Raw genomic sequence first — 48,536 nt, forward strand, 5'->3', positions numbered from 1 at the left:
GGTTTCTGCCCTCGACTGCTGACTCGGGCGTACAAAACGACTCGTTTGTCCTTCTTGGGCGCTCTGTTCGCGTCAGCGGGCCGGAGGCCAATGTAGCTGTCGAGGTCATACCTTCTCGCCCTACCGGATGGTGTACGTACTGCATGGATCCAGCCCTTCTGTTCCCATCGCCTCAAAGTGTGGAGACACACCCCAAAATAATCCGCCGCTTCTCTCGGTTTTACATATCTAGCCATACCAAGCAGCCATACTGAACATATTGTACATTATTTTCAGTATAGTCCAGCGTATCATTGACTAGAGTCATGCTCTCCCAGGGGGAGAGGGGCTGGGGGTGAGAGCTAAGCGGCGCTCTCCAGGCTCACCTGAAACACCTCGCTAAAGGCCTTCTCGACCTTGTAGCCGGAGTCGATGGTTTCCAGCGGATCCTTGCGCAGGCGGTGGCGCAAACACAAGCTGATGACCCGGCGAATATCGGCAACGGTGACCTCGCTGCGCCCCTCCAGAGCTGCCAACGCCTTGGCTGCCCGGTTGGTGACGATATCGCCCCGCAGCCCATCCACCTCCAGCGCCGCACACACGCCGGAGATCTTCAGGCGCAACTCAGGATCCACCATCACAGTCGGCAAGAGGTGCTGGGCCTTTTCAATGCGCTCCCGCAGGCGCTGCTGGGCCTCGGCGTATTTGGCCAGAAAAGCCTGGGGGTCGGCGTCGAACTGGCTGCGCTCCTCCACGATCTGCACTCGCAGGGCCGGATCCCGCACCGTCTCGATGCGGACAAACATGCCGAAGCGATCCAAGAGTTGGGGCCGCAATTCTCCCTCTTCAGGGTTGCCGGATCCCACCAGGACAAAGCGGGCCGGGTGGCGAATGGAAATCCCTTCCCGCTCCACCGTGTTCCAGCCAGAGGCCGCCGCATCCAGCAAGACATCCACCAGGTGGTCGTCCAGGAGGTTGACCTCGTCCACGTAGAGGATGCCGCGGTTGGCCTTGGCCAAGAGCCCCGGCTCAAAAGCCTTCACCCCCTGAGACAAGGCGCGCTCGATGTCGAGAGTGCCGCAGACCCGGTCTTCCGTGGCTCCCAGGGGCAGATCCACCATCGGCACCTGGATCCAGGTGGTTTCCAGGGTTTCCCCCGCCTGCAGGCGCTCCCACACCTGGTCGCTCATCAGATCCCGCTGCCGCGGGTGGCTGTTGAACGGATCCCCCTTGACAACCTCGATCTGGGGCAGCAGATCGGCCAAGGCGCGGATGGTGGTGGACTTGCCCGTGCCGCGATCCCCCATGATCAGCACCCCGCCGATGCGGGGATCGATGACGTTGAGGAGCAGGGCCAACTTCATCTCCTCCTGGCCGACAATGGCGGTAAACGGGAAAACCGGGCGACGTTCCAAGTTCATAGAGGCAACAACGAGCATCTACCCCCATTATCCCAGAGGCCACTCCCCCTGGGCCGTCGAGATGGGCAGGAAAGAGATGGAAAGGCCGCACCAGGAACCTCAAGGCCGCTTTTCGGTCAAATAAAAAGCAGGCTCTGGGATCCCTGGCCTTTTGCCGGGAAAAACAGATAGCATCAGAGCCTATACCCGGAGTGGGTTGAAGCTGGGTAAAGGCGAGAGCTACACCAAAGTAGGGAGGATCCCAAAAGCGCCAGCAACCCTGTTGAAGACCAGTTATCGGGTGGGGAGATAGCAGCGGTGTCAGGTCAAGCAAGTCGGAGACGGTGGACAGCATTCTCCATGCCCAACTTGGCCCAAAAAGGGCTGGTGGGCCTGATCTGGGCCTGTACTTGGATCCCTGTCTTGGGCATTTCCCTTGCCGTAGCCCAAACCCCGGCCACCTCTCTGGTTTTGACCGATGAACAGGTCGCCAAGTACGCCCGCATCGTCCTGGAGATGGAGCCCCACCGACAACAGGCCCAGCAGCGCTCCCAGGCCACCGCGGATCCGGCCAGCAAAGATCAAATCCGGCGGGAGTTCATTCGCACCGCCACCGAGATCATCACCCGCCACGGCATGACCGTGCCCGAATACAACCGCATTACCTTGTGGATTCGCTCCGAAGAAGGCAAAACCCTCCGACATCGCATCGAAGCCGAAATCCTGCGCCTGCAAAGCGGGGATCCCAGCGTGAGCCCTAGCCCCAAACCCTAACCCCCCTTGGATCCCCTGCAGCGCTTTGGCCTGGATGTGACGGAGGACGGAAGATAGCGGTAGGCTGGAAGCGGAGGTCAGTGCTCGTCCGTAGAGAGCGGGGGGAGAGCGATGAACGAGCCTATGTCGCCGTCAGTACGGGTGGCTGTCGAGCGCATGAAGTCTCGCTTGCGCCTGACGCGCCGCTTCGGGTTCTGGTTTCAGGCGGTTCTGGGGGCAACAGCTCTGCTGCTCTGGCTGGGATTTTTGGTTGGCCAGAATACCCTCTATCGCGACGACTCGACGGGGGCCTTTATCGCCTTCTGGTTTACCCTGTTTACCCTTCTAACCCTGGCAGCCGGTCTCTTCTTTAACTGGCGCTACCTGCTCCAGGCGGAGCGCCGCTCAGTATCCGCCGCTACCCCAAGCCAGTTGGATCTGCCCAAGCAGTTGCAATGGGTTACCTATGTCAGCCTGACCGGCGCTTTCTTGGCCCTCATCGCTATGGAGGCGCAGGTGGGAGAGCTGCTGGTGCGGCTGTTTACCCGCACGCTGAGCACCCAGACGGCAGGAGTGCTGCTGCTGGCTGCCAATATCAACGTTACCTTTGCCCACTTCGTCTGCTTGGCAGGGGTGCTCTGGATTACCGGCGCCCTCGACCGCGAGCCCTGAACCCCAGCCAGCCAGTCTCAGCTTTGCAAGGCAGAGAATCAGGCCTGCGGCGCAGCGGCCTGCCCCAAACCTGCCCCAACTAAAACTACCCCCCCGCCAGAACAAGAGGGGTAAGCAAAAGCAGTCCCAAAGTCCGTAGTTGCCAATCGCAGATTCCGAGGGCTTCACTTAAAGCCCACCGCCGCCTGCCAAACAAAAGCCAGCAGGAAAAACAAAACGGGGATAATCGGCAAAATGTCGATCAGGGGATCGAACAACTCATAGCCTTCTGGCAAAGCCGCCAGGAGCATCATCGCAGGCATGACAACAAACCTCGACAAGAAGGAAGTGGAGCTGGAGAAACTGCTCTTTTTCAGGATTGATAGAGAGTTTAACATTGCCGGGCGGAGATTCCCGCTAAGGTCAAGAAATGTAAACGGAAAATGCCTCAGAGAACCCCCATATTGGAGAGGCCCAAGATCACCCCCACGCCCAGCAGATGGCCGAAGCTGGCGACCCCCAGCACTTCCGGCCAGGTCATCCCCAACACAGGCCCGGTTTCTGAAGCCACACCCGAAGAGGACTTGAAGCTTAGGTAGGCCAGCCCTGTGCAGAGCAGGATAATCACCGCGCTCAGGGGAGACCAAGGGCTGGTTTGGGCAGTCATAGCCAACGGCGCAACAATGGGCAGCATGGTTTTCCTCCTCAGCTCAGGTTAACCGCCCCCTAGATTACCCCCATTCCGCAACTCCCAAAGGGATCCCCACATGAATTGCAACAGAGGCCGCAACAAAACCTCACACTGTGGCTTCTTCTGGCCTCATGGCCGATCTACCCCTCGCCGGGAACGGTCGAGACGGGCTGGAGTTGGCAAGAAAAATCCGGCCTGGGCCAACGAGGGGAGCAGCTCTCTGCCGTATACTAACGAAAGTTAACAAATTGTTCTCTTCCCCCGCTTTTGAGGTGATGACCTGGCTTTGTTGCCTTAATCCATCCTCACCGTCTGCGCTGTGCACACCCAAGGATGGCTGCCGATGACTGCTGCTGCGACTCCGCAACCGGATCCCAAGCCTTTTGCGTTACCCCGTGAGCTGTTGGGGCCGCCGCCAGAATTTTGGAATCCCACCCTGCTGATGTTTTTGGCGGCGGTGGCGCTTTCGGCCTCTTGCTTTGGCGGGTACGCCTTTTGGCATTGGCCCCGCTGGCTGGTGTTTTGGCTGAATTTTGTCGCCCTGTATGTTCTGGGCACAGTGATCCACGATGCCTCGCACGGCTCGGCCCACCGCAACCGCTTTTTAAACGAGGCGCTGGGCCATGGCTCTGCCCTGTTACAGGGCTTTGTCTATCCGGTCTTTAAGCGGGTGCACATGCAACACCATGCCCACGTCAACCATCCCGAAGACGATCCCGATCACTATGTGTCTACGGGCGGGCCGCTGTGGCTAATTGCGCCGCGCTTTTTCTACCATGAGGTGTTTTTCTTCAAGCGGCAGCTCTGGCGCAAAGGTCGCTGGGATCTGCTGCAATGGGGGCTGAGTCGGCTGGTGGTGATCCTAACGTTTGCGCTGGCCATTCACTTTGGCTACACCGACTACATCATGAACTATTGGCTGCCCCCCGCCTTTATTATGGGCTTCTTGTTGGGCCTGTTTTTCGACTATCTGCCCCATCGCCCTTTTCAATCCCAAGAGCGGTGGTACAACGCCAGGGTTTACCCTGGCTGGCTGACCAATATTCTGCTGCTGGGGCAAAACTATCACTTGATCCACCATCTCTGGCCCTCGGTTCCCTGGTACAAGTATCAGGCGGCCTACTGGGCGGCCAAACCTGAGCTGGACGCGCGTAACTGCCAGCAAACGCTGGGGATCTGGGAGAGAGGGGAGTTTTGGAGCTTTTTGTACGACGCGCTGATTGGCCTGCACTGGCACAAGCCCAACGGGCCAACCCGTTCCGCTGCGCCAGCCGATCCAGAATCTGCGGGATCCGCTGCGGATCTGAGGCTTAGTTAACATGGTCTTGCCGACGCTGCGGATCCCTCAGTTGCTGCTGTTTGTGGAGGCGGCCAGCTTGCTGCAGGACACCAGCCAGGTTCTCTTACAGGCCGGTCAGGCGACGGCGGATTTGCCAGAGGTGATTGCGGAAGCGCAAGCGCGGGCGGAAGCCCAATTGCAAACCCTTGGGATCCCGGCAGAGTTGCGGGCGCACGCCCGAGGGATCCTGAGGCTGACTTCGCCGCCGCAGGTGCTGGCCTACCTGCAGGATTTGTTGGACAGGGGATCCGGCCCCGATTTGGAAGCCTTTTTGGAGCAGGCGGGATCCGGCTCTACCCTGTTGCGCTTTCCGCCCCTGTTGGTGGGGGCTGTGGCTTTGCAGGTGTTGCTGGAGCGGCTGGATTTTTCTCCGCAAGAGAAAGCTGTGTTGCAAGCCCAACGGGATCAATGGGAACAGGCCCTGGCAGAATTGGCCGCTCGCCACAAGGTTTCCCCAGAGCCGCTGCGGGCTGCTGCGGAGACAGCGCTGCGGGCTGCCTCAGCAGAAGAGCTGCTGCAACTGGGGCAGGATCTCTTTCAAGATCTCCAGGATCTCGCCGGGGCCGATTCTGAGCCGGAAGCCGAGTCTCAGGTGGAGCTGGCGGGGCCTCTGGTGTTCCTGATGGTGGCCGATCACCTGTTGGCCCAGACAGAGCATCCCCTCACCCCGGAGCAGCGGCTGGACTTACAAATCAACCGCGCCGAGGCAGAAAGCCGCCTTTTGGCCATGCAAAAGCTGGGCCGTCTTGAAAACTTGGCGGAGCAGCGGGCTTACATTCGCTCCTGGATTAACCAAACTTCTGTACCGGATTTGCTGCGGGCCTTGGATCGCTTTTTTGCGGCGTCTGAACCCAACGCGTGAGGCCTGCAGATCACCAGAGGTTCCGTATCCTCTATGCTGGAGGCAAAGGGATCCCGCTTGAGGCGCGAAAGTGGACTGGGGCAGCCTATTTTGGATTTTTTTGATCTTCAGCTCGTTGCAACCCCTGTTGAACCGTCGCGCCCAGGAGTTTCGCCGTTTGTTGGCGATCCGGGAGTTGGAGCAGAAGCGGGGCAGCCGGGTGATTTTGCTCATCCACCGCCAGGAGTCGATTAGTTTTTTGGGGATCCCGGTTTCCCGCTACATCAGCATCGAGGACTCGGAGCAGGTTTTGCGGGCGATCCGCCTCACCCCGCCCAACACCCCCATTGATTTGATTCTGCACACCTCTGGCGGCCTGGTGCTGGCCACCGAGCAAATTGCCCGCGCCCTGATCCGCCATCCGGCCAAAGTGACAGTGTTTGTGCCCCACTACGCCATGTCGGGGGGGACGATGCTGGCCTTGGCCGCCGATGAAATTGTCATGGATGCCAATGCGGTGCTGGGGCCGGTGGATCCCCAGTTGGGCGGCTATGCTGCGGCCAGTATTCTGCAGGTGGTGGCGGAAAAGCCCATTGCCGAGATCGACGACCAGACTCTGATCCTGGCAGATCTGGCCCGCAAGGCGATGCACCAGGTGCAGAACTTTGTGCGGGAGCTGCTCAAGGACGATGTGCCCAAGCGCAAAATTGCCCCCGAACGCATCGAGCCCCTCATCCAGGCCCTGACCAGCGGGCGGGTGACCCACGACTACCCGATTACGGCTGAAGAAGCGCGGGAGCTGGGCCTGCCCATCTCCACCGAGTTGCCGCCCCAGATCTACGCCCTGATGGACTTGTACCCCCAGGCCAGCATGGGCCGTCCTTCCGTGCAGTACATTCCCACCCCCTACGATTCCCGCCCCTCTCCACCCGGCGGCGGGTCTCGCTAGGGCGAACTCTGGGCGTAGGTGTCTATGGCTTCTCGACGCAACCCTTCCGCCCGCCGAAACAGCTCTTGCCCAGTGTGCAGGTGGCGATCGTCAAAGTTCAGCGGGAAATAGCTCAGCTCCTCCAGGGCATCTTCCAAGTGGTTGAGGGCATAGTAGAGGCGAGAAGCCACCCCCCCTAGGCTGCTGGGATTGGGAAGGCGGCGAAAGATCTGCTGAGCTTGGGCCAGTTTCTGCGTACACTCCTCCAGATACAGGCCAAAGGCCTCCAGCAAATCGGGATCAAAAGGATCTGCCGCTAAGGCATTTAACTGCGGCTTGAGAGAAGACAGTAAAGGCCCCAAAACTCGGTTCAGAGGAGTGTAGACCTGCCGAATCCAGGCTTCGCGGGCAATAGCCTCCTGGCTGACCGTCTCCGAGGGGGAGCCCGTCGGCTGAGGGTGGCGCGAGGCCCAGCTAGCGCGCAGTTGTCGGTCGTACTCGCGGCGGGCTTGCGGATCCTTGAGCACCGCGTAGGCGGCGTTGATCTGGCGAATGCGTTCAGCAGCAGCCCCGTCTTTTTTGGCCAGCAGGCTGTCGGGATGGTGGTACTTGACCAAACGGCGATAGGCAGACTTGATCTCCGCTGCCGTCGCCAGCACCGAAACCCCCAACACTTCGTAGTGGGAAACTGCTTCAGACCCGCTCCCCATCATTTCGTTCTCAGGACAAACGCTCATATTGTACCTGGAGCCTACAATAAGGGTGAGTTTTCCGGTGCTGCCCCATGCCGTCCTCCCCCCATCCCCTCAGCGCCCTCTTGGGGGCTGCCTTTGCTGCCAGTTTGGGCTATGGGTTCCTACAATTGCTGCTCTCGATGCTGGCCAAGTTGCCGCCCATCGACCTGGAAAGCGGATCCCTGGCGCGGGGGATCAGCATTCTGGTGCGCTACCTGCTGGTGGGATCCGTTTCCCTGATCGCCTTCATGTTTTTCATGGTGGGCTTGGGGCTGGCGGCCTACTCGGTGCAGTTGCTGGGGGAAAGGCTGACCTCCTCCCGACGCTAGCTCTAGAAGAGCTGTGAGCCTGCTGGCCAACAGATCGCGCCGGAGGCTACCCTCCAGCCTCTCGCTCAGGTTGGACACTAGTTTGACCAAAACCTTGGCGGCGCAGGCCCCGCGCCCTCTTTCATCCCTCCGTATACGGGGGGGAAAGAAGGAGGCGTGCGGTGGCAATCTCACCGGTACGTCTGCGTAGCTCGCGATGAGCAAGAAAGAATTCCCGCCCCTTGGGGCTGGGGAGAACGTCAATCATTTGACAGGTGCGGTTGCAGGCGCTGGCTGACCAAGGTGCGCCCCTCTTGGGTGTAGAGCTGCCAGTAGTTCCAGTAGTTGCCAAAGACAGACTTGACATAGCCACGGGTTTCGGCGAAGGGGATCTGCTCCACAAATTCATCGGGATCCTCAAAGCCGAAGCGGCTCAGCCACCTGGCCACGTTGCCGGGGCCGCCGTTGTAGCTGGCCAGGGCCAGGAGGGTGTTGTCTTGGTAGGTGCGGTGGGTGTAGTCGAAGTACCAGGATCCCAGGTGAAGATTGTCGGCGGGGTTGGTGAGGCTGTACTGGGCTAGGCCGATTTTTTGGGCAATCCAGCGGCCGGTGGCAGGCATCACCTGCATCAGGCCCAGCGCTCCCGAGGCCGAGACGATCTCTGGCTCAAAGCGGGATTCCTGGCGGATCAGGGCCGCCACCATCAAGGGATTGAGGTTAAATTGCCGCGACCAGCGGGCCAGGCCGGGCTGGGCGTAGGGATCCCTTTCCCAGGTGTTTTCTGGGCTGGCGTAGTAGTGCAGCGGGTAGATGGCCTGCCAGAAATCCTGGCGCTGTCTCAGGGTCGGCAGCAGCGGGTCGGGCTCGGCGCTAAAGCGCAGGGCAGCCACCTGGTTGATGCCCCGCAGGTGCTCGCCGGCGTTGTTGCGCAAAATGCCGCTGGCAAAGCGCTCGGCCACGCTCATCTGGCCGGGATCCCGTTGCAGCAGAGCCATTTCCCCCTGCCAGCGCTCCCAGGCCAGTTGGCCAGCGCCAATGAGATGCAGGGTCTGGGTAGCCTCGGAAACGGCGGGCAAAGGTTGGCGAACGGGCTGAAAATCCACCTCAACCCTTTGGCGGCCGCTGGAGAAATCTCCTACTGGCCAGCCCAGTTGCGCCGCCGCCCGCCAGGCGTAGTAGGTGTGGGGAAACTGCCGCAGCACCTGCTGATAGGTTTGCCGCGCCGCAGCCACCTCCCCCAGCCGTTCCCGCCATTTGCCGGCCCAGTAGAGCAGTTGCGCCCCCATTTCCGTATCCCGCTGGGCCAAGCCAATCTGCTGGGCTAGAGCAATGGCTTGGCTGAGATTGCCCGTTTGCGCCTGGCGCCAAGCCACCGTCCAGGCGGCGGTGGCCGCGGCTTCGCTGACTGGGAAGCGCTCCCAAAGGGTCTGCCGCACCGCCTGGGCCGATTGCGGGCTGCCGTTGCGGTCATACAGTTGGCTGAGGCTGAGCAACGCTTCTGGAGCTTCTCTATCCGAGCCGGATCCCACCTGGCGAAGCAAGTCGATCGCCGTCGGCAGGTCGCTCAGTTCCGCCAAACGGCGGCGGGTGAGAGAAGCCTCTGGCCCATCGGGAAACTGTGCCAGCAGCGCTTGGTAAGCCGCTTTGGCCTGGGGAAACTCCCGCGAGATCTGGTGGCTGCGCCCCTGGCGGTAGAGATTGCGAGAGGTGGTGGGGGCACGCCCGTAGGCGCGGGCGGCTTTGCCGTACTCCCGCTGCTCCCAATAGGCATCGGCCAGGATCTGCCAATCGGAGGCCGTGAGGGATCCCTCTTGGGCTTGCCGCCAGCGATCCAGCAGCGGCGTTAACCCAGGGGTTTGCGGGTGGTGCAAGGCCAGATCCCGCAGCAGGTCATACCGGTCAGGATCCAGCTCCAGCAGGTGCTTGAGGGCGCGGGCCGTCAGGGGGTGGGTGGGAAATTGCCGCCGCAACTGATCCACCTGGCCCATTCCCCAGAGGGCGTAGGCGGCCACCGGGCTGTGGGGATACTCGTGCAAGATCTTGGGCCACCAGATCTGGCGGGCTGTTTCTCGATCCCCCAGCTTTTCATAAGCCTGAGCCCTGAGCTTCCAGATCTCGTCGGTGAGAACTGGCAGCTTTTCTTCCAAGCCCTGCAGGTGCTCCAGGGCCGCTTGCGCTTGGCCGGCCTGCAGGGCTTTGTAGGCGCGCAAAAAGGCGGCGCCAGAAGTCGAGCTCAGGGGTGCTGGAGGCGCCGCCGCCATCTCGACAGGTTCTGCCCAGGAGGAGGCGTAAAAGCCCCACAGGACGCCGCCCAGTACTCCGCCTGCTGCTAAGGTCGCGGCAAGCCATCGCCTCCAGAGTTGCCGGTGGCTTGTTCTGCTCTGCATGCCTCCCTTCCCCAGCGTCCTTGACTAGGATACCCAATGGGGAGGCGCTGAGCCAGGACAAGTAACCTCAACGAGGAGGAGGCCAGTTGGCAATGGGAACCGGCTCGATAAGCTCCGCCAAGGGAAACCCTAGGATCTGGGCGTAGAAATAAAGCTCTGCCTCCAGGGCCCGTTTGAGGTTGGCTGCCTGGCGAAAGCCGTGCTGCTCACCGGCAAAAGGGACATAGGCCACCGGGATCCCCTTGGCCTGCAGGGCAGCCACCATCCTCTCTGCTTGGTTGGGAGGGACGATGGCGTCCTCCAGGCCTTGAAAGAAGATAACGGGGCAGTTGAGACCCTCCAGGTGGTGGATGGGAGAGCGCTCCCGGTAGAGATCCCGCCGCTCCGGGTAGGGGCCAATTAAGCTGTCCAAGTAGTGGGACTCAAACTTGTGGGTCTCCTGGGCTAGGGCCTCTAGATCGCTCACCCCGTAGTAGCTGGCGCCGGCCTTGAAGACGGTGTGAAACGTCAGGGCCGCCAGGGTGGTGTAGCCGCCGGCGCTGCCGCCGCGAATGAGCAGCCGCTCCCCGTCCACCTTGCCCTGGGCTGCCAAGAATTGGGCCCCAGCGATGCAATCTTCCACGTCCACAAGGCCCCAGCGGCCCTTGAGGGCCTCCCGGTAGGCCCGCCCATAGCCGCTGCTGCCGCGGTAGTTGACATCCAAAACGGCAATCCCGCGGCTGGTCCAGTATTGGATCCCCAGGTCGAGCACGGCTGCCGTCGCCCCTGTGGGCCCACCGTGGCTTTTCACGAGCAGGGGCGGTTTTTCGCCGGCAGGGGCCACGAAGTCGCGGTTTTTGGGGGGATAGAAGAAACCGTAGGCCACTGCCCCGCCTGAGGTGGGAAAGGCGATGGGTTCGGGGATCGACAAGTACTCCGGCTCTACCGCCACGCTGCTAGAACGGGCCACCACCTCCACTTGGCTGGAGGGTAAGTCTAGGCAGACCAAGGCAGTGGCTTCCGTCGGGGATCCGGCCAGGAAAGCGGCTTTTTCCCCACTTACCTGCAGATTGTGGATCTCGGTGTAGGGCAAAGGGATCTCTTCCTGTTGCCCCGACTGGGGATCCAGGTAGGCCAAATGGCACAGACCCCCCTGTTGGTAGCAGGCCAGAATGCGCCCATCCCCAGCAAAGCCGTAGGTGCTCAGGCCAAACACCCACTGCGGCTCTCCAAACTCCGCTTCCATAGGGCAGAGGGGAATGGGGCCCTGGGGATCCCAGCGATAGAGGTTCCACCAGCCGCTGCAATCGGAAACAAAGTAGAGATCCCCTTGCGGTGACCACTGGGGCTGGAAGATCGACTCGGCAGGGCCACCGGCCAGCTTTTGAGGTTCTCCCAAGCTGCCGTCAGGGTTCACCTCAGACCGCCACAGCTCTGTGCCGTCCCAGGGCATTTGGGGGTGATCCCAGGTCAGCCATACCAAGGTCTGGCCATCGGGGCTGAGGCGAGGGTTGGCATAGAAATTGTGCCCAGAGGCCAAAACGCGCTGGGATCCGCTTTCCAAGTCAATCGAGACAAGGCTGTTTTCCGGCTCTCCCTGGCGGCTGTGATCTTCCCGCACACAGAGGATGCGTCCACGCGCCCGATCCACCACCCCATCTGCATAGCGATAGGGGCCTGCTTCCGTCAGGGGCTGGGGATCTGAACCCGGCAGCAGGCGGTAGAGCCGTTGGTCAGCGAAGTTGCAAAAATACACTACCCCTGCCGACACCCAATAAGCTCCACCCCCATACTCATGCACTCGTGTCCGCACATTGAAAGGTGCCGGTGTCAGCTCCACCAGGATCCCGTCGGCAGAGCGCCGCATCAACACATTGCGCCCTTTTTCTTGCGGGCGACCCTCCGTCCAGTAGAGATCCCCCTGATCCCAAACCATCTGTCCCAAGCGCAGGGATCCCGTCACCACCAGGTCAGCGGTAATCGGGGATCGCCAAGATCCATAGCCGGCCTGCTGCACCATAAGCTGTTAACTCTCAACTAATTCTCGACCCCAGAACCCCTATTATGCCGGCAGCAAGGGATCCCTGCCTTTGCCTACAGCCTGTGGGGAAAGGGCTCGGATTCTGGGAAAAGGTATCCCGCGATACAATTCTCTCCGGGCTGAATGGGTTTGATGGAACACGTTAAGGCAACAGGGATGCACAACGCTTTCTCGACTGCAGGATTAGCCTTTTCCTCTGTTGATGTTGGGAAGGCATTCGGTGAAAGCCTCAGCCGACTGCAGTTGGGCAAATTTAACACATGGGCGAGGTGATGAGCTAAGTGCTTCCCTCTGTTGGCCGGGCTGCTGCAACAACTGGACTTCTTAATACCCTTTGCACTCACTTCGTTTCGGAGATCACCGATGGCTCTATCATTTAATCGTCGTCAAGTGCTGAAAATGGGCGCTCTGGCCGGAGCCGGGGCTGCCCTAGGGCCGCAGATCTGGGTGAAGCGATCCGTGCCCGCCTACGCCCAGGGAGAGACCATCCGCGTTGGCATTTTGCACTCCCTTAGCGGCACCATGGCCATTTCGGAAACCAGCGTGGTGGATGCGGAAAAGCTGGCCATCAAAGAGATCAATGCCGCCGGTGGGGTTTTGGGCAAGCAGATCGAGCCGATTATCGAGGATGGGGCTTCCGATTGGCCAACCTTTGCGGAGAAAGCCACCAAACTGATCGATGTGGACAAGGTGGCAACGGTGTTTGGATGCTGGACTTCGGCCAGTCGCAAAGCCGTGTTGCCGGTGTTTGAATCCAAGCAGCACCTGCTCTGGTATCCCGTGCAGTACGAAGGACAAGAGTGCTCCAAAAACATCTTCTACACCGGCGCTGCCCCCAACCAGCAGATCGAGCCTTCGGTGGAATGGCTGCTCAAGAACAAGGGCAAAGAGTTCTTCCTGGTGGGATCCGACTACGTGTTCCCCCGCACGGCCAACACCATCATCAAGGCCCAGTTGGAAGCCCTGGGGGGCAAGGTGGTGGGTGAAGACTATCTGCCTTTGGGCAACACAGAAGTTACTCCCATCATCAGCAAGATCCGGGCCGCTCTTCCCAATGGCGGTGTGATCTACAACAGCTTGAATGGCGACAGCAACGTGGCCTTTTTCAAACAACTGAAAGGGGCAGGGCTGGGGCCGGATCGTTATCCTTCCATGTCCGTCAGCATTGCCGAAGAAGAGGTGCAGGCCATTGGCCCCGAATTTTTGGAAGGGCACTTTGCCGCCTGGAACTACTTTATGACGGTGGATACGCCTGCCAACAAGAAGTTTGTGGAAGCTTTCAAGGCAGAATACGGCCAAAACCGCGTCACCAACGACCCGATGGAAGCCGCCTACATCATGGTTTACATCTGGAAGCAGGCGGCAGAAAAAGCGGGAACGGTGGAGATCGACGCCGTGCGGCAGGCAGCCTACGGCCAGACCTTCGATGCCCCTGAAGGCTTGGTAACCATGAACACCAATCACCACCTGACCAAGTATGTGCGGATCGGCCAGGTGCGCTCTGACGGTTTGTTTGATGTCATCTTTTCTACGGATGCCGTGGAGCCGCAGCCCTGGAACCAGTTTGTGGCAGAGACCAAGGGCTTTGCCTGCGATTGGTCAGATCCGGCCAAGGGCGGTCGCTACAAAGTCAGCTAGTCCTGGCCAGGGCTGGGATCCCTTGCCGTTTGGATAGGGTTGGGGATCCCGCCTAGATGCTCGGTTAGCCTCCCTAGTTTAGTTGGAAGGAGGATCCCCTGCCGATGACCTTGCTCTTGGATAGCTTGTTTAACGGCCTTAGCATCGGCACCGTCTTGCTGATAGCCGCTCTGGGCTTGGCCATTGTTTTCGGCCTCATGGGGGTCATCAACATGGCCCATGGGGAGCTGATGATGTTGGGGGCCTACACCACTTTTGTGGTTCAAAATGCCTTTCGTCCCCTAGGGGATCCCTGGCGGGATCTGTACATCTTTCCAGCTTTGGTAGCTGCCTTTGCCGTCACGGCTCTGGTGGGACTAGCCCTGGAGCGGGGGGTGATCCGCTTTTTGTATGGCCGACCGCTGGAAACCCTTCTGGCCACTTGGGGTGTGAGCCTGATCCTGCAGCAGTTTGTGCGCAGCGTCAATTGGGTGCTGGCTTTCCGCTTGGGGGCCTTCGCGGTGCTCTTTTTCGGCGGCTGGTGGCTTTTGTCCAGGCGGGCGGATTGGCCGCGTCTCAAGGGGTGGACGCTGGCGCTGCTGTTGGTGCTCTCCACGGCCATTGCATCGGTGGGGGGGCGGGTGCTGGCGCAAACCTATGCTTTGGCGGTTACCCAGCCTTGGTTCGGCGCCCAGAACAAAGACGTGACGGCTCCCCGGTGGCTGGGGGGTGGGATCCCGGTGGGCAACCTGTTTTTGCCCAATACCCGCCTGTTTATCATCGCCCTCACTGTCTTCTGCATCCTGGGGCTGTACTTCTTCTTGCAACGCACCCGCTGGGGGCTGCGCATCCGGGCGGTTACCCAGAATCGGGCCATGAGCGCCTGTGTAGGGATCCCCACGCAAAAGGTGGATGCCCTTACCTTTGCCATCGGTTCGGGTCTGGCGGGAGTAGCCGGCGTGGCGGTCAGCCTGCTGGGATCCGTTGGGCCGAACACCGGCCAGAACTACATCGTGGATACCTTTATGGTGGTCGTCGTGGGGGGTGTTGGTAAGCTCTTAGGCAGTATTGTGGCGGCGCTTGGGATCGGGATTGCCAACTTTGTCATCGGCTCAGGGACGCTGGCTTTGATTTTTCCCAACGTGCCCATCCTGACCGATACCCTCAACTTTTTTGCCACCACGAGCATGGCCAAGGTGATGGTCTTTGCTTTGATCGTGGCCTTTTTGCAGGTGCGACCTCGGGGCCTTTTCCCCGAAAAAGGTCGTATGGTGGATGCCTAGGGAATGATCTCGCTTGGCGAAAACTCTAGGACCAGACTCTCCATCTTCTACTCCCTCACAAAGCCTATGAAACTGGTTCATTCCCCCCGTGCTGATCATGAAGTGGCTGCTCCCGTCGCGGGTGGGGATCCCAATTCTTCTCGCAAGCTTCTGTGGGAGGCCGGGATCCTCATCGTTTTGGTGCTGGCCTTGATCTTTGTGGCCCCAACTGTGCTGTCTGGCTTTCGGCTCAACTTGTTGGGGCGGTTTCTGGCCCTCAGCATTGTAGCTTTGGGGATCGACCTCATCTGGGGCTATACCGGCATGCTCAGTCTGGGACATGGGGTGTTCTTCGCCTTGGGGGGCTACGCTCTGGGGATGCACCTGAAATTGCAATTGCCGGAAGGTCAGATACCGGAGTTTTTCAGCCTCTACGGGGTAACGGAATTGCCCTGGTTTTGGTATCCCTTTTATTCGTTTCCGTTTACGGCTGTTGCTGTGGTCTTGATCCCGGCTTTGGTGGCAGCAGCCCTGGGATATTTGGTGGTGAGAAATCGCATTCGAGGGGTTTATTTCTCCATTCTAACTCAGGCCACCACGATCATTTTCTTTAACTTCTTCAACGGCCAACAGCGCTTAATCAACGGCACCAACGGCCTGACCAACTTCCAGACTTTGTTTGGCCTAGATGTCAACTCGTCCGAAATGCGCTTTGCTGTCTATGTCACTACAGTTCTGGCGGTGGTTTTGGCTTACCTTCTCTGTCGTTGGCTCACCAGCGGCTTATTCGGTCGGATCCTGGTAGCCATTCGAGATGACGAGCCGCGGGTTCGTTTTTCCGGCTACGATCCCACCGGCTTTAAAGTGCTGGTGTTTGCCGTGTCTGCTGCCCTGGCGGGTGTTGCCGGAGCTTTGTTTACCTTGCAAACTGGGATCATCTCTCCCAATGCGATGGCCGTTCCCTTTTCCATTGAGATGGTAATCTGGGTGGCGGTGGGCGGTCGGGCCAGTTTGGTGGGGGCGGTGCTGGGGGCTCTGTTGGTTAACTTTGCCAAGAGCTTGCTGAGCGAAAATTTTCCCGAAATTTGGTTGTTTTTCCAAGGGGGATTGTTCCTGCTGGTGGTGCTGGTGTTGCCGGATGGACTGGTGGGTTGGGTGCGCACCCAAGGCAGGCAGCTTTGGGTCACTGTCCAGCTTTGGCGCAGGCGCTTGGCAAATACTTCTCCAGCCTAAATCTGGCTTTCTCTTGAGGATGTCAGTTATGTGCAAGATATAAGTTTAAGGTAAGAGGATCCCATGGGTGAGCCAGCGATGCCAAGTTTCCTCTCCTATTTGATGGGTTTATTTGATGGGTTGAGAATCCGGTTTGACCTTTGGCCTTTCCGTTCTTGGATGTGATCCCTATGCTCACTGCAGCTCCCACCGCTACCCGACAAATTTTACAAACTCAGGATCTCACCGTCAGCTTTGATGGCTTCAAGGCTTTGGACAGGCTGAACTTCTCTCTGGAGGAAGGGGAGCTGCGGGTGGTCATCGGCCCCAATGGGGCAGGCAAGACTACGTTTCTCGATGTGCTGACGGGCAAGGTTAAGCCTACTCGAGGCCGGGTGCTGTTTAAAGGAAAAGATCTGACCAAGCTCAAGGAACATGAGATCTCGATTTTGGGTGTTGGGCGCAAGTTTCAGACGCCGCGGGTCTATCAAAACTTGAGCGTGCGAGAAAACTTGGAGCTATCCCTCAACCCTGACAAAAGGGTTTTTTCCACCCTACTTGGCAAAAAGCATCTGCGAGAAAAAACGGATGCTCTTTTGGAAACCATTGGCCTCAGCCGTAAGGATCGGGTTCCGGCAGGGCTGCTTTCCCACGGAGAAAAGCAATGGCTGGAGATCGGCATGGTGATTGCTCAAGATCCGGATTTGCTGCTGCTGGATGAATGCGTGGCCGGGATGACGGACAAAGAAACAGAAGCTACAGGAGAGTTAATTCAATCCTTAGCCCAAAGCCACACCATTTTGGTGATCGAACATGACATGGTGTTTGTCCGACAAATTGCCCGCAAGGTTACCGTTTTACACCAAGGCTCGGTGCTGTGCGAAGGTACCTTTGAGGATGTGAAAAACGACCCGCGAGTGATTGAGGTCTATCTCGGATCCCACAAGGGGAAAAACTAAGCAAAGAGGCTATAGTTCTGTATCTAATCGACTCATGCGCAGGCCTATGAATACGGAAAACGCGACCGCAACACAAAACTTATCCCGAGATGGATCCGGGCCTCTCCTGGAGGTCTCCAACTTGAGGGTTTACTATGGTCAGAGTTTAATTGTGAAGGATCTCTCTTTTAAGATCTTTCCCGGCCAAGCGGTCTGCCTTCTGGGTCGCAATGGCATGGGCAAAACCACCACGCTTAAAGCCCTGATGGGGCTTCTGAAAGACTGCACAGGCAAAATTGCTTTTGAGGGCCGTCCTATCAACCATTACCCTCCCAATTGGCGAGCCCGCGCCGGTATTGGCTATGTACCCCAAGGTCGAGAGATATTTCCCCGCCTAACGGTTGAGGAAAACCTGCTGGTGGGGCTAGAAGCGGCACCGGACAGAGAACGGATCATACCTGAGTTTGTCTATGACCTATTCCCAATTCTGCGTTCTTTTCTTAAACGGCTGGGTGGGGATTTGAGCGGTGGGCAGCAGCAGCAACTGGCCATCGCCAGAGCTTTGGTGGCGGAGCCCAAACTTTTGCTCCTGGATGAGCCTACAGAAGGGATCCAACCCTCCATCATCATCGAGATTGAAGAAGCCATCACCCGTATTCAAAAGGAGCGGGGCGTTTCGGTGTTGCTGGTGGAGCAGTATTTTGAGTTTGCCCAAAGTCTGGCCGATTACTTTTATCTTATGGAAAATGGATCCCTTATCATGGAGGGGCAGACCAACCAGATGGATGAAGAAAAAGTTCGGGCTCACCTCTCCATTTGAGGGGAAGCCATGTCATATTCACTGCTGATTACTTACCAAATCACTTAATGCTTAATGTCCGCCCATCTTGTGGCCAACTTCTTTGAGATCCACGCTGCTGATAGGACTTTCATAGACGATCCGACCGCCCGCCATCACCAGCAAACGATCGGAGAGCTTGAGAAGCTCGTCCAGATCTTCGCTGATCAGCAAGACGGCAACTCCTCGGTTACGAGCATCCACAATCTGCGAGTGAATGTAATCTACTGCCGCAAAGTCCAGACCAAAACAAGGATTGGCGGCGATCAAAATTTGTGGATCTCCGGCGAGTTCCCGTGCCAAAATGGCTCGCTGGACATTACCCCCCGACAGGTGGCTGATGGGAGTTTGGGCTGCAGGCGTTTTCACCTTAAATTGCTCGATTAACGCGCGGGCATAGCGCCAAATCTCTTGCCAGATCAACATCCAACCTTTGGCCATAGGATCCCGGTCATAACGACGCAGGGCCAAGTTTTCGCCAACGCTCATGTTGGGGATCGAGGCATTTCTCAGAGGTTCCTCCGGCAAACAGCAAACCCGGTGGCGCACCATTTCTGCGCGGGTGGCCCTGTACAGTTGCCCGTTGATCTTGATCTGCCCGGCTGTAGCCATCCGCTGCCCGGCCAAGACTTCCATCAACTCCCGCTGGCCGTTGCCGGAAACGCCGGCAATTCCCACAATCTCACCTCCATGAACAGTCAGGGTCACCCCCCGCACAGCGGGCAAGCCATTGTCCTTGTCAGCCTGGATCCCTTCAATTTCCAGCAGAGGGGATCCCCCTTTGACCAAGGCTTTCTCCAACTGGATCTGCACCTGTTGCCGGCCCAGCATCATTTCGGCCATTTCTGCTGTGGATAAATCTTTCACTTGTCCATGGCCGGCCACCTTCCCACGTCGCAACACCGTCACCTCATCGGCAAAGGCATTCACCTCGCGAAACTTGTGGGTAATGAGCAATACACTCAGGTCGCCAGCTTCCACCGAACGACGCACAAGGCCCAAGACTTCGTCGGCTTCCTCTGGCGTGAGCACAGAAGTAGGCTCGTCCAAGATCAGGATCTTGGTGTTCAAATAAAGCTGCTTGAGGATCTCGACCTTCTGCTTTTCTCCTGCCGATAGTTCGGAAACAAAAGCCCGCAAGTTGACTTGGAAAGGGGCTGTTTCCATAAAATCTGCCAGCTTTTTTTCCTCTTCTTTCCAGTCAATCACCAAAGGCAAATCTGGGCGGGCCAAGACCAAGTTTTCCGCCACAGTCATGGCGGGTACAGAGGTGAAATGTTGGTACACCATGCCAATGCCGTAGTGATAGGCATCCCGTGGGCTGTGGATGGCACGAGCTCGTTTATCAATGCAAACATCGCCAGAGTCAGCATGATAAAAGCCCATCACGCACTTGACGAGGGTGCTTTTCCCGGCTCCGTTTTCCCCAAGTAAGGCATGAAGGGATCCCGGCTTGAGTTTCATCGAGACGTGGTCTAGGGCCAACAGGGATCCAAATCGCTTGGTGAGGTTGACGACCTCCAGTTCCGGGGGGCTTTCCGTGCTGTTGAGATTTCAGTTTGGGCAGTGGTAGTCATGGTTGGTCAAGATCTCCTGGTTTGGGTGTCTCACGTAAAGAAATCGAGGTCTAGTCGGTTTTGAGTTCCTGAAGTACTGCTATCAAGGCACCTGAATCGGCAACTGCCCCGAAAACCCCGCCTTGCATCTGGATCATCTTCAGAGCAGCGAGATAATTTCCGTAGTCTGTGGCACCTGTGCAATCGGATAGCAACAAACATTCATAGCCCCGGTCGTTGGCTTCTCGCATGGTGGTGTGGACGCATACATCGGTGGTGATGCCCGTCAAGATCAGGTTTTGGATGCCTTTGCGCCTCAGGATTAAGTCCAGATCGGTGGCATAGAAAGCGCCTTTGCCCGGCTTGTCGATGATCACCTCCCCTGGCAGAGGAGCCAGTTCCGGGATAATTTCCCAGCCGGGTTCTCCTCGCACCAGGATGCGCCCACAGGGACCGGGATCCCCAATGCCTGCCCCAATGCGTTGACTGCGCCAGCGCTTGTTTTCCGGCAAATCTGATAGATCGGGGCGATGGCCTTCGCGGGTATGCACGATGAAAAAACCCAGGGCTCGCATTGCCGCCAAAACCCGTCGGATCGGCTCTATGGGGGCACGGGTGAGGGAAATGTCGTAGCCCATTTTGTCTACATAGCCACCTACCCCGCAGAAATCGGTCTGCATATCGATGACGATCAGGGCGGTGTTCTCAGGCCGTAAGTCACCGTTGTAGGGATAGGGGTAAGGTTCTGCCGCAATATAGGATCCCATAGCACCTCTGGCAAATCAATTCAATAAAGAGCAAAGAAAGAGCAAAAGCCCAATCAAGAGGGATATCCAACCCAAGCCTTCGGGTCACCCTGCGCTTGACCTCGGCTCTCCCAAGTTAAAGCTGGGGCGGTGAGCCTTGGCCAGAACCCTGCCAAGATAGAACACAGCTTACCATTTCTATCCGCAGGTTTGTGTCTCCTCCGATTCACTTCACTGCAGAGCCCTGGCTGCACACCTACAGCGAAATTATCGATGTGCGCTCTCCGGCAGAGTTCGCAGAGGATCATTGGCCGGGAGCCATCAACTTGCCTGTACTCTACGATACAGAACGGGCGGAGGTGGGCACGCTCTACAAGCAGGTGGATCCCTTTACAGCCCGCAAACGAGGGGCAAGCTTGGTGGCCCAGAACATCAGTCGCCACTTGCAAACCCATTTTGCCGATAAAGATCGCGATTACCGGCCCCTAATCTACTGCTGGCGGGGAGGGCAGCGCTCTGCCAGCTTGGCGTTGGTGTTGTCCCAGGTGGGCTGGCAGGTTACGGTTTTGCAAGGTGGCTACAAAACCTACCGGGCCTGGGTGCGCCGACAGCTGCAGATCTTGCCCCAGGAATTTACCTACCGAGTGCTCTGCGGACCAACAGGGAGCGGCAAAACCCAGTTGCTTCACCATCTGCGCCAACAGGGATCCCAAGTTCTCGATCTGGAAAAGCTGGCCTGTCACCGGGGATCCCTCCTGGGGGCCGAGTGGGGGGTGCCACAGCCCAGTCAGAAGAGCTTTGAAAGTCAACTGGTGCAGGTTTTTCTCCAGTGGGATCCCGCCAAGCCAGTCTGGGTGGAGGCTGAGAGTGCCAAAGTGGGCCAGCTCCATCTGCCGCCTGCCCTTTGGCAAGCCCTTACCCAAGCCGACTGTGTCGAAGTGCAGTTGCCTCTAGAGGAGCGGGTGAAGGGGTTAATCGCCCACTATCCCCACTGGATTGCTCACCCCCAAGCGCTAAAGGGGAAATTGCTGCCTCTGAAGTCCCGTCTTGGCCAGGCCCGCCTGCAGCGTTGGTTTGAGCTGATCGACGCCCAAGACTGGCCGCAGTTTGTGCAGGAGTTGCTGGAGCAGCACTACGACCCCACCTATCGACACGGGCTGCAGCAAAACTTCAATCGCCTTCGGGCCCGGATTGAGCTGTCTGACCTTTCCGAGACCAGCCTCAGGGAAGCTGCTGCTCGCCTCATCCAGATGCCGCTTGGATCCCCATCGGTCGCGGCTAGGTGAGCACAATAAACTCCAAAGCCCGCAACACCTCAAACCACTCGGAAACTTCCAGCCGAACCGTGGAATCGGCAATCCACCGGCAGCCGGGATAAAAAGACTTGCGGTAGGCCCGAGCGGGATCCTTGTAGTCCACTTCCAATTGAAAGTGATCCGGCAGTGGGCGAGGACGGTAGGCCGACAGCCGCCTCAGGGATCCCTCTACACCTTGGCGGATGGCCCGCAAAACTTGCTGCGGATGTGGCGCAATGACCGACTGGCCCATTCCTTTGTGGGTGACCACCGTCTCGATGTGGGCGTCATAAGCTTTTGCTTCAGCACACACCTCCGCATCTCCGGCTACAAACACAACCGGGACTCCCTCATAGGCAGCCGTGAGGCTGACCAGGTGAAACTCGGCGATGGCCTGGCCGTTCAGTCGGATTTGGCTAACTTCGGTGGTGTAGGTGTGGGCGAGGGGGTTGGCAGCAGAACCGGCGCGGGCATGATAGCCGATCAAGATCAGGGCATTGTAACTGCGATCCAGCTCTTGCACCATACAGTAGGGGTGGCCGCTCCAACCGCGGATGAGTTGCACCGGCTCCGGCAACCGCTCGGGGATGAGGTTTCGCCCTGAGTCATGGGCATCTTTGACCGTGATCTGCGTGGCTCCGGCAGCCAGGGATCCCTCACAAGCCGCGATCACTGCTCGGGTCATCTGCTCTCGGAATGCCTCGTAACCCGGCTGGCCGATGGTGGCCTCATCCCAATGGCTGATGCCGGCGATCCCCTCGATATCGGCGCTGATATAGACCTTCATGCTTGGCTCAGTAGACTCAGCATTGGATTCTGTTGGGCTTCATCCACCCTCGGATGCCGCTCAGCATCGCTCTGGGCAAGGGATCCAAGCGGTTATTTCCCTTGCGAAAGCTGCCCCTGTCTCTGTTACGGATCCCTTCCCTGTTTTCGAGAAGTCGGGATGAAAAACAAGGACTCCATCCCGCTGAGGCGGTCAGAGAGCCACCAAAGAAGCAGATACCCCCTGCTGCAACTCCGACAACAATGAGGCCGGACGCCCCTTATAGGGCCAGGCAAAAGCGTGACGAAAAGCCGCCTCCTGACAGCGCTTGAGCTGGTCGAAATCGATAATGTCGTGCGTGAGCAAGTTTTCGTACTCAAACGGCAGGCGCACGTTGTGCAGGCCGGCGTTGTCGGTGCAGATGGCGATATCTACCCCCGCGTCAAAGCAGCGGTCGAAGACGATTTTGAGGGGCTCCAAGCTGGGCAGCGTCCCCGTCTTCAGGTAAGTGGTGGGACAGACCTCCAGGCATTGGCCGCGCCGCGCCAGCTCTGGCAGCAGCTCTGGGTAGTGGAGAGGGATCTGGATCCCGTGGCCAATCCGCGAGACATAGGGCAGCAGCTCTGGGTAACAGCCATCCAAAGTCTCATAGAGATGGGCAGTGGTTTTGAGGCCACGGGCCAGGGCATATTTGAACAGCTCAATCCACTCGTCCATGCGTTCGCCGTAGGCCTTATCTCCCCCCGCCAGGTCGATGGCAGACACGTATTCGGACTCGGCGGCGGCCTCCACCATGGCGCGGTTGATATGGCTGGGCAGGCGGGAGTGCAAACACACAATCTGGGTGGTGACGATGGGATATTCCCGCTGCTGGCTGGCTTGCCCTACCGTTTCGATAACTTGGCGCATCTGCTTGAGGCGATCCGCCTCGTCCAAGCTGGGATCTGTGCGCAGATAGGGGGTGTAGCGAATCTCTAGATAGGCCAAATCCTCAAAAACATAGGCCCCCCGCAGCAGACGGTAGATGAAATAAGGTAAGCTTTCCAGGGTTTGCACCTGTTCCACTAGCGTGTGCAGCTCCAAGTAATCTTCAAGGGTGTTGCGCGGGCGGGTGTAGAACTCCTCAAACTCGGCGTAGTCAGGAAAGCGTGCTGCCAGAGGGGATCCCTGGCGATGCAGGTAGCGCCACAAAATCCTAGGAACGACCGAACCGCCTAGGTGGCGGTGTAACTCCGCATGCAGTGCCATACTTCAAAGCTTCCCCCAGAGGCTCCCCTCACCGCCCGCCAAGGGCGGACCTGGCTTGGTTGTTAAGTACTATTTCTACTGTTATCCAACAGCGGCAGTCCTGTCCAGGCGCAATTGCGCAGGGTCGGCTAGCCGGGGGCCAGGTGATGAGGTTTCTAATAGCCAGGTTTGATGACCAGGTCAATGCTTGAGTCCTGGTCGAGCCCGGCCAGGGATCCCGGCAAACTAGGTAAAGAGCCTTAAGATAGTTCTGGAGGTTTGCTGAGCAGAGATACTCAGGAGCGATTCTGGTAAAAGGCTGTTGGCTGTAGCCGACGGCAATCCCCCTGGAAGGGTGTGGTATGAACTTAGCGTAACGAGGTTATCTTCATGGCGCTGCCCAGCTTGCACGAGTTTCCCTGGCTGACCACGGTCATCGTCTATCCGGTGGTGGCCGCCCTCTTCATCCCCTTGATCCCGGCGCCCGCTGGGGATCCCACTACCCGCGTCTACGCGCAAAAGTTGGCAGAACGGGTTCGCTGGTTTGCCCTCTTCATCGCGGTTACCGACCTGCTCATTTTGCTGGCTGGCTTCTATGTCGGCTATGACCCCAGCCAGACAAGCTTACAACTGCTGGAGCGCTACACCTGGGTGCCGCAGGTGGGGCTGAGCTGGTCGGTGGGGGCCGATGGCCTTTCCATGCCGCTGATCCTGCTCACGGCTTTTGTGACCACGCTTGCCATCTTGGCCGCCTGGCCGGTCACCCTCAAGCCGCGCCTGTTTTATTTTCTGATGTTGGCCATGTACGGCGGGCAGATCGGGGTGTTCGCCGTGCAGGACATGTTGCTCTTCTTCCTGATGTGGGAGCTGGAGCTGATCCCGGTGTATTTGCTCCTCTCCATTTGGGGGGGGTACAACCGCCTCTATGCGGCCACCAAGTTCATTCTCTACACCGCCCTCAGCTCCCTGTTTATCCTGGTGGCGGGCCTGGCCATGGCCTTCTACGGGGATCCCATCAGCTTTGACATGACGGATCTGGCCCACAAGGCCTATCCGCTGAGCTTCCAATTGCTGCTGTATGGGGCCTTCCTCATCGCCTACGGGGTGAAGCTGCCCGTCTTCCCTTTGCACACCTGGCTGCCCGATGCCCACGGCGAAGCCACGGCGCCGGTTCACATGTTGCTGGCCGGGATCTTGCTTAAGATGGGGGGCTATGCCCTGATGCGCATGAATGTGGGCATGCTGCCGGATGCCCACCTCTACTTTGCGCCGGTGCTGATCGTGCTGGGGGTGGTGAACATCATCTTTGCCGCCCTTACCTCCTTTGCCCAGCGCAACCTCAAGCGCAAGATCGCCTACTCTTCCATCAGCCACATGGGCTTTGTCCTCATCGGGATCGGATCCCTGACCGAAATCGGCATGAGCGGCGCCATGCTGCAGATGATCTCCCACGGGCTGATCGGGGCCAGCCTGTTCTTCTTGGTGGGGGCCACCTACGACCGCACCCACACGCTGGAGCTGGAGGAAATGGGCGGCGTCGGCCTGAAGATGCCCAAGATTTTCTCCATGTTCACCGCTTGCTCGCTGGCCTCTCTGGCTCTGCCGGGGATGAGCGGCTTTGTGGCGGAGCTGATGGTGTTCATCGGCATGGCCACCACCGATGCCTACTCCCTCCCCTTCCGGCTGGTGGTGGTCTTTCTGGCGGCGGTTGGGGTGATCCTGACTCCTATCTACCTGCTGTCGATGTTGCGGCAGATCTTCTTTGGCCCGGAAAACAAAGAGCTGACCGAACACGAGGAACTGGTGGATGCCGAGCCGCGGGAGGTGTTCATCATCGCCTGCCTGCTGATCCCCATCATCGGCATTGGGCTCTATCCCAAGCTGGTCACTAGCCTCTACGACCAGTCCACCAATGCCCTGGTGGCGCTGCTGCGCCAAGAACTCTCCTCTATTGGAGCGACGGTTGCCCAAGCTCCTGCTCTCTACAGCGCCGACTGAAATGGAGGCGAGGGAGGCTGGGGCAGCTTGTCAGCAAGGCGTGCCACTGGTCCAGCCGGTCTCGGCTTTTTTCTCACTGGGCACCGGAAGGGCTGGGGTTAGGTGAGTGCCCCGCCTGTGTATCTCCGCTGTGCTTGCCGCTCTCGTCAGCTCGAACCCGCATCCAACCAAACAACGTTTCGACCGTCAGTTGGATCCCTTGGGCAAACGCGGGAACGGGGATCAGCTCTTGCGGATCCTCATGCACGGTTGGCTGCTGTCCGGCAGGGTAGGCGAAAACGAGCCTTTCTTCGGGAGCTACGATCCACCCCATCTGGCAGCCGTGGGCCAAGCCGATCAAAATTTTCTTGACCAGCTTCATTTGATTTTGATCGGGAGAGAGAATCTCGATCATCCAATCTGGGCAAAAGGGAATGAGATTTTGAATGGTGCCATCTTCATCCACAGGGATCCGATCCCAGGCGATCACAGAAATATCGGGCACAATCGCATAGCCGGCAAAAGTGCAGCGCAACTCTGGAAATGCCCACCCGAGGCGTTTGGGTTTGAGGTTTGCGTTGATAAAAGAAGTTAGCTCCCCCTGGAGTAGGCTGTGCTTTCCCTGTGGCATGGGCTTCTGGATGATCTCTCCCTCGATGAATTCACTGGCGGGTTGAGCTTCTGGCTGCTGCAGAAACTCTTCCAGGGTTAGGGGCTTGGCAGACAGACGAACCATGATTTCCTCCTCTCAAGTTGGTCTCTGACACAAAAAGGATTGAGGTTCAATCAGAACAGGTCCCTGTCGGGCTGTCGCCAAGCGGCTTGGCGGTCATAAGGGCTTTTGCCAGAAAATAACCCCATCAGCGGCCCCAAGATGGCCCCAAACACAAAGCCGCCCGCGTGGGCCCAGTAGGCGATCCCTCCCCCCTGCATGCCGATGTTGGTGGGCGTCTGCAGGCTGGCGATGCCGTAAAACGCCTGCTGTACAAACCAAAAACCCAAAAACACCCAGGCGGGAACGTAGACGGTTGTGATAAAAATGCCCAGGGGTACCAAAGTCAGGATCTCAGCTCGCGGGAAACGCAAGATATAAGCTCCCAACACCCCGGCAATGGCCCCACTTGCCCCCAGCGAAGGAATGGTGGATTCCATATCGAAAAACCACTGGGTTAGGGCGGCCAAGGCTCCACAAGTCAGGTAAAAAATGAGGTAGCGCACATGCCCCAAGCGATCCTCAACATTGTTGCCGAAAACCCACAAAAAGAGCATGTTGCCGCCAAGATGCAAAAAGCCCCCGTGCAAAAATTGCGAGGTAAATAGCGTTACCCATTCGGGGCGCAGCGAAGAGGTGGCCTCCCCCCGAAAGCTGGCCGTCAGTTCCGCTGGCACCACTGCCCACTCTCGGAAGAAAGCCGCCAGCTCTTGCGGTGATAGGGTAAGCTCATACACAAAAACCAGGATGTTGATAAGCACCAAAGCATAGGTAACGTAGGCAGTGCGGGTGGTTGGGTTGCGATCTTGCAGGGGTACCACAGTCGGGATCCGGTTAACATCACCCTCTAGCCTACCCTGCTGCGCCTTCTCAGGCCCAACTTGGGGCTACACTAGGGTAGTTTGTCGGTGGGATCCCTAAACTGCAAAGGGGTTTTGGCCGTCCCCCCGCAGCCGACGCTGGATTTGGAGGAGTGGATCGATGTTTGAGGTCGAGAGCCGAACTGCCCCGCTCAAGTTCTTGATTGTCGAGGATCATCCCGAGGTTGCCCAAAACAATTGCGAATGGCTGCAACGGCTTGCAGCCGATGCTCAGTGCATCACAGTCTCCAACCCGATGGACGCCATCCTGCGCCTGCAGCGGGAACAGCCGGACTTGGTAGTAGCCGACTTGCTCTACGGCCAAACCAGCGGCGAACAGTCTGCCGAGCCGGGCCTAGAGTTCTTGCGCCATATTTTCGAGAACTACCCCACCCTGAACGTGATGGTTTATTCCAGCGAGCCGCTGCTGCTAACTCCCCTGGTGGGCCTAATCAGCAAGCACCAGGGCGGATTTGCCGCCGTCAACAAAATGGAGCGGCGCAGTGTCTTCTTGGAAGGAGCCAAAAGTGCCCTCAATGGGGAATTGCGCATGCCGCGAGAGTTGCGCGGCTTAACAAAGCTGACGGAGCGGGAAATCGAGGTCTTGAACCTGCTCTGCAAAGAGGCCCTCACCGACCAGGCCATCGCCGACCGCATTCACACGAGCAAAAAAACCGTACAAAACTGTATTCAAAGGCTCAAAGAGAAACTGGATATCTTTGGCTCTGAAGATGAGATCAACGCTCGCGTTGCCATGTGTATGGCAGCCGTTCAGAAAAAGCTTATCCAGTGGTAGTTCATTTAACCTCGCGTAAGAGTAGACAGAGAGGGTAGAATATCTTCTCGAAAGGGAACCTCGTTTTGATTTACCCTCTCCAGCTCAGCCAACATGAGAGGGTTGACGCGATTCAGATAGGGGATTAGCACCTGCTTTAGCCTGGGGCGGTAGAAACGGTGGTAGCTATACACAGGAGTGGCTGGAAATCCCCGCCGAATCTTGTGGGATCCTCCAGCTCCGGGATCAAAGTTGCGGATCCCTTCGCGGATGGCTAGGGCAATCGGCTCGTAGTAGCACACATTAAAGTGCAAGAACTTCACCTCTTCTCGGCAGCCCCAGTAGCGCCCAAAGAGGCGATCCCCTTTGCGGACGCAAAAAGACATCCCCACAATTTCTGTATTTCGTTCCCCGGCCACCAGCACCAGCCGCTGCCGGTAGTTGGGATAGAGAGATTCGAAAAAGCGGCGGTTGAGATATTTGCTCCAGTTCCAAAATTGGGCGCAGGTGTTGCTGTAAAAGTCGTACATGAGAGAGAGAAGGCGCGGCGTGATCTCCTCTCCGGTGTAGATCTTGAGTTCTATGCCGCTTTTTTCCATGGCGGCCCGCTCTCGCTTGATGTTGCGCCGCTGGTTGGCGTTGAACTGGCTCAAAAAGTCTTCGTAAGAGCGATAGCCGGGATTGTGCCACTGGTAGTTGTGGGTAATTCGGGGAGTCAATCCATCGGCCTCCAGTTGGGCCCGCCAGTCTAAGTCCACATAGAGCAGGCTGAACAGCGAAATATCATTGTCCTGGCAGAAGCGATCGATAGCAGCCAGCATCGACGGCCACACCTCTGCTTCCGAGTAGTCGGGATGGACGAGAATGCGATAGCCGGTGGCCGGCGTAAAAGGGGCCATGCCGATCAGCTTGGGGTAGTAGCGTTCTCCCAGTTGGTTGGCAACCGCAGCCCACTCTTGGTCGAAGACAAATTCGCCCTGGCTATGGCTTTTCAAATACAAGGGGGCAGCGGCGATGAGTTGCCCATCCGACTCCACCAACAGGTGACAGGGCAACCACCCCGTGTTGCGGCTGGCACAGCCGGAGGCTTCTAGGCTGTGCAGCCACTCGTACTCCAAAAAAGGAGAGGTGCGCTCCGTCTGCAGCGCTTGCCAGGCAGATGCTGGGATCCCGCGAATATCGTGGCACCAGCGCAATTTCAAACCGGTTGACATTTGCCTGTCCGGATAGACCAACTTGCCCTGCCGCGGCTGGGAGGGGATCCCCCCTCTAAGCTCAACCTAGGATGGAATCCCTGCGCCTCAAGGGTCCCATAGACGAAAGCCAGGCAACTGCTCTTTGCCCAGCCCAAAGCTTTCCCAGCGCTAGACCGTGCTTTTGTTAAGTTATTTTATTCGGGATCCCTGGGCTCGTAGTAGCGGTTGGCCAGCTCGAGAGCCATCTGAAACTTCTGCTCACGGGTGAGGTCGGCTCGCCGGGCGATCTGGGCAAAGCGGTTGACGTCTGGGGGCAAGAAGTCGAAAGGACGCTGTTCCCGCACAATATCCACGACCAAATCGCAAAGGGCCTGCTGGTAATCGTTGTAAAAAATTTCTCCCAAAGCCTTGAGGCGGCCATCGGGCACCGGATTGTTAAAGTCAATGGCCTGTAGCTCCCCTTGTTCGTCGATAAACAGCTCCACCGAGTTCATTTCATAGCCCAACGCCCGATTGATGATCCGGCAGGTGTCGATAACTTTTTTGCCCATCTCCGGCGTGAGAAACTCTGGATCGAACAGATATTCGCTGGCATCGAACTTGCGAAAGATGTATTTAATTGGGATGATCTTTCGGCCAATACAGAGAGCGCGAATCTGCCAGGGATAAGGACTTTTAACCTTCTCCTGGAGCATCATCACCTGGGATCCGGAGCGGTCGTAAAAGTAGAGAAGCTGCTCCATGTTGTAGGCGATTTCGACTCCGATGGCCTCCCGTCCCTCTGCCGGCTTGATCACGATTGGCCAGCCGAGATCTTCTGCCATCCCCTGCCAATCGAAGAACTTGTGATACTTAAAATCTTCGGCTTTCAAAGCTGGGGCCTCCTTGGGGGGCAGAATGTAAGTCTTGGGGATGGAGATCCCCAGCTCTTTGACCACCATGTAGGCGGCATCTTTGTTGCGCAGGTAGTAGTAAAAGCTGAAGGGGTTGTTGATGATGTACACCCCCCTGAAGGCAAAGCCCATGAACAGGCCGATGGCCTGGGGGTAAAGGTAGCTGAAGCGGTCTAGGATGAGGCGGTACTTGGTGCGGTAATCCAGGTTCACCTCGTGAATGGTGACATGTTCCGCCCGGATCTTGTAGGCTTGGCCGTTGCGGGCTTGAATGGGGGGAAGGGCGTTGAGACGGGCCAGGGTGTCGTCCCCAAAAGGCTCGCTGAAGTGCAGGCTGCCAACCCAGTAGTCTTCGATCATCCAGGCTCTCTCATCAAAAGCTCTCTGACTCCTCTGCAAGGGATCCTAGGCGAAGGCGCGGATTTGCGCTTGCCAGGTGGGCCAGTCGTGATCCCCTTCCCATACCTCCAGGTGATGGGGGATGTCGTTGCGGCGGAGGACTTCTGCCAGGCGCAGATTGTCGTTGAGGCAGTGGTCGCGGTGGGCGGTGAGCAGTTTTAGCTCGGTGTTGCGCCCGCCCAGCTGATCCCAGAGTTGTCGGCTCATGTTGGACAGGTAGGCCAAGGGGTTGATGAAATACAGCTCCTGTTCCGCCTGTTGGGGATCCCAGCCGGTGACGGAGCCGAGGGCCGCCACATCGTAGGGCCCCCCCAGCGCCAGACAACGGCGCACCAGGCCAGGGTGCCGGCAGGTGAGGTTGACGGCGTGGGTGGCCCCCAGAGAGAAGCCTGCCACCACCAGAAAGTCATTTTGCGCTTCTGCTTTGGCGTAGGGGATCAGCTCTTCTACCCAGTGTTGCTCCAACAACAGCCAGCGATCCCGCCGCTGGGGCACGTCCAGCTCGCAGTTGAACAAGGTCTCCCAATCGAGGGTTTCCACGCAAAAGGCCTGCAAATAGCCCTGCTCCAAGTGATGGCCGAGGCTGGCGATAATGCCGCGATCTTCCAGATCGAAAAAACGCCCATTGCTGGTGGGCAGGCAGATGAGCGGGTAGCCGCGATGCCCAAAGTGGAGCATCTCCATTTCTCGGCCCAGAACCCGGGAGGCAAAGCGCAGATAACGGCGAGGGTAGGACATCGGATCCCTGGACAATCACTGAACCTCAGCCGGCTTTTGCAGCCGCCGTTGAGACGGGTGGCAACGCGAGCGCCAGAACGGCTGACAACTCCCCCGTGGCCTGCGTCTTTCAAGCGATCCCAAGAAATTTTAGGAGATTTCGGAGAACAAATCCTTGAGGGCAGTGCGGGCGGCCAAGTGCTTGCGGGTGGACTCGAGGATCTCGGCTTCCCGCCGCAGGCGATTTTCGGTGCTGACCATTTCCAGCAGCGCTTGCTGCTCCCGGGGAGCCCCGTGAAAGTGGCTGGCAACCCAGTAGGATAACTCTATCGGGGTAGTGGGCAGTCGCTCCGGCAGCTCCGTCTCCCGCTCCATTAGCTTGCCGGAGAGGCGCACCACATCCTGAAGTAGGGTGGAAACCTGCTGCACCAAGCCCTGCAAATCCGCAGTGGTCGGCTCATCCTCAATCCACTCCACCAGCCCCACCCGGAAGGGCTTTTCCCGCACGTAGTTCAACACCCGGAAGCGCTGCTGCCCCAAGGTCAAAATGTCCATGCGGTCATCCGGCAACCGCTGTACCTGCAACACCTCGGCACAACAGCCCACCCGCACCGGGGATCCCGTCTGGGGATCGAACATCAGCACCCCGAAACGGCGATCCGTCTCCAGGATGGTGTTGATCATCATGCGATAGCGGTACTCGAAAATGTGCAGCGGCAGGGGGCGGCCCGGAAACAACACCACCTCTGGCAGGGGAAACAGGGGTAGCTCACGTACGTCCACAGAAGAGGAAGGCATAAGGCTTTGCTTTTTGCGCTACTGAGTCTAGTTTAGCGATCTCGACGGAGCCACACCGACCGATTCCTAAGCAAAGCGGTGGTGCCAAAGGGTGATGGCGATGGCCAGGGCATCGGCAGCATCGTCGGGGCGGGGCAGGCTGGGCAGATTGAGCTCGCGGGCCACGGCGGCTTGCACGGCCTGTTTGTCAGCGCGCCCGTAGCCCGTCAGGCTTTGCTTCACCTGGGCAGGGGTGAACTCCACCGGCACCAGATGATACTGGGCCAGGACGAGTAGGATCACCCCCCGCGCCTGGGCGATGGGGATGGTGTTGCCCATTTTGTAGAAGAAGAGCTTTTCCAACCCCACCTGATGGGGCTGAAACTGGCGCAGCAGCTCCTTTAGATCCTCGTAGAGGGTTTGCAGCCGTTCCGGGATTGATTGCTCCCCAGGGGTGCTGATGACTCCGTAGTCCAGGGGGCGAAGTCCGCCGGCACCTGCCAGGATGCAGCCAAAACCCACCGTCCCCAACCCCGGGTCGAGGCCGAGGATACGCTGCTCAGGGGTGGGGTCTGAGGACTCCGTCCCGCTGACGCGAGAGGACTCCGTCCCGCTGACGCGATCAGGCAGGGGGTCTCTCCTTGCCGGCAGAGGCGTCCGGCGTGGCATGGTCGGTGTACAAATAGGTCAACCCCGAGATCAGAGTGAGGGCCACCGCCACCCAAAAACAGGGGATCCCGATAGGCCAGTTCAGGATCAGCAGGGCGATGGCCAGGATTTGGGCGACCGTCTTGGCTTTGCCCCAGAGATTGGCGCCGCGGATTTGGCTTTGGTTGGCCCGCCAGCCGGCGATGGCCAGCTCTCGCCCCACCAACAAAAACACTCCCCAAGCGGGGATCCGCCCCAGCTCCAGCAGGCTCAGCAGCGGGGCCAGCACCAGCAGCTTGTCCACCAGGGGATCCAGAACCTTGCCCACATCGGTCACCAGCCCATAGCGGCGGGCCAAGTGGCCGTCCAGCCAATCAGTTGCCGCCGCCAGCAAAAACGCCCAGAAAGCCAGCCCTTGCCCCAGCGGGGATCCCAGGCCCAGCCCCAGCAGAATCAAAGGGATCCCTCCAAGGCGCAGCAAGGTGATGGCGGTGGGCAGGTTGAGCCACGCCGGCTTGGGAACTAGGACTGGGCTGGTAGGGTTCACCTCGACCTCCTTGACGACCTCGACTACCGATAGCGGCCTAAGCGCTCGGTGAGCAGGCGGTAAAACTCCTCGGCATCCACCCCAAAAGCTACCTGCACATTGGCGGGGCGGCCACTCAGCCCCCAGCGATCCACCACCGTCCGGCCCAGATTAAGGGGGCTAGCCGTCTCCACCTCCACGTAGCAGGGCTTGAGCTCGAACAACTGCGGCTGCAGCAGGTAGGCGACTACACAGGGATCGTGCAGCGGCCCCCCCGGCAGGCCGTAGCGCCGGATGTCGAACTTGCCGTAGAAGGCGAGCATGTCGGCCACCGTCTGGCCTACCCGCGTGCCGAGGGCGCGGATCCGCTCGATCCGCTCCGGCGTACTGAGGACTTGCTGGGTAACGTTCAGGCCCAGCATCACCACCTCGGGGATCCCGGCGCTGAGCACGATCTGAGCAGCATGGGGATCGGTGAAGATGTTGAACTCGGCGGCCGGGGTGGTGTTTCCCTCAAGGGCAGATCCCCCCATGAACACCAGACGTCGGATGCGCTCCACGATGCGGGGCTGCTGCACCAGGGCTACTGCCAAGTTGGTCATCGGGCCCAGCAGCGCCAGGGTAACCGGCTCCTGCGCCGCCATCAAGGTCTCGATCAGGTACTGCACGGCGTGCAGGGATCCCAGCGGCATCTGGGGCTCCGGCAAGTTGGCCCCGTCGATCCCGCTTTTGCCGTGCACCTCTTCGGCAGTCTGCAGCGGGCGCAACAGCGGGCGGGGACAGCCGGCATAGACTGCCATCTGCGGGCAGCCGGCCAGCTCGCAGATCTGCCGGGCGTTGCGGCTGGTTTTTTCCACAGAGACATTGCCGGCCACCGTGGTAATGCCCAGCACCTCTAGCTCCGGCGAAGCCATCGCCAGGAGCAGGGCCACCGCGTCGTCTTGGCCGGGGTCGCAATCGATGATCAGGGGCACCATAGGGCTCCCAGAGGCCTTTCACCCCTAGTGTAGGCGGCAATGGCACGCTCTCTTTGAGTCTCCCTTGGCTGACTCTGAAGGCCAAGGCAGATTCCGGTCAGGTTTAAGAAGATTTAAGATTTAAGATCGAAGGCGGTTCTTATCGTTTTCTATCCTTATTGAAGCCCGACACCCACCCACTGCACATCAGCCTTTTGCTCGACTGGGAGCCGCCTGCTGGAGAGCCGCTGGCGGCAGAGGCTTTGTTGTCGCCAGAACGCTTTGTGGCTGAGGTCTTCCAGGATCCGGAAGCCTTTCTGGAGGCTCTGCGAGGGGAGGAAAACCATCCGGACTGCCTGGTGCTGCTGGTGGAAGCGACGCGGCTGGACAAGCTGGAGGCGTTGGGCTGTCAGCTTTGCAAGCAGGGACTGTTGCTGCCGACAGTGGTGGCCATTGTGTCGGAAGAGCTCAAACCGGAAGGCGGCGCCAGCCGCTCCGGCGAAGCGTCCTCCCCCCCTGTTCCTCCGGGGGCGAGAGCTCTGCTCAAGCGGGAGCGGTTTTTCTACCACAACGCCACTCTGGTTCGCCTCGTCTCGCCGTCAGAGCTGTTGCCGCCAAAGGGATCCCAGGCCACTCCTTCTGCTTCTCCCTTGGAGCTGCTGATCAACCGAGCCATTGCCCTGTTTCTCCAGATTTCCCCCACCTGCAGCCTGCCTGCAGCAAACCCTCACCCCAAGGATCAGCCCTACCTGCTCTACACGCACCAGCAGCAGCGGCGGCTGGCGGAAAAGCTGCGGGAACGCCTTGGCTACGCCGGCGTGTACTACCATCGGGATCCGGAGCTGTTCTACCGCCACCTGCCCCCCGACGAGCAGCAGGCCCTCATGCGGCGGCTGCGTAACCTCTACCAGGCTATTGTCCTGGAGTATTTTCAATCTCCTGAGACCGTCAATGCCCGCATCGACGAGCTGGTGGCCCTTGCCTTTTTTGCCGACATCGGCGCCGCCCAACTGTTGGAGCTGCACATGAACCTAATGGAGGATTTTGCCAAACAACTAAAACTGGAGGGTCGCAGCGAAGAGATCCTGCTGGATTACCGCCTCACTCTCATCGACGTGATGGCCCACCTGAGCGAAATGTACCGCCGCTCCATTCCCAAATCTGCCCCAAGGGATCCCTAGGTTATGTCCACTCGCAAAGCCTATGTCCTCAAGCTCTACGTGGCGGGCAATACCCCCAATTCTCTGCGCGCCCTCAGCACCTTGCAAGACATTCTGGAAAAAGAGTTCCGCGGCGTGTACAGCCTGAAAGTCATCGACGTCTTGAAAAATCCGCAACTGGCAGAGGAAGATAAGATCCTGGCAACACCGACCCTGGCCAAAATCCTGCCGCCGCCGGTGCGGAAGATTATCGGCGATCTGTCCAACCGAGAGAAGGTGCTCATCGGCCTAGATCTGCTCTACGAAGAATTGGACGAAGAGGCTTAGGACAGGTTTTAGGGGAGAGAGGGGCATGAACCAACCATTGGAACCTTCTGAGTCAGAAAAGCTGCAAGGTAACGCCGCGGAGGGGATCCCATCGACCTACTTCCTGGGCGGGCCCGAGCCGCGGGGGATCCCGAAAAAACAGACGGGTATCGAGGGTTTTGAAGACATCAGCCACGGCGGGCTGCCCCTGGGCCGCACCACCTTGGTCAGCGGTACCTCCGGCACCGGCAAAACTCTGTTTGCCCTGCAGTTTCTCTACAACGGCATTGTCAAGTACCAGGAGCCAGGGATCTTTGTTACTTTTGAGGAGACCCCTGCCGACATCATTCGCAACGCCGCCAGCTTCGGCTGGGATCTGCAGGCCCTCATCGACAAGGGGCAGCTCTTTATTCTGGATGCTTCGCCGGATCCGGAGGGCTACGAGGTAAGCGGCAATTTCGATTTGTCGGCCCTCATCGAGCGCATCCAATATGCCATTCGCAAATACAAAGCCAAGCGGGTGGCCATCGACTCGGTAACGGCCATCTTTCAGCAGTATGAGCCGGCGGGCGTGGTGCGGCGGGAGCTGTTTCGCCTGACAGCCCGCCTCAAGCAGGCCAACGTCACCACGGTCATGACCACCGAGCGCACTGAGGAGTACGGCCCCATCGCCCGCTATGGGGTGGAGGAGTTCGTCTCCGACAACGTGGTGATCCTGCGCAACATCCTGGAGGGGGAGAAGCGGCGGCGTACCATCGAGATCCTGAAGCTGCGGGGCACCACCCACATGAAGGGGGAATATCCCTTCACCATCACCAACGAGGGGATCAACATCTTCCCGCTGGGAGCGATGCAACTGACGCAGCGCTCTTCCAACGTGCGCGTCTCTTCCGGCATCGAGAAGCTGGACGAGATGTGCGGCGGTGGCTTTTTCAAAGACTCGATTATCTTGGCTACCGGCGCCACCGGCACAGGCAAGACCTCGCTGGTGAGCAAGTTCCTCGAGCGAGGCTGCCTAAATGGGGAGCGCTGCATTCTCTTTGCCTACGAAGAGTCGCGGGCCCAGCTTGCCCGCAATGCCTCTTCCTGGGGCATCGACTTTGAGGAGTTTGAGCGGCAAGGCCTCCTTAAGATCATCTGCGCCTACCCCGAGTCCGCCGGCCTGGAAGACCACCTGCAGAAGATCAAAACCGAGATGATGGCCTTCAAGCCCTCCCGCATGGCCATCGACTCGCTGCCGGCGCTGGCGCGGGGTGTGAGCCAAAATGCTTTTCGACAGTTTGTTATCGGCGTAACCGGCCTGGCCAAGCAGGAGGAGATCACCGGCTTTTTCACCAACACCACCGATCAATTCATGGGATCCCATTCCATTACCGAGTCGCACATCTCCACCATCACCGACACAATCATTCTGCTGCAGTATGTGGAGATTCGCGGCGAGATGGCACGGGCGCTCAACGTCTTTAAAATGCGGGGATCCTGGCATGACAAGGGCATCCGCGAGTACCTCATCTCGGATTCGGGGATTCAAATTCGCGATTCCTTCCGCGGCTACGAGCGGATTATCAGCGGATCCCCGACCCGCATCAATGTGGATGAGAAGAACGAGCTCTCTCGAATTGTGCAAAATGTCCAATCTTTGGACGAGTAGGGGCTTGGGCTTGACCGGCGCCAACTGCCCCTAACATTTTGCAACCATAGGTTTTTGGCTGCGTGCATCCGCCAGGGGCTCCTTTGTTCAGCGATCTTCCCGACTTTTTCCCTCAACCCAAGAGCAGCTCTTCTCCCACGCCCATCTCGGCCATCGGCGAGGCGGGGCTGTTGCAGATCGTGCAGCGCTACTGTCCTGCCCAGGTGGTGGGAGACGACGGGGCGGTGTTGCCCGCTCCTGAGGGGCAGTTGGTGGTGAGCACCGATGTCTTGGTGGAGGGGGTTCACTTTAGCGACGTGACAACCCCGGCCCACGCGGTGGGCTGGCGGGCGGTGGCGGCCAATCTCTCGGATCTGGCAGCGATGGGATCCCGTCCGCGGGCGTTGGTGGTGGGCTTGGGCCTGCCGGGATCCACGCCGGTGGCTTGGGTAGAGGAGCTCTACGAAGGGATGCGGGCCTGCTGTGCCCGTTGGGGAGCAGAATTGGTGGGGGGGGATCTGTGTCGGTCGCCGCAGCGGTTTGTGGCGATCACGGCCCTGGGATCGGTGCAGCCGGGGCGGGCGATTGAGCGCAGACGGGCTCAGCCGGGCGATTGGCTGGTGGTCACAGGGCCCCACGGCGACGCGCGGGCCGGCCTGGAGCTGCTGCTCCATCCCGAACAGGGATCCTCAGCCACGGCAGCACAGCGGCAGCAGTTGATCAGAGCCCACCAATACCCGCGCCCGCGCTTGGATGTTCTGTCCCTTTTGGAAGCGCTCCCCGGTCCTCTGCGCCTGGCCGGCATGGACACCAGCGATGGCTTGGCGGACGCCCTGGTGCAGGTGTGCCAGAGCAGTGGGGTAGCGGCGCGGATCGCGGCGGAGCGGATCCCGATTTCGGTGGCTTTGCGCCAGGCGTTCCCGGCCCAAGCTTTGGAGTGGGCGCTTTATGGGGGCGAAGACTTTGAGCTGCTTCTCAGTGCCGAGGTGTCGGTGGCCAAGCATCTGTTGGAAAAGTTGCCAGGAGCCGCCTGGATTGGGGAAGTAACCGGCTGGGATCCGCAGGGGACGGTGCGGTTGCAGGACGGGCAAATCCTCAGCCGCCAGCAGGCCTTCCAGCACTTTTGAGCCTGTCTGAAAAACTCACTGGCCACCTAGGCCGCTCAAAACTGCCCAAAGTTGAAAACCAAGCTACTCGAGTCGGAAAGGAAACCGGAACTGGGATTGGGTAACCTGGAAGTGTAGAGAAAACCGCAAAAGGACAAACCTCGGCCCGAAAAGGCCGCGGGCACGTGCAGAACTTCGGAGAATTGGAGACTTCTGGATGAAAGCTATCTTAGCAGCAGCCGCGATCGGTTTGGCAGGGATCCCTCTGCTGGCCCCCTTGCCAGGAGAGGCCCAGCCGCTTTTCCAATTGGGTGCCTACCGCCTTGAGCAGGGGACGATTATTCCCGTCGGCAGCCTCAGCAGCGAAGGGCCGCAATACTTTTACCCCGACACCATCTACCCGCTGGAGGTGGCCGTCACGCAAAACATTTTCGACAACCAGGGGCGTTTGGTGATCCCGGCGGGCAGCCGCGTTTTTGGGCAAATGGAACCGGCACCGGGCGGATCCCGCTTTGTTGCCACCTCCATCGTCCTCGGCGGTCGCACCTATAGCCTGCAGGCCTCTTCCGGCATCCTCCACGACGAGAAGGATCCCCGCCAGTATTCGGCTGAGGCCATCGCCCAGGATGCAGCCATCGGGGCAGTCGCAGGCACCCTTTTGGGAGCCATCAGCGGCGGCGTCTCGGCGGGCAATGTTCTAGGCGGGGCAGTGGCTGGCGTGGTGGTGGGCAATGTAACCGCTCCCCAGGTGGTGGTGCTGCGCCCCGGCCAGTCGTTTAATCTGACTTTGGAAGCGCCGCTCACCCTGTAATCCCCGGCTTCTGTTCCAAGGCAGGGGTGGAGATCCGGCAACTTGTGATTCACTGGATCAGCAAGTTGTGGATCCCGTGTCTCTATGCCTGCAGAATCCAAGTCCACTCCTGTCCTGCACACCACGGAGCACACGTTCAACGCCGGGGGAAAGTCCTTCCCCTACAGGGCGGTGGCCGGCTGGCAGACCCTCTTCCGGCGGGAAAAGCCGGTAGCCGAGATCTTCCACGTCGCCTATCTGAGGCAGGAGGTTGACTCCCGACAGCGGCCTCTCACCTTCGTCTTCAACGGCGGGCCGGGGGCGGCCTCTGCCTATTTGCACATGGGATCCCTGGGGCCGAGACGCCTCCGCTTTGGGCCCAACGGCAGCTTGCCGCCCTCGCCAGTGCAACTGGTGGATAACGGCGAAAGTTGGCTGCTGTTTTCTGATTTGGTCTTTGTCGATCCGGTGGGGACGGGGTTCAGCCGCGCCCTGCCCAAGGAGTCTCAAGACGCCAAAAGTTCTCAGGAAAAATCCGATCCGGCGGCCAAGCCCACCCAGGCGGAGGAAAAGGAAGACGAGCCCCCCAAGGAGGCTCCCTTTTGGGACGTGGAGCGGGATTTGCAATCCTTGGGCGAGTTTATCCAGGGCTTCCTCTCGCGCTACAAGCGCTGGCTCTCTCCCATTTTCATTGCCGGCGAGAGCTACGGGGGCTTTCGGGTGGCGCGGCTGGCCAAGGAGCTGCAAGCCAAGTTTGGCGTGGGCCTGTCGGGGGCTATTCTCATCTCGCCGGCCATCGAGTTCGGGCTGCTGGAGACCACCGATTACAACCTCAGCACCTGGGCAATGCTTTTCCCCTCCTATGTCGCCACAGCAGCCTATCATGGGCGGTGTGGCTGGGGGGAGGATTTGCAGATCCTGCTGCCCAAAGCAGAAGGCTTTGCCCGCCAGCGGCTGTTGCCCCTCTTGGCCATGGGAGAGGCGATGCCAGAAGCGGAGCGGCAGGCCATCTACGCGGAGATGGCGGCAGGGATCGGACTCTCGCCGGAGTATGTGGCCCACAAGGGGGGGCGGATCGACCCGGCCAGCTTTGCCCGCGAGCTGTTGCGCTCCCAGCGGCTGGTGCTGGGGCTCTACGACGCCTCTGTAACCACCGTGGATCCCTTTCCGGATCGGCCTACCTTCGAGGGATCCGATCCCACCTTAGATGGGGTAGATCGCCTGTTTACTGCCGCCATCAACAGCCACCTGCGGGAGACCCTGCAGGTGGACACGGAGCTGACCTATCACCTCCTGAACCTAGAGGTGTTCAAGTCCTGGCGCTTCGCCCCCAAGGGGGAGCTCAAGCAAGGGTTCATCGGCGCCATGGACGAGCTGCGCAGCAGCATGGCCCTCAACCCCCACATGCGGGTGAGCATTCACCACGGCTTCTACGACCTGGTCACCCCTTACTTTGCCTCCAACCACCTGGTGGATTTGATGAAGCTGGATCCCCGCCTCAAGGCCAACCTCACCCTGCGCCACTACCGCGGCGGCCACATGTTCTACACCTGGGATCCCTCGCGGGCCGAGTGGTTTGCCGAAATGGCTGAGTTTTACCGAAAGGCCGTTTCCAGCTCGGGGATCCCTGCGTGATGGGCAATCCCAACCCCGCCTGCCTACTGCCGCAGCCAACGGGTGGTGCCGTCTTTTTGGTCGATAAGGGTGATCCCCAGAGCCTTTAACTGCTCCCGAATGCGATCGGCTTCGGCAAAGTTTTTCGCCTTGCGGGCCGCCGTGCGTTGGGCCACCAGCTCTTCAATCCGCGCGTCTTCAAGGGGTGGAAGCTTGGCCAGTTCCCCGTTGGCGGCAGCTTTCTCGGATCCCTGGGCAGGCTGGGGCCAGCAGAAGCCCAGCGTGGCCAAGATCTCCAGCAGGGCGGCGCCCTTCTGCCTCAGCAAGTGCGGCTGCAGGTGGGTGTGGCCCTGGTGGGTCAAGAGGTTGTGCTCGCGGATCAGTTCCTTGGCCAGCTCAAAGGCAAGAGCCAGCGCCCCAGGGGTGCCGAAGTCGTCGTCCATGGCCGTCTGGAAAGCCCTCATCGCCTCGGAATCGGGGGATCCCCCTTGGCCAAACTGCTGGGCGCAGTGGATCCCTTTTTGGAGAGTCTCCCAGCCGTGGCTGGCCGCCTCCATTGCTGCTTCAGTGAGGTCAATCGGGCTGCGGTAATGGGTCTGCAGCAGGAACAGCCGCAGGGCCATGGGGTGATAGAGGGCAAGGGCCTGTCGTAGGGTGGTGAAGTTGCCCAAAGATTTGGACATCTTCTGGCCGTTGACGTTGACAAAGCCGTTGTGCAGCCAGTACTTGGCCAGCGGCTTGCCGGTAATTGGCTCGGATTGGGCCAGCTCGTTCTCGTGGTGGGGAAAAATGAGGTCTGCCCCACCAGCGTGAATGTCGATGTGATCCCCCAGAGTCTCTCGCACCATGGCCGAACACTCGATGTGCCAGCCCGGTCGCCCCCAACCCCAAGGGGACTCAAACCCCGGCTCGGAAGGGGGGGCCGCCTTCCAAAGGGCAAAGTCAAAGGGATCCCGTTTGCCAGCGCCCTCTTCTCCCACCCGGCCGCTGGCCCCTGCCTCCAGCTCCTCCAGCTTGCGACCGGAGAGCTGGCCGTAATCCGGGAACTTACGGACGGCATAGTAGACATCGTAAGCAGGAGTCTCCCCCTGAGGGGCGAGGGGATCCCGTACCCGGTAGGCAAAGCCCTTGAGCTCCAGCGATTGGATCAGCTCGAACATGGCCCGCAGCGATCGGGTTGCCCTGGGGTAGAGATCGGCCCGCTTGATGTTGAGGCGATCCATATCTTGGAAATACTCGGCGATGAAGCGTTCCGCCACCGCCTGCATCGACTCGCCCCGCTCTAAGGCCCGCTTGAGGATCTTGTCGTCCACGTCGGTAAAGTTCTGCACATACTTCACCCGGTAGCCGCGGCACTCCAGGTAACGACGCACCATATCCCACACCACATAGGTGCGCGCGTGGCCGAGATGGCAGAGGTCGTAAACCGTGACGCCGCAGACGTACATCCGCACCAGCGGCTTCTCCCCGCCCGCCGCCTCGTCGGCAGAAATGGACTCAGAGCCACCGAAGGGTTGAAACACTTCCTTACGGCGAGTCAAGGTGTTGTAGACAACCAAAGTCATGGAGAATCCTGGTTTGTAGTTTCAGCTACAGCAAAGCGGGCTTTATCTTCCAGATCGGCACGGTGGCACACTCTGTTCTACATCGGATAAGGCTCGACAAAATCTCAACAGGCCGAAGGCTGAAATCATTGTGGGACAAGCATTTTAGCTGAAGTTACCTGCAAAGACTTGTCTAGATTTATTAACTACGGTACTCTAACCTGAGTGCGAACCAACGTATTCATTATCGAACTGCGCTTGGGCTTCACCGGCCTCGGTGGAGCTTGCAGCAAGGGGCCGCTGGCCTCAATTTTGACATCTTCTCTTTCACTCTAGTGTCAGCCTGTTGGTGTGAGGATGCCCCAAAGATTGACGTTCTCAGATGCCCAGGGGAGGGAGCTGGACATCCATAGCGCTGCCGTGAGCACCCTTTCTCCGCCCAAGGATCCGGCAGGGATCCCGACCGCTCAGGAGCGGGCTGCCGAGGGGGGAGAGCCGGCACTTCTGTCTGCCCCGTCAAGACTCCGGTGGGCTGGCTTAGCCCTTTCTCTCAGCTTAACGGGCCTGGTGTGGCTCCTGAAGCTGGAGGCCGATCCCCACGCCGATGCCCTGGAAGAGTCGGGGCCGGCCCCCTCCGATGAGCCAGCCGAGCTAGAAAATCCAGATCCCTCGACCTTGGCTCCGGCGCGACGGGGCTACCCGAGGTGGGCCACCGGCCTCTTGCTCATGCTGGGCTTGGCGGGGGTGGCCACGCTGCATCAACGCCAGCTTTCTCGTCACCCTTGGGGATCCCGGCTAGCGGAGCCGATTCCGCCCTCGGTGCACACGCTGTCCGGCGCCCTGCAGCAGAACTACGAGCAAAAAAAAGCCCAACTGCGGCAAGCCTTCGAGGCGGGCCAGATCCCGACTGGGGAAGGGCCCCGAGGCATTCTCGAGCATGAGGTGCAGCCGGGGGAAACCCTCTGGCATCTGACCCAGATGTACCAGCTCGATGCCGCCGCCATCACTGTCTCCAACGGCATTCAAGCCAGTACGCCGCTGCGGCCAGGGCAGAAGCTGCTGATCCCCAGCCAGCCGGGATTGATCTACAGCGTCAAGCCGGGAGATACACTGGAAGACATTGCCAACCGCTACCGGGTTCCGCAGCAGCGGATCATCGAGGCAACTCCCCTGGATCGGCCTGAGTATCTGCGCATTGGCCAACGACTGCTCATCCCCGGCGATGTGGGCGAGCTGATCCGGCGCGAGAACGAGATGCTCGCCCGCCGCGAGGCAGAAGAACGCCGCCGCCAGGAAGAGGAAGCCCAGGAACAAGCTCGATTACAGGCCGAGCAGCAACGCCAGGCCCAGCAGATGCAGCAAGAACGACAGGCCCTCTTGGCCGGTGGCTCGCTGGTCCACACGGTGGGAGCTGGCGACACCATCGAGCGGATTGCCGCTCGCTATGGGGTGACGCAGCGGTCGATCATCCAGGCTAACCACTTGCGCAATCCCCACTGGCTACGCATTGGCCAACGCCTGACAATTCCGGCGCCTGGCACGCAGCCCGCCCCGCCGGCCCCCGGGCGACGAGCCCGGAGCCAATCCCAAGCTCGGCCAGCGCCGGCAGCTCCTCCTCCAGCTCTTCCTCCGGCCCGCAGCAGTGGCTTCATCTGGCCGGTTGCGGGGCAAATCACCTCCGGCTTTGGCTACCGTCGCGGTCGCTTCCATGCCGGGGTCGATATTCCCGGCCCGGTGGGATCCCCCATTGTAGCCGTTCAGGAGGGGGAGGTCATTTTTGCCGGCAATGCCGGGGATGGCTACGGCAATCGCGTCGATATTCGCCATCCCAACGGGATCGTTACCCGCTACGCCCACGGTCACCGGATCTATGTGTCCAAGGGCCAGTATGTGCAGCAGGGCCAGGTAATCATGAGCCGGGGCAATACGGGCCGCAGCACAGGGCCACACTTGCACTTTGAAGTCCGCCCCGGCGGGGGCGCGCCTGTGGATCCGCGGCCCTATCTGCCCTAAACACGTTTCAAACAAGAGGCTGCGCAGAACAGCCAGTCCCGGGCATAAATTGCTAGCCTAAAAAAGCAAACTCCAGACCGTAGGAACACGCCGATGCAGTGGGTGAACGCGCTCTCCCAGCTCCCTTCTCTGGAAGCGGCTCTGCGGCAGGTGGTGGAGGAAGCTAAGGCTAAGCTCCAGGTAGCCCAACTGAAGAGCGCCCTGACGCGACAGGTGCAGGCGGTGGGATCCGGCAGCCTGCCGGGGCTGCTCACCGGGTACGTCCCCTCTCAGCCGCTGCGGCCCAACTTGGGGATCCTGTTTGTGTCGGCGGCCTTTGCCAGCGAGTACATTCGCGTGCTGCCCCTGTTGTCGGAGCTGTTGGAGGTGGACGTTTTGATCGGCTGCTCCGGCGGCGGGATCGTGGGTGGGGGGCATGAAATTGAGGAGGGGCCGGCCCTGTCGCTGTCTTTGGCGGTGCTGCCGGATGTGGCCTTGCACCCTTTTTATTTGCGGGGAAACCAATTGCCCGACTTGGATGCACCTCCTTCGGCCTGGATAGACTTGGTTGGAGTTTTGCCGCAGAGCAAGCCCCATTTTCTGCTCTTGGCGGATGGATTTTCCTCTCGAATCTCTGAGCTGTTGCAAGGGCTGGATTTTGCCTATCCGGGGGCGGTCAAGGTGGGGGGATTGGCCAGTGGCGGCCGCGGCCCTCGCGGCAATGCTCTGTTTTTGCTGGATGCGCGTACCCCCACACCCCGGCGGGAGCTGTATCGGGAAGGCACGGTGGGGCTGGCCCTCTCCGGCAACGTGGTGCTAGATGCGGTGGTGGCTCAGGGATGTCGCCCGATTGGGGATCCCTTGCGCGTCACCGAAGCGGAGGGGAATGTGATCCTCAGCTTGGAGGGGCGTCCTCCTTTGGCGGTCTTACAGGATTTGGCCGAACGGCTCAGCCCATCGGATCAACGCTTGGCCCGCCAAGCTCTCTTCATCGGCCTGCTGATGGACGAGTTCAAATCCGAGCCGACGTCGGGAGATTTTCTCATTCGCGTGATCCTGGGCATCGATCCACGGGTGGGGGCGATCGCCATCGGGGATCGGGTGCGCCCCGGCCAGACGGTGCAGTTTCATCTGCGCGATGCCCAGACTTCGGCAGAAGATCTGCGGTGGGCCCTCAGCCGCTATTGTGCCGAGCGCAACCTACAGCAAAGCTACCCCGCAGAACGCTCCTCTCAACCCAAGCCGGATCCCTGTGGGGCGCTGATGTTCTCCTGCCTGGGACGAGGCAAGGGGCTGTACGGTACCCCCAACTTTGACTCGCAACGGTTTCGGGAATTGCTGGGAGAGCTACCCCTGGGGGGCTTTTTTTGCAACGGCGAGATCGGCCCGGTGGGGGGATCCACCTTTTTGCACGGCTACACCTCCTGCTTTGGGATCTTCCGGCCCGCCCGCTAAGGTTTTGGCAATCCTGAGCTGAGTTTGTAGCTGAGACCCAGACTCCCTCAGCGACGCTGCCGAAGTCCTGGAGCTGCCCCAGCGGGGAAAGAAGGGAAGCTGGAGCGGTGGTCTATAATCCTGCCAATCCCTCGATCGCCGCCCTCAGCCATGGCCGATGTCGCTCCGGTTGTCACTTCTGCCCTTCTGACTGTTCAGGGGTTGCGGGTTTTCTTGCCCAGCCGCACTGCCGGCAGCCAGGCAGAATGCTTGGGATCCCCGGTGGTGGATGGGCTGTCCTTTCAACTGGGGGCCGGACAAGTCCTGGGCTTAGTGGGGGAATCCGGATCCGGCAAGACCATAACCGCCCTGACGCTGATGGACTTGCTGCCCAGCTCCGCTCGGGTGGAAGGCACCATTCTCTTTCAGGGCCCCCAGGGAACAGTGGACTGGCTGCGGCTGGATCCCCGGCAACGGCGGCGCTACCGCGGCTCCCAGATCGCCATGATCTTCCAAGAGCCGAGCACCGCCCTCAACCCCCTCTACACCTGTGGCCAGCAGTTGCGGGAAACCCTGAGGGCCCACACCTCCCTCCCCCCAGCGGAGCTCCGCGCCCAAGCCATCCGCCTGTTTGAGGAAGTGCAGCTTTCTCCCCAGATGCTGGAGCGCTATCCCCATCAGCTCTCCGGCGGCCAGATCCAGCGGGCGGCCATCGCCTGTGCCATCGCCTCTAACCCCAAGCTGTTGATTGCTGATGAGCCGACTACCGCCTTGGATGTAACGGTGCAAGCCGAGATCTTGCGCCTGCTCCGGGATCTGCAGCAGCAGCGACAGATGGCGATCCTCTTCATCACCCACGACCTCAATTTGGTGGCGGAATTGGCGGATCAGGTGGTGGTGATGTGCCGGGGCCAAGCCGTGGAACAAGGATCGGTGAAACAGATCTTTTGGGATCCCCAGCACCCCTACACCCGCGGCCTGCTGGCCTGTCGCCCACCGTTGGAGCGGCGGTTGCGGCGGCTGCCCACCGTCCAGGATTTCCAGGAAAAGGGGGGATCCCTCGAGGAGCGGTGGCAGCAACTGGAGATCCCAGCCGCCGAAGAGGAAGAACGGCTGCGCCAGATATGCAGCCAGCCCCCTCTGTTGCAGGTGCGGGAGTTGCGCACCCACTATGCCGTCCGTCGCGGGCCATTGGGCCGCCAGGTGGGCGAGATCCGAGCTGTGGACGGGATCAGCTTCGACCTGTATCCAGGCGAAACCCTGGGGGTGGTGGGCGAGTCCGGCTGCGGCAAAACCACCCTGGGGCGAACCCTGTTGCGTCTAATCCGCGCCAGTTCCGGCCAGGTAATCTACGACGGAGAAGACTGGCTCCGCCTGCCGCCTCGGCGCCTGCGCCGCTTGCGCCGCGAGATCCAGCTTATCTTTCAGGATCCGGCAGCCTCTTTGGATCCGCGCATGAGTGTGGGAGCCAGCGTCATGGAGCCGATGGTGCTGCACGGGATGGGGAGAAACGCCGCCGAGCGGCGAGCACGAGCCCAACGCCTGTTTGAACGAGTCGGGTTGGATCCCGAGGCGCTGGATCGTCTGCCCCACCAGTTTTCCGGCGGGCAGCGGCAGCGGATTTGCATTGCCCGCGCCCTGGCTTCGGAGCCGCGCCTGCTCGTCTGCGACGAGGCAGTGTCTTCCCTGGATGTCTCCGTACAGGCCCAGGTGCTGAACTTGCTCAAGGATCTGCAGGAGGAGCTGGGACTGACCTATCTGTTCATCTCCCACGACCTGAGCGTGGTCAAGTTCATGAGCGACCGCATTCTGGTCATGAACCGAGGCCGCATCGAAGAAATTGGCCCTGCCGCTCAGATCTACCGGAACCCGCAGCAGGACTATACCCGCCGCCTCATCGCCGCCATTCCCAAAGGGGATCCGAAAAAGCGTGCCCGCCAAGCCGGATGAAGGGTCTCCCCTGGAGCCGCGCCCACCCGCCTCCCGGCCAGATTTGCAATGAGGCTAGAATTAAGTAAACTTTGAGTCGTAAAGCTTTGGACTCTTGTTAGCTGATTTAACAAAACGTTTTATCCGCAGTTTGGGCTGCAACCGGCTATGGCTCGCATACTCATCATTGAGGACGACCCTTCAATTCTGGATATTCTGCGTATCAATCTGGAGTTGGCGGGCTATGAGGTCGTGAAGGCCACCGATGGGGTACGCGGACAAGCACTGGCTCTGCAGGTTCTTCCGGATCTCATCATTCTCGACCTGATGCTGCCCCAGGTGGACGGCCTGACGGTTTGCCAGCGCTTGCGGCGGGAGGAGCGCACCAGCGAGATCCCGATCCTGATGCTCACCGCCCTCGGCCAAACCCAAGACAAGATTGAAGGCTTCAACGCTGGCGCCGACGACTACCTGACCAAACCCTTTGAGGTGCAGGAGCTGCTGGTGCGGGTGCGGGCCCTGCTGCGACGTGCCGATCGCATTCCCCAGACGGCCAAACACGGCGAGATCCTCACCTATGGCCCCCTCACCCTGGTGCCAGAGCGCTTCGAGGCGGTGTGGTTTGGCAAAACCATTAAGCTCACCCACCTGGAGTTTGACCTGCTCCACTGCCTGATGCAGCGGCACGGCCAGACAGTCTCCCCCAGCGAAATCCTGCAGGAAGTGTGGGGCTACGAGCCCGACGACGACATCGAGACCATTCGCGTCCACATCCGCCATCTGCGCACCAAGCTGGAGCCGGATCCGCGCCACCCCCAGTACATCAAAACTGTCTACGGGGCGGGCTACTGTCTGGAGCTGCCCAACATTGCCGATCCCCAGCCGCTGCAGCCGGAACTGGCAAAAGACTCCTCTTCCCCGTAAAAACCACCTGCCGTAGGAGCATGACTCTAGTCAATGATATGCTGGACTATACTGAAAATAATGTACAGTATGTTCAGTATGGCTGCTTGGTATGGCTAGGTATGTAAAACCGAGAGAAGCGGCGGATTATTTTGGGGTGTGTCTCCACACCTTGAGGCGATGGGAACAGAAAGGCTGGATCAA

45 protein-coding genes and 1 pseudogene are annotated in these 48,536 nt (G+C 59.5%); 25 read left to right on the plus strand and 21 right to left on the minus strand.

Going from position 1 to position 48,536, the window contains the following annotated elements:
* Together SYN65AY6A5_RS01900 and bchI are read right to left on the minus strand one after the other, a co-directional pair.
* Positions 1 to 236, minus strand: a 236-nt coding sequence (locus SYN65AY6A5_RS01900) for a MerR family DNA-binding transcriptional regulator (RefSeq protein WP_143597124.1), incomplete at its 3' end; no start/stop codon positions are given.
* 105 nt (positions 237 to 341) lie between these two features.
* Positions 342 to 1,400, minus strand: coding sequence for a magnesium chelatase ATPase subunit I (gene bchI / locus SYN65AY6A5_RS01905; protein ID WP_011430756.1), 1,059 nt, complete (start codon positions 1,398 to 1,400; stop codon positions 342 to 344).
* Between the two features lie 339 nt (positions 1,401 to 1,739).
* Here bchI and SYN65AY6A5_RS01910 point away from each other — a divergent pair, with 339 nt between their 5' ends.
* Positions 1,740 to 2,153, plus strand: coding sequence for a DUF4168 domain-containing protein (locus SYN65AY6A5_RS01910; protein ID WP_011430755.1), 414 nt, complete (start codon positions 1,740 to 1,742; stop codon positions 2,151 to 2,153).
* Positions 2,154 to 2,264: 111 nt separating this feature from the next.
* A complete protein-coding gene (locus tag SYN65AY6A5_RS01915) occupies positions 2,265 to 2,804 on the plus strand; it encodes a DUF3611 family protein (RefSeq protein WP_099813050.1) in 540 nt (179 codons plus the stop codon).
* Positions 2,805 to 2,968: 164 nt separating this feature from the next.
* Here the strand turns inward: SYN65AY6A5_RS01915 and SYN65AY6A5_RS01920 are convergent, their stop codons facing one another.
* Complete coding sequence (locus tag SYN65AY6A5_RS01920; protein WP_011430753.1) at positions 2,969 to 3,106, minus strand: photosystem II reaction center protein K; 138 nt, start codon at positions 3,104 to 3,106, stop codon at positions 2,969 to 2,971.
* Between the two features lie 125 nt (positions 3,107 to 3,231).
* Positions 3,232 to 3,477, minus strand: a complete 246-nt coding sequence (psaK, locus tag SYN65AY6A5_RS01925; RefSeq protein WP_011430752.1) for a photosystem I reaction center subunit PsaK — start codon at positions 3,475 to 3,477, stop codon at positions 3,232 to 3,234.
* A 340-nt stretch (positions 3,478 to 3,817) separates the two neighbouring features.
* Between psaK and SYN65AY6A5_RS01930 the strand changes: the two genes are divergently transcribed.
* From SYN65AY6A5_RS01930 to SYN65AY6A5_RS01940, 3 genes are all read left to right on the plus strand, one after another.
* Positions 3,818 to 4,792, plus strand: a complete 975-nt coding sequence (locus SYN65AY6A5_RS01930) for a fatty acid desaturase (RefSeq protein ID WP_011430751.1) — start codon at positions 3,818 to 3,820, stop codon at positions 4,790 to 4,792.
* Position 4,793: 1 nt separating this feature from the next.
* Positions 4,794 to 5,675, plus strand: a complete 882-nt coding sequence (locus SYN65AY6A5_RS01935) for a hypothetical protein (protein ID WP_099883784.1) — start codon at positions 4,794 to 4,796, stop codon at positions 5,673 to 5,675.
* Positions 5,676 to 5,745: 70 nt separating this feature from the next.
* Positions 5,746 to 6,603 (plus strand): hypothetical protein, encoded by an 858-nt coding sequence (locus SYN65AY6A5_RS01940; protein ID WP_099813052.1) that lies wholly within the window; start codon positions 5,746 to 5,748, stop codon positions 6,601 to 6,603.
* Here the strand turns inward: SYN65AY6A5_RS01940 and SYN65AY6A5_RS01945 are convergent.
* On the minus strand, positions 6,600 to 7,319 hold the full coding sequence (locus SYN65AY6A5_RS01945; RefSeq protein ID WP_240527848.1) for a DnaJ domain-containing protein: 720 nt from the start codon (positions 7,317 to 7,319) through the stop codon (positions 6,600 to 6,602). The two genes, SYN65AY6A5_RS01940 and SYN65AY6A5_RS01945, sit on opposite strands and share 4 nt — an antisense overlap.
* Positions 7,320 to 7,366: 47 nt before the next feature.
* On the opposite strand from SYN65AY6A5_RS01945, the gene SYN65AY6A5_RS01950 reads away from it, so the two are divergent.
* The gene (locus tag SYN65AY6A5_RS01950) at positions 7,367 to 7,645 is read left to right on the plus strand and encodes a DUF3082 domain-containing protein (protein WP_011430747.1); all 279 of its coding nucleotides are present in this window, start codon (positions 7,367 to 7,369) and stop codon (positions 7,643 to 7,645) included.
* Between the two features lie 239 nt (positions 7,646 to 7,884).
* Here SYN65AY6A5_RS01950 and SYN65AY6A5_RS01955 read toward each other — a convergent pair whose 3' ends face one another.
* A complete protein-coding gene (locus tag SYN65AY6A5_RS01955; protein ID WP_240530964.1) occupies positions 7,885 to 9,885 on the minus strand; it encodes a transglycosylase SLT domain-containing protein in 2,001 nt (666 codons plus the stop codon).
* A gap of 193 nt (positions 9,886 to 10,078) precedes the next feature.
* Complete coding sequence (locus SYN65AY6A5_RS01960; RefSeq protein WP_099813054.1) at positions 10,079 to 12,010, minus strand: S9 family peptidase; 1,932 nt, start codon at positions 12,008 to 12,010, stop codon at positions 10,079 to 10,081.
* Positions 12,011 to 12,394: 384 nt separating this feature from the next.
* Between SYN65AY6A5_RS01960 and urtA the strand changes: the two genes are divergently transcribed.
* The 5 genes from urtA (at position 12,395) to urtE (ending at position 17,880) form a co-directional block, all read left to right on the plus strand.
* A complete protein-coding gene (gene urtA / locus SYN65AY6A5_RS01965; RefSeq protein WP_011433602.1) occupies positions 12,395 to 13,669 on the plus strand; it encodes an urea ABC transporter substrate-binding protein in 1,275 nt (424 codons plus the stop codon).
* Positions 13,670 to 13,773: 104 nt separating this feature from the next.
* Positions 13,774 to 14,931, plus strand: coding sequence for an urea ABC transporter permease subunit UrtB (gene urtB, locus SYN65AY6A5_RS01970; RefSeq protein ID WP_099813055.1), 1,158 nt, complete (start codon positions 13,774 to 13,776; stop codon positions 14,929 to 14,931).
* 3 nt (positions 14,932 to 14,934) lie between these two features.
* Positions 14,935 to 16,143 (plus strand): urea ABC transporter permease subunit UrtC, encoded by a 1,209-nt coding sequence (gene urtC / locus SYN65AY6A5_RS01975; RefSeq protein ID WP_099813056.1) that lies wholly within the window; start codon positions 14,935 to 14,937, stop codon positions 16,141 to 16,143.
* Between the two features lie 170 nt (positions 16,144 to 16,313).
* Positions 16,314 to 17,081, plus strand: coding sequence for an urea ABC transporter ATP-binding protein UrtD (gene urtD, locus SYN65AY6A5_RS01980; RefSeq protein WP_011433599.1), 768 nt, complete (start codon positions 16,314 to 16,316; stop codon positions 17,079 to 17,081).
* Positions 17,082 to 17,115: 34 nt separating this feature from the next.
* Entirely contained in the window at positions 17,116 to 17,880 is a 765-nt protein-coding gene (gene urtE / locus SYN65AY6A5_RS01985) for an urea ABC transporter ATP-binding subunit UrtE (protein ID WP_099835833.1), read from the plus strand.
* A 51-nt stretch (positions 17,881 to 17,931) separates the two neighbouring features.
* Here the strand turns inward: urtE and SYN65AY6A5_RS01990 are convergent, their stop codons facing one another.
* Complete coding sequence (locus tag SYN65AY6A5_RS01990; RefSeq protein ID WP_011430739.1) at positions 17,932 to 19,383, minus strand: ABC transporter ATP-binding protein; 1,452 nt, start codon at positions 19,381 to 19,383, stop codon at positions 17,932 to 17,934.
* A 142-nt stretch (positions 19,384 to 19,525) separates the two neighbouring features.
* Positions 19,526 to 20,221, minus strand: coding sequence for an isochorismatase family cysteine hydrolase (locus SYN65AY6A5_RS01995; protein WP_011430738.1), 696 nt, complete (start codon positions 20,219 to 20,221; stop codon positions 19,526 to 19,528).
* Positions 20,222 to 20,412: 191 nt separating this feature from the next.
* Here SYN65AY6A5_RS01995 and mnmH point away from each other — a divergent pair, with 191 nt between their 5' ends.
* The gene (mnmH, locus tag SYN65AY6A5_RS02000) at positions 20,413 to 21,486 is read left to right on the plus strand and encodes a tRNA 2-selenouridine(34) synthase MnmH (RefSeq protein WP_099883788.1); all 1,074 of its coding nucleotides are present in this window, start codon (positions 20,413 to 20,415) and stop codon (positions 21,484 to 21,486) included.
* Here the strand turns inward: mnmH and SYN65AY6A5_RS02005 are convergent.
* A complete protein-coding gene (locus SYN65AY6A5_RS02005; protein ID WP_099883790.1) occupies positions 21,479 to 22,282 on the minus strand; it encodes a M55 family metallopeptidase in 804 nt (267 codons plus the stop codon). The two genes, mnmH and SYN65AY6A5_RS02005, sit on opposite strands and share 8 nt — an antisense overlap.
* 192 nt (positions 22,283 to 22,474) lie before the next feature.
* On the minus strand, positions 22,475 to 23,509 hold the full coding sequence (locus SYN65AY6A5_RS02010; protein WP_099883792.1) for an adenosine deaminase: 1,035 nt from the start codon (positions 23,507 to 23,509) through the stop codon (positions 22,475 to 22,477).
* A 384-nt stretch (positions 23,510 to 23,893) separates the two neighbouring features.
* On the opposite strand from SYN65AY6A5_RS02010, the gene SYN65AY6A5_RS02015 reads away from it, so the two are divergent.
* A complete protein-coding gene (locus SYN65AY6A5_RS02015; protein ID WP_099813360.1) occupies positions 23,894 to 25,486 on the plus strand; it encodes an NAD(P)H-quinone oxidoreductase subunit 4 in 1,593 nt (530 codons plus the stop codon).
* Between the two features lie 73 nt (positions 25,487 to 25,559).
* On the opposite strand, the gene SYN65AY6A5_RS02020 is transcribed toward SYN65AY6A5_RS02015, so the two are convergent.
* Together SYN65AY6A5_RS02020 and SYN65AY6A5_RS02025 are read right to left on the minus strand one after the other, a co-directional pair.
* Positions 25,560 to 26,201: a Uma2 family endonuclease gene (locus tag SYN65AY6A5_RS02020; protein ID WP_099813059.1), complete on the minus strand. Its 642-nt coding sequence runs from the start codon at positions 26,199 to 26,201 to the stop codon at positions 25,560 to 25,562.
* A gap of 50 nt (positions 26,202 to 26,251) precedes the next feature.
* Positions 26,252 to 26,998, minus strand: coding sequence for a rhomboid family intramembrane serine protease (locus SYN65AY6A5_RS02025; protein ID WP_011430733.1), 747 nt, complete (start codon positions 26,996 to 26,998; stop codon positions 26,252 to 26,254).
* A 160-nt stretch (positions 26,999 to 27,158) separates the two neighbouring features.
* Here SYN65AY6A5_RS02025 and SYN65AY6A5_RS02030 point away from each other — a divergent pair, with 160 nt between their 5' ends.
* Positions 27,159 to 27,833 carry a LuxR C-terminal-related transcriptional regulator gene (locus SYN65AY6A5_RS02030; protein WP_011430732.1) on the plus strand — a complete coding sequence of 225 codons (675 nt, stop codon included), beginning with the start codon at positions 27,159 to 27,161 and terminating at the stop codon, positions 27,831 to 27,833.
* Positions 27,834 to 27,838: 5 nt separating this feature from the next.
* Here SYN65AY6A5_RS02030 and SYN65AY6A5_RS02035 read toward each other — a convergent pair whose 3' ends face one another.
* The 7 genes from SYN65AY6A5_RS02035 to SYN65AY6A5_RS02065 form a co-directional block, all read right to left on the minus strand.
* A complete protein-coding gene (locus tag SYN65AY6A5_RS02035; RefSeq protein WP_011430731.1) occupies positions 27,839 to 29,026 on the minus strand; it encodes a GNAT family N-acetyltransferase in 1,188 nt (395 codons plus the stop codon).
* Between the two features lie 176 nt (positions 29,027 to 29,202).
* Complete coding sequence (locus tag SYN65AY6A5_RS02040; RefSeq protein ID WP_011430730.1) at positions 29,203 to 30,261, minus strand: hypothetical protein; 1,059 nt, start codon at positions 30,259 to 30,261, stop codon at positions 29,203 to 29,205.
* Positions 30,262 to 30,306: 45 nt separating this feature from the next.
* Positions 30,307 to 31,038, minus strand: coding sequence for an alpha/beta hydrolase-fold protein (locus SYN65AY6A5_RS02045; RefSeq protein WP_099813060.1), 732 nt, complete (start codon positions 31,036 to 31,038; stop codon positions 30,307 to 30,309).
* 129 nt (positions 31,039 to 31,167) lie between these two features.
* A complete protein-coding gene (locus SYN65AY6A5_RS02050; RefSeq protein ID WP_011430728.1) occupies positions 31,168 to 31,815 on the minus strand; it encodes an LON peptidase substrate-binding domain-containing protein in 648 nt (215 codons plus the stop codon).
* A gap of 66 nt (positions 31,816 to 31,881) precedes the next feature.
* Positions 31,882 to 32,463: a crossover junction endodeoxyribonuclease RuvC gene (gene ruvC / locus SYN65AY6A5_RS02055; protein ID WP_099813061.1), complete on the minus strand. Its 582-nt coding sequence runs from the start codon at positions 32,461 to 32,463 to the stop codon at positions 31,882 to 31,884.
* Positions 32,417 to 32,989, minus strand: a complete 573-nt coding sequence (gene pgsA, locus SYN65AY6A5_RS02060) for a CDP-diacylglycerol--glycerol-3-phosphate 3-phosphatidyltransferase (RefSeq protein ID WP_099813062.1) — start codon at positions 32,987 to 32,989, stop codon at positions 32,417 to 32,419. Before pgsA ends, ruvC begins: the two co-directional genes overlap by 47 nt.
* A 23-nt stretch (positions 32,990 to 33,012) precedes the next feature.
* Complete coding sequence (locus tag SYN65AY6A5_RS02065) at positions 33,013 to 33,945, minus strand: nucleoside hydrolase (RefSeq protein ID WP_099813063.1); 933 nt, start codon at positions 33,943 to 33,945, stop codon at positions 33,013 to 33,015.
* A 158-nt stretch (positions 33,946 to 34,103) separates the two neighbouring features.
* On the opposite strand from SYN65AY6A5_RS02065, the gene SYN65AY6A5_RS02070 reads away from it, so the two are divergent.
* From SYN65AY6A5_RS02070 to SYN65AY6A5_RS02095, 6 genes are all read left to right on the plus strand, one after another.
* Positions 34,104 to 35,105: a circadian clock protein KaiA gene (locus SYN65AY6A5_RS02070; RefSeq protein WP_240527350.1), complete on the plus strand. Its 1,002-nt coding sequence runs from the start codon at positions 34,104 to 34,106 to the stop codon at positions 35,103 to 35,105.
* A gap of 3 nt (positions 35,106 to 35,108) precedes the next feature.
* Complete coding sequence (kaiB, locus tag SYN65AY6A5_RS02075) at positions 35,109 to 35,411, plus strand: circadian clock protein KaiB (protein ID WP_011430723.1); 303 nt, start codon at positions 35,109 to 35,111, stop codon at positions 35,409 to 35,411.
* A 25-nt stretch (positions 35,412 to 35,436) separates the two neighbouring features.
* Positions 35,437 to 37,041 carry a circadian clock protein KaiC gene (gene kaiC, locus SYN65AY6A5_RS02080; protein ID WP_240530965.1) on the plus strand — a complete coding sequence of 535 codons (1,605 nt, stop codon included), beginning with the start codon at positions 35,437 to 35,439 and terminating at the stop codon, positions 37,039 to 37,041.
* A gap of 83 nt (positions 37,042 to 37,124) precedes the next feature.
* On the plus strand, positions 37,125 to 38,147 hold the full coding sequence (thiL, locus tag SYN65AY6A5_RS02085; RefSeq protein WP_011430721.1) for a thiamine-phosphate kinase: 1,023 nt from the start codon (positions 37,125 to 37,127) through the stop codon (positions 38,145 to 38,147).
* A gap of 196 nt (positions 38,148 to 38,343) precedes the next feature.
* Positions 38,344 to 38,937: a hypothetical protein gene (locus SYN65AY6A5_RS02090; RefSeq protein ID WP_011430720.1), complete on the plus strand. Its 594-nt coding sequence runs from the start codon at positions 38,344 to 38,346 to the stop codon at positions 38,935 to 38,937.
* An 84-nt stretch (positions 38,938 to 39,021) separates the two neighbouring features.
* Positions 39,022 to 40,551, plus strand: coding sequence for a peptidase S10 (locus SYN65AY6A5_RS02095; RefSeq protein WP_011430719.1), 1,530 nt, complete (start codon positions 39,022 to 39,024; stop codon positions 40,549 to 40,551).
* 23 nt (positions 40,552 to 40,574) lie between these two features.
* On the opposite strand, the gene cysS is transcribed toward SYN65AY6A5_RS02095, so the two are convergent.
* Positions 40,575 to 42,095 (minus strand): cysteine--tRNA ligase, encoded by a 1,521-nt coding sequence (gene cysS, locus SYN65AY6A5_RS02100; RefSeq protein ID WP_011430718.1) that lies wholly within the window; start codon positions 42,093 to 42,095, stop codon positions 40,575 to 40,577.
* A gap of 348 nt (positions 42,096 to 42,443) precedes the next feature.
* On the opposite strand from cysS, the gene SYN65AY6A5_RS02105 reads away from it, so the two are divergent.
* The 5 genes and pseudogenes from SYN65AY6A5_RS02105 to SYN65AY6A5_RS02125 all read left to right on the plus strand — a co-directional run.
* Complete coding sequence (locus SYN65AY6A5_RS02105; protein WP_228375256.1) at positions 42,444 to 44,087, plus strand: LysM peptidoglycan-binding domain-containing M23 family metallopeptidase; 1,644 nt, start codon at positions 42,444 to 42,446, stop codon at positions 44,085 to 44,087.
* Between the two features lie 93 nt (positions 44,088 to 44,180).
* Positions 44,181 to 45,521: an FIST N-terminal domain-containing protein gene (locus tag SYN65AY6A5_RS02110; RefSeq protein ID WP_011430716.1), complete on the plus strand. Its 1,341-nt coding sequence runs from the start codon at positions 44,181 to 44,183 to the stop codon at positions 45,519 to 45,521.
* A 150-nt stretch (positions 45,522 to 45,671) separates the two neighbouring features.
* Positions 45,672 to 47,450: an ABC transporter ATP-binding protein gene (locus SYN65AY6A5_RS02115; RefSeq protein WP_011430715.1), complete on the plus strand. Its 1,779-nt coding sequence runs from the start codon at positions 45,672 to 45,674 to the stop codon at positions 47,448 to 47,450.
* A 147-nt stretch (positions 47,451 to 47,597) separates the two neighbouring features.
* Positions 47,598 to 48,353: a response regulator transcription factor gene (locus SYN65AY6A5_RS02120; RefSeq protein WP_011430714.1), complete on the plus strand. Its 756-nt coding sequence runs from the start codon at positions 47,598 to 47,600 to the stop codon at positions 48,351 to 48,353.
* A 91-nt stretch (positions 48,354 to 48,444) separates the two neighbouring features.
* Positions 48,445 to 48,536: pseudogene (locus SYN65AY6A5_RS02125) on the plus strand (IS607 family transposase); the annotation flags it as partial.

Source organism: Synechococcus sp. 65AY6A5 (assembly GCF_002760415.1).
In the GTDB taxonomy this organism is placed as follows: domain Bacteria; phylum Cyanobacteriota; class Cyanobacteriia; order Thermostichales; family Thermostichaceae; genus Thermostichus.

Coding starts and splice junctions, on each gene's coding strand:
- bchI (WP_011430756.1), bottom strand. CDS start 1,400: ATGAACTTGGAACGTCGCCCGGTTTTCCCGTTTACCGCCATTGTCGGC.
- SYN65AY6A5_RS01910 (WP_011430755.1), top strand. CDS start 1,740: ATGCCCAACTTGGCCCAAAAAGGGCTGGTGGGCCTGATCTGGGCCTGT.
- SYN65AY6A5_RS01915 (WP_099813050.1), top strand. CDS start 2,265: ATGAACGAGCCTATGTCGCCGTCAGTACGGGTGGCTGTCGAGCGCATG.
- SYN65AY6A5_RS01920 (WP_011430753.1), bottom strand. CDS start 3,106: ATGCCTGCGATGATGCTCCTGGCGGCTTTGCCAGAAGGCTATGAGTTG.
- psaK (WP_011430752.1), bottom strand. CDS start 3,477: ATGCTGCCCATTGTTGCGCCGTTGGCTATGACTGCCCAAACCAGCCCT.
- SYN65AY6A5_RS01930 (WP_011430751.1), top strand. CDS start 3,818: ATGACTGCTGCTGCGACTCCGCAACCGGATCCCAAGCCTTTTGCGTTA.
- SYN65AY6A5_RS01935 (WP_099883784.1), top strand. CDS start 4,794: ATGGTCTTGCCGACGCTGCGGATCCCTCAGTTGCTGCTGTTTGTGGAG.
- SYN65AY6A5_RS01945 (WP_240527848.1), bottom strand. CDS start 7,319: ATGAGCGTTTGTCCTGAGAACGAAATGATGGGGAGCGGGTCTGAAGCA.
- SYN65AY6A5_RS01950 (WP_011430747.1), top strand. CDS start 7,367: ATGCCGTCCTCCCCCCATCCCCTCAGCGCCCTCTTGGGGGCTGCCTTT.
- SYN65AY6A5_RS01955 (WP_240530964.1), bottom strand. CDS start 9,885: ATGGCGGCGGCGCCTCCAGCACCCCTGAGCTCGACTTCTGGCGCCGCC.
- SYN65AY6A5_RS01960 (WP_099813054.1), bottom strand. CDS start 12,010: ATGGTGCAGCAGGCCGGCTATGGATCTTGGCGATCCCCGATTACCGCT.
- urtA (WP_011433602.1), top strand. CDS start 12,395: ATGGCTCTATCATTTAATCGTCGTCAAGTGCTGAAAATGGGCGCTCTG.
- urtB (WP_099813055.1), top strand. CDS start 13,774: ATGACCTTGCTCTTGGATAGCTTGTTTAACGGCCTTAGCATCGGCACC.
- urtC (WP_099813056.1), top strand. CDS start 14,935: ATGATCTCGCTTGGCGAAAACTCTAGGACCAGACTCTCCATCTTCTAC.
- urtD (WP_011433599.1), top strand. CDS start 16,314: ATGCTCACTGCAGCTCCCACCGCTACCCGACAAATTTTACAAACTCAG.
- urtE (WP_099835833.1), top strand. CDS start 17,116: ATGCGCAGGCCTATGAATACGGAAAACGCGACCGCAACACAAAACTTA.
- SYN65AY6A5_RS01995 (WP_011430738.1), bottom strand. CDS start 20,221: ATGGGATCCTATATTGCGGCAGAACCTTACCCCTATCCCTACAACGGT.
- SYN65AY6A5_RS02005 (WP_099883790.1), bottom strand. CDS start 22,282: ATGAAGGTCTATATCAGCGCCGATATCGAGGGGATCGCCGGCATCAGC.
- SYN65AY6A5_RS02010 (WP_099883792.1), bottom strand. CDS start 23,509: ATGGCACTGCATGCGGAGTTACACCGCCACCTAGGCGGTTCGGTCGTT.
- SYN65AY6A5_RS02020 (WP_099813059.1), bottom strand. CDS start 26,201: ATGGTTCGTCTGTCTGCCAAGCCCCTAACCCTGGAAGAGTTTCTGCAG.
- SYN65AY6A5_RS02030 (WP_011430732.1), top strand. CDS start 27,159: ATGTTTGAGGTCGAGAGCCGAACTGCCCCGCTCAAGTTCTTGATTGTC.
- SYN65AY6A5_RS02035 (WP_011430731.1), bottom strand. CDS start 29,026: ATGTCAACCGGTTTGAAATTGCGCTGGTGCCACGATATTCGCGGGATC.
- SYN65AY6A5_RS02040 (WP_011430730.1), bottom strand. CDS start 30,261: ATGATCGAAGACTACTGGGTTGGCAGCCTGCACTTCAGCGAGCCTTTT.
- SYN65AY6A5_RS02045 (WP_099813060.1), bottom strand. CDS start 31,038: ATGTCCTACCCTCGCCGTTATCTGCGCTTTGCCTCCCGGGTTCTGGGC.
- SYN65AY6A5_RS02050 (WP_011430728.1), bottom strand. CDS start 31,815: ATGCCTTCCTCTTCTGTGGACGTACGTGAGCTACCCCTGTTTCCCCTG.
- ruvC (WP_099813061.1), bottom strand. CDS start 32,463: ATGCCACGCCGGACGCCTCTGCCGGCAAGGAGAGACCCCCTGCCTGAT.
- SYN65AY6A5_RS02065 (WP_099813063.1), bottom strand. CDS start 33,945: ATGGTGCCCCTGATCATCGATTGCGACCCCGGCCAAGACGACGCGGTG.
- kaiB (WP_011430723.1), top strand. CDS start 35,109: ATGTCCACTCGCAAAGCCTATGTCCTCAAGCTCTACGTGGCGGGCAAT.
- kaiC (WP_240530965.1), top strand. CDS start 35,437: ATGAACCAACCATTGGAACCTTCTGAGTCAGAAAAGCTGCAAGGTAAC.
- SYN65AY6A5_RS02090 (WP_011430720.1), top strand. CDS start 38,344: ATGAAAGCTATCTTAGCAGCAGCCGCGATCGGTTTGGCAGGGATCCCT.
- SYN65AY6A5_RS02095 (WP_011430719.1), top strand. CDS start 39,022: ATGCCTGCAGAATCCAAGTCCACTCCTGTCCTGCACACCACGGAGCAC.
- cysS (WP_011430718.1), bottom strand. CDS start 42,095: ATGACTTTGGTTGTCTACAACACCTTGACTCGCCGTAAGGAAGTGTTT.
- SYN65AY6A5_RS02110 (WP_011430716.1), top strand. CDS start 44,181: ATGCAGTGGGTGAACGCGCTCTCCCAGCTCCCTTCTCTGGAAGCGGCT.
- SYN65AY6A5_RS02115 (WP_011430715.1), top strand. CDS start 45,672: ATGGCCGATGTCGCTCCGGTTGTCACTTCTGCCCTTCTGACTGTTCAG.
- SYN65AY6A5_RS02120 (WP_011430714.1), top strand. CDS start 47,598: ATGGCTCGCATACTCATCATTGAGGACGACCCTTCAATTCTGGATATT.